Below are 52,254 nucleotides of genomic sequence, written 5' to 3' on the forward strand. Positions count from 1 at the left end.
AGCCGGAACATGCGTCCTGCCCACAGGTGCCGACGGTGTCGGCGTTGAGACCCTGTCCCCGATCAATTCAGGTGGGGGAGTTTGAGGTGGCCATAAGTGGGGGAATTTGGGTGGCCATCAGGGGCAGAATTCATGATCCAGTCCTTTGGCCTGATTCTCAACCTGTACTTTTGAGAGGAAAACTCATGAAATTAACTTCGACCACCTTCGCTTAAATGTTAATGGCATCGAGCATCGTATTCGCAGCAGACCAACATGACCATGGTCATGAAGACAAGACTTTACATGGAGGTTTAGTCACGGAAATCAAAAATGTGGATTACGAGCTCGTGGCCAAACCAGATGTGTTGCAGCTGTATTTACGCGATCACGGGAATCCATTTGATGTCAGCAAGGCAACTGCCAAAGTCACTTTGCTGTCAGGCAGTTATAAGCACGAGGTTGAACTGAAGTCGTCGAGTGACAAGTTGGAAGCCCAGGGCAGTTTCAAGGTTACGCCCGGCACGAAGGTTGTCGCACAGGTGAGTCTTGCGGGCAAGCTGGCAACGGCGCTATTTGTTCTGAAATGACGTAAAGGCCAAGACGGACCTTCTTGGCCACCTTCTTTACATTACCCTATCCTCTTAAAAAAAATCAACAGACTTGAATAGCTGGAGCTGATTGATCTCAATGATTTCCGCTGCGACTGTGTGCCCCATGAACATGGCCCAAGCGGGTGGTTGACTCGTGATCCTGGCGCGATGCAGTAGACAACTCACTCAAGATGCCACATTGGCTGGTCATGGCTTATTTCACCTTAGCTTTTGAAGGATTCATTTGAATCGTTATTTCAAGGATTACGGCGGTATTTAAAAGGCGACGATGCAATTTTTCCGTGAGGCGCGGCTACTTCAATGAGTTGCACATTTCATGTGCGTAATCGGTCGAATTCTGTGCGAGCCGTTTTTGCCAGTCATGCTTCGCAGTCGCATTGCCGGATCGTTTCGACCTGACTATGGGGGATTTTGGTCAGCTCTTCAATAGTCATACTTGCAAATGAAGCGTCAGCAGTTTGGTTCGAGATGTCACATTAGCTGCTTGACATTGTAGTGGCTACAGGGTGTCTAATCTGCTTGGTATGAAAGTGCTTATGAACTCAACTGAATAATGCTGTCGAGTTGACAGCTCCTGCGGCCTAGGGCGTGGCTGTGGAACGTCGCCCGCCTTGAGTGAGGGAGTGCACCAGCTTGTGAAGGTTGGGGTAGATTTCATAAATCCAATGGACGGGTTCCGGACTCAATGAAGGTGAAAAATGACAAAAAAACTAAAAATCGCCTTGGCCGCCGTGTCGCTGATGGCTCTTGCCACTGCGGTCCTGGTGTGGGGACCATGGCGCGACAAAGGCCTTGGAGACGGTTTCGTCAGCGGCAATGGACGCATTGAGGCAACCGAAATCGCTGTTGCTACCAAGCTTGCCGGGAGAGTTAAAGATATCTTGGTCAGTGAAGGCCAGTTCGTCAAGGCAGGCCAGCAGTTGGCGCACATGGAAATCGAGAGCCTGCAGGCGCAACGCGCGGAAGCGCAGGCACGGCTGCAGCAGGCCCACGAAGCCGTCAGCGGCGCCGAGGCGCAGGTGGCCCTGCGTCAGAGCGACTACCAAGCCGCATTGGCCTTAGTGGCGCAACGGGAAAGTGACCTTGACGCCGCGCAACGTCGCTTACCACGCTCGGAGAAGCTGGCCAAGGATGGGTTCTTCTCTGGCCAGACGCTTGATGAAGACCGCGCTCGCGTGCGCAGCCTGCAAGCCGCCGTGGCGGCTGCCCGCGCTCAAGCCTCAGCTGCCCAAGCTGGTATTGCTGCTGCGCGCACCCAGGTGTCCGGCTCAAAGGCTAATGTCAGGGCGCTGGATGCCACGTTGGATCGAATCGATGTAGAGCTGGCCGACAGCGCTCTTAAGGCACCGCGCGACGGACGTGTGCAGTATCTGGTTGCGCACCCCGGGGAGGTCGTGGGTCCAGGCGGGCGCGTGCTCAACCTGATCGACCTGTCTGACGTCTACATGACGTTCTTTTTGCCCGAAACCGTGGCTGGCCGGGTGGCGCTCGGCAGCGAGGTGCGCATCCTGCTCGATGCCGCCCCGCAGTATGTGATTCCTGCCAAGGTTTCATTCGTGGCTAGTTCCGCACAGTTCACACCGAAGTCGGTGGAGACGGCGAGTGAACGGCAGAAGCTGATGTTCCGCGTGCGGGCTCAGATCGACCGCGACTTGCTTTTGCGTCATCTGGAGCAGGTCAAGACGGGCTTGCCGGGCGTTGCTTGGCTCAAGCTTGATGCCAATGCACCGTGGCCAGCACAGATGGCCGTGAAGGTCGGGCAGTGACACAGGCGCAAGTGTTGACCCCGGTCGCTCGGCTGTCAGGGGTGAGCCTGCACTACAAGAAGGCAATCGCACTCGAAGAGGTGACGCTGGACCTACCCGCTGCTTGCATGGTCGGCGTGATCGGTCCAGATGGCGTGGGCAAATCCAGCCTGCTGGCCTTGATCGCCGGTGCGCGTGAGATTCAGCGGGGTCGTATCGAAGTGCTGGGTGGCGATATGGCAAAGCGTCAGCATCGCCAAAAGGTGTGCCCGAACATCGCCTACATGCCCCAAGGATTAGGCAAGAACCTCTACCCCACCTTGTCGGTCGAAGAAAATCTGCAATTCTTCGCCCGCCTGTTCGGCCACGAAGCCGCTGAGCGCCGTCGTCGCATCGATGAACTCACCCGCAGCACTGGCCTCTACCCATTTTTGAACCGACCGGTCGGCAAGTTGTCCGGCGGCATGAAGCAAAAGCTTGGGCTGTGCTGTGCGCTCATCCACGATCCGGATCTGCTGATTCTTGACGAGCCAACCACCGGCGTAGATCCGCTAGCCCGCGCACAGTTCTGGGACCTGATTGCCAGTAGCCGCTTTGGCGGTTGAGATCGGGAGAGACATCGAAGAACTGGGCATCTGCCAGCCAACCGTCGCTGTAGGCGAATTGAGAGAACTCCCGTTGGCCGTCCTTGACGAAGATGAGCCGTCCCAGCGGTTTTTCCGCTTTGCCAAGAAAGACGTCCAGCTGGGTGCGCTGGCTCGCCTGTTTGAAAGCAGGTTTTGTGGCCATCAAAACGCTCCTGACTCTGGCGACTTACGGGACTTGCGAACGCGCTGGGGCAACTTTTCATCCATCAAGGTCAGACCAATGGTGTCCTGGGGGGTGTCTAGCAGTTGATCGAGTTTGTCGAGCTCGCCAAACACCTGCAAGGCCCGGGCGAAATGAACCAGTGCGGTGCCAGGGTGGCCAGCCTCCATTCGCCGCACGGTGTGGGCGGATGCGCCAATGCGTTCTGCCAGATCTTCCTGTGTCAGGTGCCTGCGCCGACGCGCAAGCGAAATCGCCTGGCCCAGACGGGTCAGGCTGCGCGTGACAGGCAGCGGTGCAGGAGATAAGGATTTCATTTAAGGCGAATTTTATGGCGTTCTATCAATTTTAGCAACGCATATATGCATGTTTATTTGGATTTGGCTATGAAATTTACTCTGCTATTGGGAGGTGGCCGATCCAACGCGTCCTGCTCATCGAGCATCAGGTCGGGATTAAGGAACTGGAGATATCGCCAAAGTTCCTTGATCAGTTCCTTATCAGTTCCCCATTGATTTTCTGAAATAGCAGCGTTGTCCCCCAACTCTTCGAAAGGAGTGACCATGCTGCTAGCAACACCAGCGCCCTTGGTGCCGAATCGTCTCGGTGCCGCGATCCCCGAGCCTGCCAATCCCCCTCGTCAAGTCCTCAGCGAGGTCGATCTGGCCGTGCGCTGGGGGATGAGCCCCAAGACCCTCCAACGTTGGCGAATGGAAGGGCGCGGGCCGCACTACCTGAAGCTCGGCAAGCGGGTGAACTATCCCCTCAATGCCGTGATCGCCTTCGAGAACTTCGTCCAGCACGTCTCCACATCGCAACGTGCCCCCGCCTGAGGAATAGCCCCATGAACCACCTTCAACTTCAACAGGCGGCGCTGCCCGACCTCTCCGAGAGCCAGATCAGCCGTCTGCCCAAAGACCAGCTGGCCCATTTCAGCAACGCGGTGCAGCAGCTCCATGACTGGACGCTGCAGATGCGTGGCCGGATCAACCGGGCCATGGAAATTCGTTACGCCGACCAGATCCGCCATGCCGCAAGTCTTGGCCAGGAGGAAGCGGCCAGGTTCCGCATCGATGACGGTGACCTGCAGATCGATGTCTCGCAACCCAAAGAAATCGTCTGGGACCAGCAGCACCTGTCCCAGATCGCCGAACGGATGGTCGTTGCCGGTGACCGGGTGCAGGACTTCATGCAGGTCCAGTTCTCGGTGGCCGAGCAGGACTATGCCCGCTGGCACCCGCTGCTGCGCGCGGCCTTCCAGCCAGCCCGCAAGGAGCTGATCACCGAACCCACCTTCCAGATCCGCTGGGTCGGCGATGTCCAGCTTTGAGCCGCTGGCAGCCCGAACCAACTCGAACACAACCCGCAATCAACAGGAAAACTTCAATGAACCACGACAGCTATAACCAGGCCGCGACCTATGGCCAATCTTCGACCCACGGCGCACCGGGCACCTGGTGTGACTTCAATGACGCCGATGCCCAGCAAGGCGAGTTCAACCTGATCCCTAAAGGCACCCAGGCCTTGGTGCGCATGGCCATCAAACCCGGTGGCTATGACGATGCCAGCAGGGGCTGGACGGGCGGCTACGCCACAGCATCGGATGAAACCGGCGCGGTGTTCCTCTCTTGTGAATTCGTGCTGCTCACAGGCCCGTTTGCCAAGCGAAAGATCTGGAGCAATGTTGGCCTGCACTCCAACAAGGGCCCGACCTGGGCGCAGATGGGGCGCAGTTTCATCAAGGCGGTGCTCAACAGTTCGCGCAACATTCACCCCGATGACGCATCCCCCGAGGCGCAGCGTGCCCGTCAGATCCGCAGCTTTGGTGACCTCGATGGGGCTGAATTCGCAGCCCGTATCGGCATTGAAAAGGACGGGCAGGGCGAGTACCGCAACATCATCCGATTGGTGATTGAGCCCGATCACAAGGAATATGCAGAGCTGATGCAGACCAAGCTGCAACGCGAGGGGGGCATGGGCGGGGGCTCTGGTGGGGGCCACGGCTCCGGTGGGGCCCCGGCAGCGGCAGTTCCCGCATCAGCGGCTCCAGCCCCCCAGCCTGGGGCCAGCTACCCCCCCCGTCCCAGCAACGCGCAGTCTCGGCCTGCTTGGGCGCAGTGATGGCGGCTGTGCATGAAATGCTGGGTATGTTCCCGTCAAGCCAAAGGCTTCGGCCATGTGGATCTTCGCTTCAAGGTGGGGCACCCCAAGCGGTATCCCATCGACTGGATCTTCTGCTCGTTGCGCTGTCAGGCCTGTTTCCACCGGCTTTACGCAGCCGGTGTGCGCTGCCTCGAGCGCGAGGGCGTCTTGCCAACAGGAGCTGGCGTGATTGATCCATCGCAAGCCGAGCTGGCCGCCATGCAGCAGTGCCTCAAGCCGCTGGGCGAGGCAGCCAGCGAGATCGGCATGGACCGACCGCTGTCGAGCTACACCCAGCAAGAGGCCCTGCGGCTGATCAATGCCGTGGTCACGACCTATGTCGAGACCATGGTGCAAGAGCACGAACGCAGCAAGTACCCGCCCGTTCGCATGCAACTGGACACATCGCCCACGGGCTGAGTGTCCTGATCTACCGGGACACCTCCCGGATCCTATTTCTTCAACCAATGCGGGTGGCTCAAACCACCTGCAGGGACGACTGTTTTCATGAACAACACCAATTCAACGATTTCCGCAGCATTGCAGTCGCCATCTGCAGCCGGTGACACCACGGATGAGCCATTCGTGACAGCCGAGCAGGCATCAACAGCACTGAATTTGCCGCTGTATTACTTCCTCGACGCCCGCAAGCGGGCAGCCCTCGGGATCCCGTATTACTCCATCAGTCGCCTGGTGCGTTATCGCCTGCGGGAGCTGCACAAGTGGCAGGTCCGGTACGCCGCCGAGCAGGCGGCGCTAGCGGCGAATCAGGCAAAAGCTCCAGTAGGGGGTGCGCATGCTTGATTTCAACGATGCGCCTGGTGGCAAAGCGCGCAAGGCGCCAGAGGACGGTGCAACTGCTGCCCGAGAAAAAGATGAAATCCGCGCGGCCCTGAACGACCAGTTGCCCCTGCTGGCTCTGGACATCTGGCCCTCAGGCAAGCGTCGCCAGAACAAATACCTGGTGGGGGACGTGATGGGTGGCCCGGGCGACAGCCTGGAGCTACTACTGTCTGGACCCAAGGCGGGCCTGTGGACAGACCGTGCCACGGACGAGGGCGGAGACATCCTGGACCTCATCGCCCGTTACTACAACCTCGATGTGCAGGCCCAGTTCCCGCAGGTGCTCGAACGGGCCAGAAGCTGGCTCGGTCGTGTTTCGGCCATGCCAGCCAGCGCCGTCGCTGAAAGCAAGGCCAAGCCACCAGCCGTGGATGAGCTCGGCCCCGCAACGGCCAAGTGGGACTACCAGGACGCAAGCGGCAAACTGATTGCCGTCGTGTACCGCTACGACCCCGAGCCCGGCCGCAAGGAGTTCAGACCCTGGGATGTGCGTCGCCGAAAGATGACCCCGCCCGAGCCTCGTCCGCTGTACAACCAGCCGGGCATGCTCAAGGCCGAGCAGGTTGTGATGGTCGAAGGCGAGAAGTGCGCGCAGGCCCTGATCGACCTGGGTGTGTGTGCCACCACGGCCATGCATGGTGCCAATGCCCCGGTAGCCAAGACGGACTGGTCTCCTCTGTCGGGCAAGCACGTCCTCATCTGGCCAGATCGGGACAAGCCCGGCTGGCACTACGCCGACCAGGCATCGCAGGCCATCTTGCAGGCAGGGGCCCGGTCGTGCGTGATCCTGCAGCCTCCGGCAGAAAAGCCCGAAGGCTGGGATGCGGCCGATGCGGTGCTCGATGGCTTTGACATCGCTGGGTTTCTGGCCGTGGGCGAACGTGTCCCGGTGGTGCAGCAGACCGATGTCCTTGCCCCCTTGCAGCTGGTCGATGGCATCGACTACACCAACGAGGATGGGCTGGACATGGCCTTTTCTCATCAGTTCGCCGAGGACTGGCGCTACTGCGCGCCCTGGGGCAAGTGGCTCGTGTGGAACGGTGTTCGCTGGAACGTCGACAAGTCCCTGTACGTGATGTACCTCTCGCGCCTGATGTGCCGGATGGCATCGATCCACGCCGATGGTTCCAAGCTCAAGGGACGACTCGCCAGCGCTGGAACGGTCTCCGCGATCGAGCGGCTTGCCCGTTCGGATGTGCGCCACAGCGCCACGGTCGAGGAGTGGGATGCCCATGCATGGCTGCTCAACACCCCGGGCGGCATCGTTGATCTGCGCACGGGCGCCCGTGGGCCCCATGACCGTGGGCGGCGCATGACCAAGGTGACCACGGCCACGCCGCAAGGCGAGTGTCCGGTCTGGCGTAACTTTCTGGTGAACGTGACAGGAGGCGATGAGGAGCTACAGGTTTACCTGCAGCGTGTGGTGGGCTACTGCCTGACCGGCGACATCAGCACCCACGCATTGTTCTTTCTGTACGGCACGGGGGCTAACGGCAAGTCAGTGTTCGTGAACGTGATCTCCACGGTGCTGGGCGACTATGCAGCCAACGCGCCGATGGACACTTTCATGGAGTCGCGCTCGGACCGGCATCCCACCGATCTGGCCGGTCTGCGCGGTGCCCGTTTCGTCTCGGCGACAGAAACCGAGCAGGGCAGGCGCTGGAACGAATCCAAGATCAAGGCGATCACGGGTGGTGACGACATCACGGCCCGCCTGATGCACCAGGACTTCTTCACCTACAGGCCGCAGTTCAAGCTCCTGATTGCTGGCAACCACAAGCCCGCGATCCGCAACATCGACGAGGCCATGCGCCGCCGCATGCACCTGATCCCTTTCACGATCACGGTCCCCCCGGAAAAGCGCGATCCCTTGCTCACCGAGAAGCTCCTGGCTGAACGGGATGGAATTCTGGCCTGGGCCGTGCAGGGATGCCTGCTCTGGCAGAGCCAGGGTCTCAAACAGCCCCAGTCTGTGATGGCCGCAACCGAAGAGTACTTCGAGGCCGAGGACGCCATGGGCCGGTGGATTGCCGAGCGCTGCAACCTGGGGCCCAGCCTCAAGGCACTGACAGCCACGCTTTTCAACGACTGGAAGCAGTGGTCAGAGCTCAGTGGCGAATACACAGGCACGCAGCGCCGGTTTTCGGATGCCTTGCTGGCCAGACGTTTGGACAAGTGGCGCAACACCATGGGTGTGCGTGGCTACCAGGGCATCGACCTCAAACAGCCCACTGCCTTGCCTTCCAGGTCCTATCCCTACAACGATGATTGAGAGAAAAATTCAATGAAAAAGATTTCAGAAATCGGCTTTCCGACGCTACTGACGGGTCATTACATTGGTTCTTTACGCGGGCGCGTAGACGCGCATAAAGAGGTGGAGTGTTATCCACCGTCAAGAGCGTCGGTCACATTGTCAAAACCGGACAAGTCCGCTTTTGACTTTCCAGCGGCGCATCGGAATATTTCGTTTGGAGGGCAGGTATGAAGATCCCTCCAGCGCGTTACCCATCGCCCCTTGGGCGCCTGCAGGCCACTCCCATGGATGTCGAGGCGACCAAGCGCCAGGGATGGCGCGAACAGCACATCCTGGTCATCTCCCATGATGACGAGCGCCTGGACTTTCTGGAGCGCCAGCTCATTCGCAGCATTGGCGAGCGGCTCTATGGTCAAGGCCATGGACAGGGTCAACCCAAGGGAGGTGGCCATGGTTGAAGTCTGGACAGTCGAGTCGGTGGCAGACCGGTTTGTGGATGCGGCCCGAACCGCCAGGCGCCTGCCGCGCGTGATGGTGCAGGGCTACGCCAGCACCTGGCCCATCGTGATTCTTCCAAGCGATGCCTACCCGGATCCGCACAAGGTGTACCGATTGCCGCCCCCGTCCCCTCAAGATGTGGAGCGAATGCTCGAAGTCATGCGCTGGGTGCAGATGCTTGAGCTCGATGAACGGCATCTGGTGTGGATGCGGGCCAAGCGCTTTGACTGGGTGGAGATCAGCAAGCGCTTTGCCTGTGACCGCACCACGGCATGGAGACGCTGGAAGCGGGACATGCAGGTGGTGGCCGATCTGCTCAACAAGAGGGGGGAGCCAGCCAAACCGTGAGGCGCTCCAACCAGATGGGAAATTAGCGTGTTTTGGCGTGCATACGCGGCGCAATTCAAACTCGGTAGTGAATGCGCGGTTTTTGGGGTCAAAACACGCTGCAACATTTCGGCGATTTGCAGCTACATTTTCATCTACGGTGGACAAACGAGTGCAGAGACAGTGATGACAGTCACACACAGTCGATGACACCTCGAAACTTCCCCGAAACAGTCGAGGAATAGTCAAAGACAGTTGATGACATCGACGTCTACTGACTGTTGTCCGACTCCTATCGATGAACTTCGATTTCTCCAGAGGCCTCGTACTCCGCCAGCTTTTCAAGCGGCAGGTACACGGTCGGTTTTCCCTCGCGGAGAACTTCCAGACGGCTATGAATTTCTGATCCCACTTCGTAGGTCCCAGCAATCAGCGGCGTAAAGCCTGCTCCGGATGCTGTGGCCTCAGTCGGGCTTTTGCGGGCCAGAACCCCGCGAACTACTTTGATTTGCACTGCAGAACATTCTCGTTTTGCGGTCGATTTTACCGGTCACCCCTATGAATCATCCTGAGATCCGAATGGTCCCAGTGGACGCGCTCGTCCCCTACGCACGCAATGCCCGAACCCACAGCGATGCCCAAGTGGCACAGATCGCGGCCTCGATCACCGAGTTTGGCTGGACCAACCCGATCCTCACGGACGGTGCTAAGGGCGTGATTGCTGGTCACGGTCGCTTGATGGCTGCGCGCAAGCTCGGTCTCAAGGATGTGCCGGTCATTGAGCTGGGGCACCTGACGCCCGAGCAGAAGAAGGCCTACATCCTGGCCGACAACCGGTTAGCCGAAAACGCTGGCTGGGATGACGAGCTCTTGAAACTCGAGTTGGCCGAGCTCAAAGCAGCCGACTTCGATCTGGACCTGATGGGTTTCACCGACAAGGAGCTCGAAGAGCTGCTCAACGGCGACGAGTCAGGCGGTGGTTTGACTGAGGATGATGCAATCCCAGAAGCACCAGTAGATCCTGTTTCCAGACCTGGGGACTTGTGGATTCTCGGCAACCACCGCCTCCTTTGTGGCGACTCAACGATCCTGTCGGATGTGGAGCGCCTCATGGGTGGCCAACTGGCCGACATGGCCTTCACTGATCCACCCTACAACGTGGACTACGGCAACAGCGCCAAGGACAAGATGCGCGGCAAAGATCGGCGCATCATGAACGACGATCTGGGTGAGGGGTTCTTCCAGTTCCTCTACGACTCCTGTCTGAACCTGCTCCTGGTTACCAAGGGTGCCTGCTACGTGTGCATGAGCTCGTCGGAGCTGCACACCCTGCAAAAGGCCTGGATCAAGGCAGGGGGTAAGTGGTCCACGTTCATCATCTGGGCCAAGAACACTTTCACGCTTGGGCGCGCGGATTACCAGCGCCAGTACGAGCCCATCCTGTATGGCTGGAAACAGGGCACGGACCACTTCTGGTGCGGCGACCGGGACCAGTCAGACATCTGGAACTACAACAAGCCCCGGGTCAACGACCTGCACCCGACCATGAAGCCGGTCGAGCTGGTCGAGCGGGCCATCAAGAATTCCTCGAAGAGCCGGGACATCGTTCTGGACCTGTTTGGAGGTTCGGGCACCACCCTGATCGCCAGCGAAAAGACTGGGCGTCAGGCTCGACTCATTGAGCTCGATCCCAAGTTCGTGGACGTGATCATCAAACGCTGGGAGGACTACACCGGCCAGCAAGCGGTGCGTGAGGACGATGGCGTGAAATTCGGTGAGCTGGCCATCAGTGCAGCTATTGCACAGGGGCAGGGTGCCCCTGCGGTGGCTAGTGCCTGATCTCAGTTGCCCGAGAAATTCGGGTACAAGTCGCCACTCGTGATGTCGGCGTTGTAGGTGAGCTGGTCAAACTCGCCGCGCTCGTCAGCCAGGTACACGCCCCCGACCGACTGGATGGCGACTCCGTATTTGCGGGTGAGGGCGGTCAATTCGGCGATGAAGCGGTCGTAGTTGTTTTCGACTTGCGTTGTGGTGTTGATGGCTGCCATTTGGTTCTCCTTGTTGCGATGACTGTATGAACGCTCTACCTGCGTGAGAAGTAATGCGATTCATCCAATCTTTCTGATCAGTTGCTTTTTTGTGACTGATCAGCCCAGACGCGCGAGGTAGCGAACGCTGTCTCCTCCGGATGGATCGATGAACAAGTAAGGGCGACCAGGTGCGTGCACCATCACGCACAACCGGCCATCCCAGTAATCGCCTCCCTTGCCTTTGAGCCAGTCGCGAGACTTGCCAAGGTTCAATTTGAAGCCATCAAATTCTTCGGGATCCATCTCCCGGATCTCGGTCACGTAGACCGCCTCGACGCCGCAAGCGGCAATGTCGGAGATGTCTGTAGGCTTGCGGCCAAAGGGCAGCGGGATGCTGAGCTTTTGGACCTGCAATTCGCGGCCATCGAAGTTGATGGTCGTGGGCTTGGATTCGATGGTGATAGTGATGGGGTTCATGAGGTCCTCAAACGGTTGTGGTGGTGATTCGGTAGACGCGGTCTGTGCCGGTCTGCTTCTCTGAGGTGATTTCTAGCCCCAGCTTCTTTTTGAGTGCGCCTGCCATCGCACCGCGCACGGTGTGAACCTGCCAGCCTGTTGCCTCGGTCATCTGCGGCAGCGTGGCGCCCTCGGCGCGGCTGAGCAGCCCGATCAGCACGGCTTGCTTGGTGCCTTCGCGTGTTGTGCGTGGTGGCTGAGTGGTGATGCCAATCTCTTGCAACCCTGTGGCTGTGGCCACGTACACCTCGGGCTCTGAAGCGCTGGCCTCAATCAGCTGTGCGTTGCGCATGGCCGTGAGCACCTTGATGCGTGCACCACCCTTGAGGGTGTCAGGGAAGTTGGTCAGTTTCTTTTGTGGATGCTGCGCAGCGGCTTCAAGCAGCGCGCGTTGGGTGTCCGTGAGTTTCATTGTTTACCCTTCGATGTTGTTGATGTGTTTTTTGCTGCTTCGATCCCTGCGGCGTAAGCAGCCTCCAGTGCGCCCTTGATGGACCAGACTGCTACGTCGTGAAAGTCCAGGCGATCGCGGTGCTGGGTCTCCAGCGTTTCGATGAACAAGTGCTCTTTGGCGATCTGCTCCAGCAGCTTGTTCAGGTCTTTGTTTTGTTTCATTGGGTGATTCCTTTCGTTAATCCAATGTGATGGATTGACGCTCTGAATCAAGATGAAGCCAAGTCAATTTTTCGAGCTGTCGCTTATTCCTTGAAAGCCGATTGAGATGCCGCGAAGTGCGCCCACTCCATGCAGATATCCTGGTTGCGCGCAGGTGCTGAACGTGCCCGGCTACTGCACCAATCACCAGCCCCAAGTGCACCGTGAGTACGGGCGTGCGCGGCGTGGGTTCGATACCGAGCTGGGCTTCTATCAATCGGCCAGGTGGCGCAACACACGTGCAGCGGTGCTACGGGATAACCCGCTTTGCTGCAGGTGCCAGGCCAAGGGCTTGTTGCAACCAGCCAAGGTGGTCGATCACATCGTTCCGGTCAAGCAAGGCGGTGAGCGCTTTGAGCGAGCGAACCTGCAGAGCCTGTGCGTGCCCTGTCACAACGCCAAGACCGCCTCAGAGACGGCATCCCTGCGCAACCAGGCCCCGTCCTGAGGGGGTAGGGGGTCTGAATCTCTACAGACTGACGCCCAAGATGCGTGGGCTTGCGCAAATTTTTGTGCGTGCAAATTGAACAAGGGGGGGTATCCCCTTTTCCAAAGACTCTGCGCAGCAAAGGCCGTGCATCAAATGAACATCAAACCAAGCGGGTGATTTATGGGCGGACGCAAGCCACTGCCGACTCAAGTCAAGCAGATCAAGGGGACCTTGCAGCCATGCCGGACCAACTACCACGAGCCCATCCCAGAGGGCTTGCTGGTCGAGCCTCCGGACTACATGCCTGAAGGTGCCAAGGCCGCCTGGCGCTACGCGCTTGAATGTGCGCCACCCACCCTGATTCGCAAGCTGGACATGTCCGTGCTGGAAATCTGGGCTTGTGCGGCAGACCTGTACCGACAGGCCCAGACGGGCATCGGCAAAACGGGACTCTTGGTGAAGGCGCCTCACAGCGGTGTGCCCATGCAGTCGCCGTACCTGGCCATTGCCAACAAGCAGGCCCAGATCATGACCAAGGCTGCGATCGAGATGGGGTTCACTCCAGCGTCTCGCTCGCGCATTTCCATTCCAAACGAGCGACCGGGCGAAGAGCTCGATCTCTGGGAGGACATTGTTGGGTAGGACCGATGAGCACATACGCCGCGAGCGCCAAACAATATGCACAGCGCGTCGTATCGGGAGAGATCCTGACTTGCGAGTGGGTTCAAAAGGCCTGCAAACGCCAGCTCGATGACCTGATCCGCTTCAAACGCAAGAGCAGCATCTACCAGTTCAACCCGGAGCTGCTTGACCGGTACGGCAGGCCTTACAGGCCAGCCGACAACCTGTGCGCTTTCATTGAGCGCCTGCCCCACGTGAAAGGACCACTGGCCAGCCGGATGATTGTTCTGGAGCCATGGCAGGTGTTCATCTTGTCCACGGTATTCGGATGGGTCAAATCGGACGGCAAGCGCCGTTTCAGGCGGTCGTACATCGAGGTGCCTCGGGGCAATGCCAAGTCCACCTTGTCATCGGCGGTGGGTCTGTACATGCTCGCGGCCGACCGCGAGGGTGGCGCTGAGGTGTACTCTCTGGCCACCACCCGCGATCAGGCTCGCATCGTCTTCGGCGATGCCCAGACCATGGCGCGCCTGAGTCCGGGATTTAGGAACCGGTTCGCGGTGAACGTCGGTGCGCACAACATGCATGTCTTGCAAACCGGCTCCAAGTTCGAAGCGCTCTCAGCTGAGGGCTCGACGCTGGACGGCCTGAACATCCACTTCGGTTGTATTGACGAGTTGCACGCCCACAAGACCCGAACGGTCTATGACGTGGTGGAGACTGGCACCGGCAAGCGGGACAACTCGCTGCTGTGGGTGATCACCACGGCTGGCTCACTCGCAACGAGGCCCGCATCGCCGAGAACCTCAACCCGATCAAAGGGCTCGATCAACCGCTCAGGCCTCTGAACATGGTCGAAGAAGAGGACGCCGAGGAGCAAGAGCCAGAAGACGAGGACTCTGACGCAACAGACGCAGACACCCCGGCAGAGCCGGATCAAGAGATGAGCCAGCGATTTCGCAAGCTCATTGAAGCTAATGCCCAGCGCCTGGCCCGGCGCATCAGCAAGAAGGGCAGCTTGGACGCTCAGGAAATCGCCCTGATCGCCCAAGCCTTGGGCTTGCAAGAGCCCGAGGTGCGTGCCTGGGCTGTCTCACAACCTTCTACCGATGAAACAGTGCTGCTCAAGGCGCTGATCCAACTTGGAAACTCCAAATGAACAAACACCTTCTTGTCTCTGAATTTCTGACCACGCCCTGGGCACTCATGCCCGAGCGTCTGCAGGCCATGACTGCCGTGCTCACTCGCTGGTCCTTGGATGAGCCGCCAAGCGACGAAACCTTGTTTCAGGTGAATGCGGACCGCGTTCTGCGCGACACGCGCAAACAGTTCACTGCAGCTAATGCCGGAGCTGGCATCGCGGTCCTGCCCCTGTATGGGGTGGTCACGCAGCGCGGCAACATGGTCGATGACATCTCGGGGCCGGGTAGTACCAGCACCCAGAAATTCACAAGCGCTTTGCGCCAAGTCCTGGATGATGACACTGTGGGCCAAATCCTGATCGACATCGATAGCCCCGGCGGCAGCGTCTACGGCGTGGCCGAGTTGGCCAACGAGATTGTCAAAGCCCGGGCCCAAAAGCCCGTGGTGGCCGTGGCCAATAGCCTGGCTGCCTCGGCCGCCTATTGGATCGGTTGCTCAGCCGGTGAGTTCTATGTCACCCCGGGTGGCGAGGTGGGCTCCATCGGTGTCTGGCAGGCCCACTTTGATTACTCGAAGGCGCTAGAAGAGGAAGGGGTCAAACCCACCCTGATCTCAGCAGGCAAGTTCAAGGTCGAGGGCAACCCTTATGTGCCGCTGGATCCTGAGGCACAGGCCTTTATGCAGTCCCGCGTCGATGATTACTACAACGCCTTCATCAAAGCCGTGGCCAAGGGCCGAGGAGTCTCGGTTGCCGATGTGCGTGACGGCATGGGCGAGGGTCGGGTGCTGGGTGCCAATGCGGCGCTTGCCGCCAAGATGGTGGACGGCATTGCCACCTTCGACGATGTGCTGGCCAAGATGCAGAAGACCGCCGTCTCTCAAAAGCCACCGGGTGCTTCCCGGCTTGGCCAGGCACGTGCAGCCCTCGCGCTGATCTGACCACGTACAGATTCCGTTTCCCCAATTCAGCAGTCCTCCGTTGAGGGCTGCCGACCACCTGCGACCCGTTGGTCGCGCCTCAAACCGCCGCCCTGTGCTTGCTGCCTGGGCGGTTTTTTCATTTCTGGAGCAATACCAATGAGTAAGCAATTGCGCGAGCTTCAAGCTCGCAAAGCCACCCTGGTCAAGGACGCCCGTGCCCTGACCGATATCGCCGCCGCTGAGGAGCGCGACATGACCGATGAAGAGCTGGCCGCCTTCAACGCCCTCAAGGCCAAGATCGAGGCGGCATCGGCTGCCATAGACCGTGAGGCTGCCCTGATCGCCGAAGAGGCGCATATGGTCAATGTAGCCAACGTAGCCCACTCGGCGCATTCGACCATTTCCCATGGCCAGAAGGCCACGGTGATTTCTGTCACCGACAACCTCGAAGCTGACCCCAAGCATGGCTTCAAGAGCGTGGGTGACTTCCTCAAGACCGTGCGTCAGGCGCAAAATCCCGGTGCCGCGATCGATGATCGTTTGCTGATTGGCTCCGGCCGAAGTGCTGTGGCTCCGGCCTCGTTTGGCAGTGAAGGCTCGGCGCAGGATGGCGGCTTTCTTGTGCCCCCGCAGTTCGCGCAGGAGATCTTCCAGCTCTCGCTGGGCGAGGACTCCCTGCTGCCCATGACCGACAACGTCGAGATCACGGGCAACACCATGGCCTTCCCCAAGGACGAGACCACGCCCTGGGGCACCAACGGCATCCGAGCCTACTGGCAAGGTGAAGCCGCATCGGCCGTGGGTACCAAGCCTGTCCTGGGTCTGTCGACACTGCGCCTCAAAAAGCTCATGGCGCTGGTGCCGGTGACGGACGAGCTGCTGGATGACACCAATGCGCTGTCCACCTACCTGCCCGACAAGATCGCCACATCCATTCGCTGGAAGACCAACGAGTCGATTCTGTTCGGCTCGGGCACGGGTCTGCCAGTGGGCTGCATGACCAACGCCACCACGGTGACGGTAGCCAAGGAATCGGGCCAGACCACGCAGACTCTGCTGGCGCAGAACTTGGCCAAGATGATCTCGCGCCTGCCGCCGGGTTCGTTTGGCAAGGCCGTGTGGATCGTCAACAACGATGTGCTGCCCGCGCTCTTCACCCTGACATTGGGCAACTACCCGATCTACCTGCCCACGGGCATGAACCCGGGTGGCATTCAGGTCTCGCCCTACGGCATGCTGCTTGGCCGCCCAGTCTTCGTGTCGCAACACGCCAACACCTTCTCTTCTGCGGGTGATGTGCTGCTGGCCGACTTGTCGTACTACCAGACCATCACCAAGGCCGGTGGCATGCAAACGGCCAAGGACGTGAAGGAGATGCTGTGAATCCCAGTGAATTCATCATGCGGCTCACCACGGCCGCCATCGCGTCAGCCAAAGCCACGGGTGTTCCCGCCAGCATCACGATCGCACAGGCCGCCCTTGAGTCCGCCTGGGGGGAGTCTGGATTGGCTAGGAATGGCAACAACCTCTTTGGGATCAAAGCGGACAGCCTCTGGCGCGGCCAGACCTTGACCCTGAACACCAAGGAGTTCATCAAAGGGCATTGGGTGGTGGTGCCAGCCCTTTGGCGCAAGTATCCAAGCTGGCAAGCCAGCATCGATGACCACGCCGCATTCCTCAAGCGCAACCCCCGCTACAAGGCCTGCTTTACCTGCACTTCAGCCCAGGCGTTCGCCAAGGCACTGGCTCAGGCAGGCTATGCCACAGACCCAGCGTATGCGGACAAGATCATTGGACTGATCAAGCAGCACAACCTGCTGGTCTTGGACGGAGGTGCCCCATGAACTGGCTCAACCGTTTCATGCTGGCCAACTGGTCGCACATCCTGGATGCACTCCTCCTGCTCTTGGCGCTGCTGTGTGGGATGCAGATGGGCGAATCCCGTGTCCAGAAGGCCTGGGATGCAGAAAAGCAAAAGATCGCTCTGGCCCAGGCCAGGCAAGAACAGCACGTAGCCGATGTGCGGCAGTCACAAACTCAAATCTCGCAGGAAATCTCAAATGAATACGCAAAAAGGTCAAAGCTGCTGGCTGATCGCCAGCCTGACAGTCGCGCTGGCGGGGTGTGCAACGTCCCCGCAACCGGTGGCAGGAATCTGCCCGCCGTTCCCGAAACTCCCGCCAGAACTGCTCCAGCCCGCTCCGACCCTTTACTTGCTTCCTCAGGATATGCGGGGGAGGTGAGCTGCGAGCAGCTGAGCAGGGATGCTGCGCAAACTACCCTGATGTTGGTGGAAGTGCAGCGGTGGTATCAAAGGCAGCTTGCAGCTGAACCATAAACATAAACCCCGGCTTGTCTCAGGACAGGTCGGGGTTTTTCACGTTTGTAAACCGCGTAATTTATCGCACGCTTTTGTAATAGCGGCTTCTGTAGTGCCTACGGGGATCAAAATTCGTGTAGGGTCCTTCCCACATTTCTTCTCCTCCACCGCCCAGCAAACAGCTTGATGAAAGTTTTAAATAGACTTCTCCAGTGACACGGATCGGATAGTTCGTGTCAAGTCCATCAAAGCTATTTAGCTTCGCGGCATAGTTCGCCGCAGGACCTACCCAGACCAGGTCGCTGTCGATGCGGACCCCTGTCTTGGATACAAGAACAGTGCTGGTATCAATGCCGACTGTATGACGTAACTCTCGATGTGACGTTGTATATACCCTAGAGAATTCAGGGTTGATGATCTCTCTAACCGCATAGCTGAGTTCCATCGCAGCATTCACAGCACTATCTTCTTTGGCATCACCCAGGAAAACTGCCATGACGCGGTCGCCATCGTACGCTGTAATCTCTCCATTGTTCTTCTTTATGAGCTTTGCAGCACAATGAAGATATGCCTTGTAGTACTCGGCTGCTCTTGTGTCGCTGAGATTGTTAACCATAGCGGTGGAACCACAAATATCAGCATAGAGAATACATGCTGATAGCCGACGACCGGTATTGCCGAATGTTAGATCGTCTGGTGTGGGTACCGTGTAACCATCTGGAATGTCTCCCCAGCGATCCTGGGAAAACTCTTGAACCTTGCTGGCTAGCTCTTCTTTGAGAGTCATGCGTGAATCCTAAACATTGGGGCCAAGGCGCAGAATGTGTTCTCTAAGCACATTACATGCAGGTGCCATCATTGCGACACCGTCACGACCGACCTGATACCGATAGGGAATTGTTGTGATTCCTGTCATGTCACTGGGAAGCTTCACTCCGTCATCTCTGGGTTCCATAAGGATCGCACGGTCCTTGCCAAGATGGCCCATGAAAAGGCCAAGCTCGAAAATCACGTTGTCTCGAGGAACAGGCCACTCCTTACCGCGAATTGATGAGGTATCGTCACCATGTGCGATGGCAATTGCGAAATCAGAATCAGTAACTTCATCAATTAACGACTGCATTGGGTAACGTGTGGAATCACTGCACCTACCTGCAGTGAATCACGCTGATGCTCAAATTCTTGGGAGCGGAAATACATCAGCAAGTACTCAGATGTAATTTCCTGGCTTCTCGGCCTAAGGGCAATGCAGTTTCCAGAGGTAACCAATGTCCATGCGTCAGAACCGGACAAGGATTCGCTTGCTTGAACCACGCTTTGTTCGATGAGAGCAGTTTTCCCGATCGTTCCTTTGATGGACATGACAATGTCTCCCTTTTTAAGGGATGACTCTTCTCTGCGTCGTTCTCTGATGTGGACAACGCGTACCTGGCTGTTTGGCCCGGGTGTAGTCGGTTTTACTGCCCGCCAACCACCCAAGTCAGGAATTCCGATCTCAATTGCAGCGACGGAGTAGGGGTCATTGGTAGATACAGGAGCTCGAATGACATCAACCAGTTCACGCAGAGGCAAGCTACCCAGAGTCGTTCCATGACCAGCCCTCGGGCAGTGGCAAGGCATGGCGCTCCATGAAGGTTTTGAGGGTGTCGTCGACAGGCAAGTTCAGCAGGATGTCGGCGTAGGTCTGAGCTCGGCTCATTTGGGTCTCCTTTGTTGTTGTTTGTTTTGGCAATGAGGCGTCTCAACCCCCTGTCAGTCGACTGGGGGCTTGGTGTGAGGTTTTGCCGGATTGCTGGATAAATATACAGCTTTTGGCAAGTTTGTCAAAGCCACCGCTGCAGACCGCTTGAATGCTGGCCGGTGCCTCAGAAACCCAGGATTTATGCGGTTCTCCAACTCAAGGGCCTCATTGGCCCGCCAAAACACGTTACTTCTGGAGGGGTTCATTCATACGATTTGTGGACGGTTTTCTCAATCCATTCCTCCCCATGAAAGTCCACCTGAACCAATCCACAAACCCTCTGGGCAAACGCCCGCAAAAGAGCGGCTACCTATCCCTTGGACAGATCAGCGAACTGATGGCCAAAGGCGCCCTCAGTCAACACCAGCAGCTCACCGAAGCCCACAGCAGTCAGGTTTACGCCACTGATCTGGACGAGTTCGTGGACTTCCATGCCTGGCAGAGCGTGAATGTGAACCCGTCTACAGAACAAGGAGTTCAACCGCAGTTACAAGCTGTTGTTTTGGGTCGTGGTGGCACTGGTCGTTCTCGCACTCGGGTTCCATCTTGAGCCGCCCACAGCCACTGACCACGGTCACGCTTTTGACCTGCAGGCCCACGAAGCCGTCCTCGATCGCTTGCGGGATGTTCATACCCAGGCGCAGGGAGGTAAGGTTCAGGCGAGGCGTCTGAATGCGCTGTGCATCCGCGTCCACACCCAGCAAATGCCTGGCAAAGGCCTCACAGAGCATGGCATGGTACTTGGCTCCACCCCGGATGATGGTGCGGGCCACACCAGTTGCCTGGGCATATTCAAGCACCATGTGGATATTCGGACTGCCCACTCGCCGCTGCAGCTGGCTGCCCTTGAACTCGAGCTTGGCCGTGGCCAGATCCTTGGCGTGAATTGAGATGAGCTGTGTGCCCCGTGCGCGTTCGAGCACGTTGACCACACACACCTCGCCGCAGCCCAGCTCGCGCTGGTAGAACCCCTTGATGGCATCGCTGAATGCGGCTATCGAGACCTCGTCGCGTTGAATGGCTCGCTTGATGCCAAGGTCATGCTGCTGGGCCTGCTGTCCATGGTGGTCCAGATATTCGATTTCGGCCGCCGCCTCAAACAGCGCGGGATGGTGAACATACAGCCAGAACGCCCGCTGCAGGTCACTCTTGCAGGCAATCAGGCCCATCAACTCGGAAGGCCGATCATGCGCCGCCTGGAACATGGCCTGCTTGCCCAACGGGTGAGCCAGCAGCGTGCTGGCGTGCAAACCCGCCACGATTCGGTCACGCATCGCAGCCACAGGGTGCGACTGGATTAAGCCAATCAGGTCTTTGGACGTTTGGACACACTCACGCGGGAGTCCACGCCCTTCGCGCGCGCTTGAAGCGCCTGAAGGTCCCAGCAAACCTTGCCTTTGTGGATACGATCGCTGGCTGGTCCATGCGCTACGCATACGCTTTTCCAGGCGTAGCCCGGCCTCCGGAAGGCTATCCGGTCAATGAGGAGTGGGATCAGCTTTATGAGGGTGCGGCCCGCGCCATCCAGATACCTGCCATCCGGCAGGTTGTCGAAGCCTCCTATGACCGGATCTTCATCGACGAATACCAAGACTGCGGTGACAGCCAACACCTTCTAGCTACGGCACTCTCCAAGATCCTTCCGACTATCGTGTTCGGTGAACGGTTTCGACCCCGTTGCTGCTCAAAGGGTTGCCGGTGGGTCACCGGACTGATCTCGCTGAGCATGATCCCGGCCTTCTTGTACTGGTAACCCGGCTTGAACATGCGCTCGCACAGGTACGCCTTTGCGGAGCCAGACTTCACCAACGCCGACACGACAAACCCGATCTCCATCGAGGCAACTGTTGGCGAACTGTCCGCATCCCTTAAATCGGATGAGCGCTTCGGTCTCTTCATTCGCGGCTGGACAACGGCTGGCGAACTGCGCGACGAACCGGAAGATGACGACGAGCCCGTCCTCACCGTCCGATTGACTGTCGACGCGTCCATGGAGCCCTCATGGGAACTAATCTGCGACCGAACCAGCGATCCTCGTGCACTCTCAAACCGGGACAGAGCACTATTCGGCCTGGTCCGGCTGGCAGGTGATGACGCTCGTCAGCTCGCATGGGGACAAGGCTCCATATTGTCACGCCTGACTGGCAACAGCGCGGAAGCAGCAGGACGCTTAGCCCAGGCATATAAGGCTGCTCGTGAGAACGCGAAGCTTCACGAGATTGAGGCCTTGACTAAAGCGGCGGAGGCGGCGGAGGAGTTTGCCAAGGGCTTGGGCGCTTACGTCGACGAGGGCTACTCCCCCGGGTTGGAGCTAGGTCGATCTGGCCTTAGCTCGGGATCCATAGCTCTGCACGACGGCAGTGTTCCGCTCCGTTTAGCGGGCCTTGGCACCCGACGGCTTGCTACGTTGGGTTTGCAGAAATCCGCCATCGCCGAGGGCGCAATCGTTCTCGTGGACGAGATCGAACATGGCTTAGAACCCCATCGAATCTTGGGCGCGATCTCCCAACTCAAATCGGCGCAGGAAGACTCTAAAAGGGTTGGCAAGCCTGCAGGTCAGGTATTAATGACGACGCATTCGGAAGTCGCCCTCGGGGAGGCTGGCCCAGAAGCACTCCGCGCTCTCATTGCCAATCGCACGTCTCGCGCAGTCGAAGTGGTCTCCTCAGAACCGATCGAGGCAATGCTCAAGTTGATCCGCTTCACACCTCGCGCGTTGTTTTCAAGAAGGATCATGGTCTGCGAAGGGAGTACGGAAGTAGGCCTTCTGATGGGCCTGAGAGAGCGGTGGCCGGCAGGTCATGGCGGACTTCCGATTGAGTATCATGGAGCCTCGATCGTCGATGGAAATGGGGCTGAGGCCTGCTCCATGGCACTCAACATATCCAAGCTCGGATTCACGGTCGCGATTTATCGTGACTCTGACGACCCTCTGAGTGCAAAGCAGACCGCGGCGCTGAGTGTGGCCGGCATTCCGGTCTTCGAGTATGGCGGAGGCATCTACACCGAGCGCGCCATCTTGGAGGCCGCCAATGACGATCAGGTTCAGAAGATCTTGGACTATGCGCGCGAGGAACGCGGCGAAGCCTTCATCAATGACAACCTCGTGGCCAAAGTCACTAACATGGACACGGCCACGGTCAAGGTTCCATTTAATGCTTGGACAATTTTTATCGAATCAGATGGCATCCAACTGCGGGTCGCACTGTCTGAGGTTGCTTCGGGAAAGGCGTTCGAAAACGGGAAGGATAAGAAGTCCAAGAGTTGGTTCAAGGATCAGGTGCGGGCACGCGGACTTGCCCCGATCGTTGATGACATCGCACAATCCAACCCAGCATCGCCTTTGTCGCAGACCCTGAAGAAAGTCGAGGAGTGGCTCTATGCCTGACCTCGACGAGCTCCTTGGTAAAGGGAACGCTAGCGTCATCGCTCCGGCAGGCCATGGTAAGACGGAGCTGATCGCGAAGCTGGCTGCCGTGACCACAGCGCTGTGCGCCAGCCCAGTGCGGCTGGTCGCTCACATCAAATGCACTGCACACGGTCTGGACAGCGCATCTTGGAGGATGACCAGTTCCGTGGCCGAACAACACCTTGCCTTGTTGAAGTTGCGCGGCATCGTCGGCGGCGTGCACGGGCAGCACTGTGAATGCCAACGACCACAGGGCAGCGACCAACGCGTGTTTTTGGATTGTGCGCTTCATGCCACGCTCACTTTCACGGCGTGGTCGGCCCAGCTGGTGTTGTTGTAGCCGCCCGCGTTTTCCATGCGTTGTTCGGGCTGCACGTTGCCTGCGGTGTCGGTGGCTCGGCTCGCCAGGGTGAACTGGCCCGCCGGCAGGCGCGCCGCAAAAACAAACTGCCGCCACGCAAAGCGGCCGAGGTCGGGCCCCACCATGCGCGCGAGCTGCCAGGTTTTTCCGCCGTCCAGAGAAACCTCGACCTTGGCCACCGCGTTCATGCCGCCAAACGCCACGCCATGGATCTGTGTGTCACCCGCTTTAAGCGGGGCGCCGTCCGTGCCGGGACCGTTGATCCACGACTTCACCGTCATTTCCTGCACCGATGGCTGCGACGGGTCGCCCTTCGCGCCGGGCGGTGAAATGCGGTAGCCGTGCGACATGATGCGTGCGTCGGTCTCCTGAGCGGTGAAGGCCAGGCGTTTGACGTACTTGATGTTGTTCACGCCCGTGTAACCCGGCACGATCAAGCGCAGTGGGCCGCCGTGGGCCAGCGAAATCGGCACACCGTTCATTTCCCAGGCCAGCAGGGCATCGGCGAGTGCGGCAGCAGGCACCGAGCGTTCCACGATCACGCTCTTGGGGTCCAGTCCATCGGGGAGTTTTTCGCCGCCTGTGCCGGTGAGGTAGGCCATGCCGGCCTCCACGCCGCCCAGGGCATCCACCACCCAGCGCACCGGCACACCGCTCCACACCACACAGCCTGCTGCGCCCACTTGCCAAGGCGTTCCACTGGGCTTGTTGGGGAAGTAGCCGCGTCCGTTGCCAGAGCATTGCAACACCATCGCCGTGGTCTCGATGCCCATGCGCTTGAGGTCGCCCAGCGTGAGTTTGCGCGGGTTCTTCACCCCCTCGATGTTGATCTCCCAGGCATCGCGGTTGCCCAGGATCGAGGCGTCGGGCGCGGGCAGATTGTTGCGGATGTAGAGCTGCTCGGACGGCGTGATTACGCTGGTGCCGAACACACTGCGCTTGGTCTCAATGGTGGTGCTGCTGTGCACGATCAGGCTGGCCGGGTCCTTCCAGCCCACGTACGCTGGCAGAGGCTTGGCAGCACCGGCCACGGCGACGGGCGCGGTCTCACCAGCAGCGGCTGCGGTGCGGCCAAAGCTGGCCAGACCAACGGCAGCCAAAGCAGCGCCGCTGCCGGCCAGCAGGTGGCGCCGGGGGAGCGAGGTGGGTTGTTGGTTCATTTCTGGGGTCTCCGGTGGTTGGGCGTCGTGCGCCGGTTGGGGTGAAAGGGGTGAGCGGTTGATTCGTTGACAGGGACGCGGTGCCTCAGCCTGGCCCGGACACGGGAGGTGCCGTAGAAGAGGTCTGGGGGGTAGGGCGCAAGCTGACCAAGAAGCTGGCCGTTCACGGCGTGCAGACTGCGCATGACCTTCGACGTGCGCATGTCCCGACGCTGCGATCCGAGTTTGGCGTGGTCATGGAGAAGATCCAACGCGAGCTGCAGGAAGTCCCGTGCATCGAGTTGCAGGAGATCCAGCCAGACAAGCAGCAGATCATCTCCAGCCGGTCATTCGGCAACATGGTCAAGGCGCGGTGCCTGCCTGCGCCCTGTGCCATGCGCTCAAGGACGCGGGAGCCGAAGGCGCCGTGGGCCCCAGCCTGGACGAGCTCAAGCCCGATGCCAAGCGCGTGGCCACCGCGCTGCGCAACGGCATTGGGCAGATGCCGTCCTACAACGGCAAACTCAGTGATGCGCAAATTGCCGCCCTGGCGGCCTACGTGGCCAAGGCTTCGGGTGGATCAAAGTGATGGCTGGTTGGCCACAGCGCTGCTGCGCCAACTGACAAAAGGGACGGGATCACCTGCAAACAGCGATCCCGACTGAGTGGCTGACCCAGGGCGGGTCAGCCACTCACCATCACTTGCCTGGTTTGATGTCGGGGACCCGCTGCGCCCGACCTTCATTGCGCAGATCCCCCTGGGCAATCTGACGCTGCCCTCTGGCGCGCTGCGCAACAAAAAGAGCATCAACCTCGTCTACGTGCGTGTGGGCGAGAAGGGCCAGACGGCATGAGCGGCGCGCACACCAGCCACGGCGCCAGCGCCGCGCACACCAGCGCATTCCAGCGGGATATGGACGAATCGATGGCCCGCATGATGCAGGCCATGCACAGCCCGGGCTACGCAGGCCAGGCCGACCAGGACTTTCTGGCGATGATGATTCCGCACCACGCCGGCGCTGTGGACATGGCGCGGCTGGTGTTGCAGCATGGGCGCGATCCTGTCACCCGGCAGTTGGCCGAGGAAATCATTGCCGGGCAGACGGTGGAGATCCAGAGCATGCAACGCCGACTGCACACCCTGCAGCAGCGCACAGCCAAAGGTGCGGAAGCGGAATTTCCGTCGCTGGGTGGGACGCGGGGGCCTTGATCGACAGCCCTAGGGAAAGTACCGATGAGCGCCACGGAATGAACCAAGCCACGCAGCGCTCTTGATCACCATGCTGTTCCAGTCTGCCGAGTCCCGCTATAACCAATGGGTGCGTGAGCACTACCGTTTTTTGCTGCGCAGTGCGTGGGCGCTCACTGGTTCGCGCGCCATTGCCGAAGACGTGGTGCAAGACTGTTTTGCCAACGCCTGGAAGCACCGGGAGCAACTGCGCGACGCTGCGCTGGCACGGGCTTGGCTCTTTCAGATCATGCGCCGCGCCGCCTTTCGCCAGGCCGCACCCAGCATGCAGTCGCTGGACGATGAAGAGCAGCCCGAGCAAGCGGCGCCCGACGCGGGGCTGGACGACAAACTCGATGTCGTCAAGGCGCTCGCGCGCCTGGCGCCCATCCACCGCGAGGTGCTGGTGCTGTTTTATTTCGACGACATGCCCACCGCCCAGATGGCCGAGGCGCTGGAGATCGCGCCCGGCACGGTGTTGTCGCGCCTAGCCCGTGCGCGCGACGCTTTGAAGCTGGCCATGGGGGTACCTGCGACACCCAAGGCCGATGTCAACGTTACCCCGTTTCGCAGGACCAAGACATGAGCCCCGATACCGACGCGCCTTTCCTGCCCAACAGCGAATTCGATTTGCGCGCGCGCGCCGAGTTGGCGATCGCCTTCGAGGCCAGCGACGCACCGGCACACCTGTACCGAAAGCCGCAGCCGCTGCTGGCGCGACGCGGCTTGCAGCGTTTTCTGGCGGCGCTTTTGCTGGCTGGTGGCACCAGCGGCGGGGTGCTCGCCGTGCGACCGCCAGCGATGGTGCGCGACGCGATCGACCACGAATACCACGAGCGCAGCTTGCGGGGCAGTTTCATGGAGCAGCGCCAGTTGCTCATGCACCTGGGCATGCGGGACGCCAACGTGGTGCCCGGGTTTCCCCAACTCATGCGGCCATGCGATATCGAAGGTCACCTCGCTTACCACCTCACCACGTTCTTCGAGAAGGGCGGCATGGTGACGGTGTATGCCTTTGACCAGCCTGTGGACCTGCGCGAGGCCAGCGGCTGGTGGAGCAACGTGCACTGGAAGGTGATCCGCTCGCGCGAGGGCAAGCCCTTGTTGCTGGTGGCCCAGAAAAAGAAGGCACTGGCGGTCGCGCAGACGGCACTGCAGGCACCCGGCTGAAATCATCCACGCAAGCGAGGTAGTCCGCTTCGGTCAGTGGCCCCAGCGATGCATCTTTGGCACGAGCCTTGGCATGTGCGCGTGCGATCACCCGCCGTCCCCACGCGTCAGGTTCGGTATCGGCCAAGGCCAAGAAGAAGCACGTGTCGTTCTTGGTGGGGGGCTTGCGAAGTTGGTAGCCGCTTTGGCGGATGAGGTCGGGTGAGACATCAAAGAACTGCGCATCTGCCAGCCATTCGTCGCTGTAGGCGAATTGAGAAAACTCCCGTTGACCGTCCTTGACGAAGATGAGCCGCCCCAGCGGCTTTTCTGCCTTGCCCAGAAAGACATCCATCTGGGTGCGCGTTGGAGCCGGTCTGGCGGTGGGTTTGGCAGCAGGTTTTGTGGCCATCAGAACGCTCCAGATTCGGGTGATTTGCGGGACTTGCGCACCCGCTGGGGCAATTTTTCATCCATCAGCGTCAGGCCGATGGTGTCTTGAGGCGTGTCGAGCAACTGATTGAGCTTGTCCAGCTCCCCGAACACCTGCAAGGCCCTGGCAAGGTGAACCATGGCGGTCCCTGGGTGGCCAGCTTCCATTCGCCGCACGGTATGGGCAGACGCGCCGATCCGTTCAGCAAGATCTTCCTGTGTCAGGTGTCTGCGCCGACGGGCAAGCGAAATTGCCTGACCGAGTCGGGTCAGGCTGCGTGCAACTGGCAATGGTGGTGGGGATAGAGATTTCATTTAAGGCGCATTTTATGGCGCTTTAAAAATTTTAGCAATGCATATATGAGTGTTTATTTCCGTGAATGCAGAAATTTACTTTGGTATTGGTCGGAAATTTACTTTGCTATTGCAGGTGCTCCAAGCAAAGCGCCAAGCTCATCAGACACCAGGCCAGGATCAAGGAACTGGAGATATCGCCAAAGTTCCTTGTTCAGTTCCTTATCAGTTCCCCATTGATTTTCTGAAATAGCAGCGTTGTCCCTCAACTCTCTGAAAGGAGTGACCCATGCTGCTAGCAACACCAGCGCTTTCAACGCTCAACCCCTTGAGCGTCATGGCCCCAGAGCCATACATGCCCCCACGGCAAGTCCTGAGCGAAGCCGATTTGGCCTCGCGATGGGGCATGAGCCCCAAGACCCTCCAACGTTGGCGAATGGAAGGGCGCGGCCCCCATTACTTGAAGCTGGGCAAGCGGGTGAACTATCCCCTCAATGCCGTGATTGCCTTCGAGAACTGCGTCCAGCACGTCTCCACCTCACAACGGGCAACTGCCTAAGGAGCCACCCGATGAATCACCTCCAATTGCAACAGGCGGCCTTGCCCGACCTCTCCGAGAGCCAGATCAGCCGTCTGCCCAAAGACCAACTGGCTCATTTCAGCAACGCGGTGCAGCAGCTCCATGACTGGACGCTGCAAATGCGTGGCCGAATCAACCGAGGAATGGAAATCCGCTATGCCGACCAGATCCGTCATGCCGCAACGCTTGGTCAGGAAGAAGCTGCCAGATTCCGCATCGACGACGGTGACCTGCAGATCGATGTCTCTCAGCCCAAAGAAATCGTCTGGGACCAAAAGCACCTGTCTGAAATCGCTGAACGGATGGTCGTTGCAGGTGACCGCGTACAGGACTTCATGCAGGTTCAGTTCTCGGTAGCCGAGCAGGACTACGCCCGCTGGCACCCACTGCTGCGCGCGGCATTTCAGCCCGCCCGCAAGGAACTCATCACCGAGCCCACCTTCCAGATCCGCTGGGTAGGTGATGTCCAGCTCTGAGCGCCCAAAGCCTTCATCTTCACCCAAACACCACCAATCAAAGGAGATTTCTCAATGAACAACGACAACCACCACCAGGCTGCATGGTCTGATTTCAATAACGCCGATGCCCAGCAAGGCGAGTTCAACCTGATCCCAAAAGGCACCCAGGCCCTGGTACGTATGGCAATCAAACCCGGCGGCCATGACGACGCCAGCAAGGGCTGGACGGGTGGCTATGCCACGGCATCGGATGAAACGGGGGCAGTGTTCCTGTCCTGCGAATTCGTGCTGCTCACGGGACCATTTGCCAAGCGCAAGATCTGGAGCAATGTAGGCCTGCACTCCAACAAGGGGCCAACCTGGGCGCAGATGGGGCGCAGCTTCATCAAGGCGGTGCTCAACAGCTCGCGCAACATTCACCCCGATGACAACTCACCCGAGGCACAACGTGCTCGCCAGATTCGCAGCTTTGGTGACCTCGATGGAGCTGAATTTGCCGCTCGCATAGGTATTGAAAAAGATGGTCAAGGCGAGTACCGCAACATCATCCGGCTGGTGATTGAGCCTGACCACAAGGAGTACGCCGACCTGATGCAAGCCAAACTGCAACGTGATGGGGGCACCGGTGGTGGCCATGGATCTGGCGGGGCCCCAGCGACTGCCGTACCCCCGACTGCGGCGCAAGCCCCCCAGTCGGGGGTCAGCTACACCCCCCGTCCCGGCAACGTGCAGGGCCGACCTGCATGGGCGCAGTGATGGCGAGGCTGCATGAAGTGCTGGGTGTGTTCCCGTCAGGCCAGAGGATTTGGCCATGTGGATCTGCGCTTCAAGGTGGGGCATCCCAAGCGATATCCCATCGACTGGATCTTCTGCTCAAGGCGTTGCCAAGATTGTTTCCATCGGCTTTACGCGGCCGGTGTGCGCTATCTCGAACGCGAGGGCGCATTGCCGACGGCAGCAGACTTGGGAGTGGGCGTGATAGATCCGACTGAAGCAGAACTGGCCGCCATGCAGCAGTGCCTCAAACCATTGGGAGAAGCCGCCAGCGAGATCGGAATGGATCGCCCGCTTTTGAGCTACACCCAGCAAGAAGCTCTGCAGCTGATCAACGCCGTGGTCACGACCTATGTCGAGGCCATGGTTCAAGAACACGAACGCAGCAAGTACCCCAGCGTTCGTATGCAACTGGATGCCCAGCCAATCAACTGAGCTGAGCGTCCTTCCAACCTTCACCAACCAACTGATGCAGACGGCGAAAACCGTTTGCAGGGACGACTGTTTTCATGAAAAAAAGCAAACCAATGATTTCTCCAAAGAGGCAGCCAGCACATATGGCGGCTGACTTCGCGGAGGACTTTCTCGTCACGGCCGAGCAGGCTTCGGCAGCGCTGAATTTGCCGCTGTACTACTTCATCGACGCTCGCAAGCGCACTGAGCTGGGAATCCCGTACTACTCCATCAATCGCATGGTGCGCTATCGAATCCGGGAACTTCACAAATGGCAAGTGAGGTACGCAGCCGAGCAGGTCAAGCACCCAGATGCATCTCCAGCGGGAGGTGCGCATGCTTGACTTCAACGATGTCCCCATCGGGGGCGCGCGCAAGGTACGGGTCTTGCTTGAGCCTGGACGGAATGTCTTTGCTCGGGAAGTCATTGAGATCGGCTTCAGTCTTCCTCACTCCGCTAATTTCAAAGTCACCCGAATACGCGACGATGGCCTTGAACGGGCTCTTGATCGACGCGAGGTAGTCGGACACCTCGCGGTAATAGTCGATGGCCCGAGCGATGCCGTTGCAAACGATCATCGCCCGCGCCTTGCCACCGATCTTTTGCTTGCCTGCCACCTGCGCCACGAAGTGGTCGACCATGATCTCAGCCTTCTTGCGGATGGCCTTATCGTGGGATTCGACGTAGTGGCGAATCTTTTTCAGCGCCTTCAGCCTCAGCAGTTCATTGACAGTGCTCGGGTCAAGCTCTTCTAGCTTGGCAATTTCTGAGCCGCTGCGGACCTTTCCTTCATCCAACAGCCGCTGCCAATAGTGGGCTCGGGCAAGGCCTTGGAACAGAGCAATTTGGCTGCTCTTGTCTATGCACTCTCCATCTAAATAACCCTCAGTCGTTTCAGGGGATATCACAACTGTTTTGATGCCCGGACGGCGCTTGAGCTTGAAGGGGGTGCGCGTGGTGATCCTAAAGTTGCCGTCGCTCATGATGTCGCTGACGGTCATGTCGCTCATGCGGGCATCTCCAGTTCCAGCATCTCTGCCCCCGTTGTTTTGGGCTTCATGGTTTCCAGCAGAGGGATCCAGTTATCTGTGCGCCAACTGACCTCAACCGTATCGTCCTCATGGAGCGTGATCCGTTCCACCAGGCTTCGGATGATGTGGCTCTTCACCTGATCAAAGTAGTTGTCCCAGATCTTCGCAGTGCGCTGCAAGATGAGCACGACCGCCTGCGGTTCTGGAATGCCAGGGTTGATGGACTGGATACGGTGCCAGTATTGGGTGAGCATCGTGCCCGAGCGCAGGAAATCAAGCACCTGCTTGGTCACCTCTTGCTCGAGGGGTTCAGCCGGTTGGTTCGGGATGCTGCTCTGGCTGGCACCTTCGTGCATCTTCTTGTTGTGCACGTAGTACCGATAGACCTTCCCAGATTTTTTTGTGTTGCCATTGGCAGGTAATGCCCCGTCATCGTCTCAAAGCGCGCGTTGATGGTGCGCTTCTTGCCATCGCCCACCTTGTCCACCGCCGTCTTCATGTTGTCGTAGATCCCGCGCTTGGTGACGCCACCAAACACGGCAAATGCCCTGGCATGTGCCTCGAACAGCATCTCGTGCGCCTGGTTGTAATAGGCCGACAGCACAAACGCCCGGCTGGCCGCCAGCTTGGTGTGGGCCAGGTCCAAACGTCTGCGCAAACCACCGATGACTGCGTATTCAGTGCTCCAGTCAAACTGGAAGGCCTCCCCCATGTCAAAGTGCATGGGGACATAGCCTTGGCCTTTGGCTGCCAAGTCCTGCTCTTTGCGCCAGCGCAGGGCAAAGGTGTAAACCGGACCTCGGCTACCCGGGTAACCCAGCGCCCTTAGCCCCTCAAACAGCGCTTTGGTGCCTCGGCGCTCACGTTTGTTGCGGTGGCTGTCTGACTTCAGCCACTGCGTAAGCACCTCCTCATAGGGGCCCAATATGCCTGGCCCTGACGCCCTCTTGGGGTAACGGGGTTCGGTCATCTCCGGCTGCTCCAGCCACTTCGTGGCCGTGTTGCGCGAAATCCCCAGTCGATTGCTGGCCTCGCGTATGGATATGCCGTCCCTCAAAACAAGACGGCGCAATTTGCTCAAAGTACTCACGTTGATCACTCCTGCCACCCTGCATAAAAAATAAGCAGGGTAGCTTGTAGTGTGGCTCAAATTTCAACGTGTAAAGCTCCGAAACTGGCTCAGTTTTGGTTGTGATTCAACAGGGAGTGGATTTGCATCGAGATTTGATTAAAAGAATGGCTGTTCTAGCCTATCTATATGACTGCAAAGGGTCGAGGCTGTGTTGAAACGCATCTCCGCGCCTGCGGTTACATCCGCGGCTACAGCGCTGGCACCTTGGTGCAGCGCGCTAGTCACCTTGTTGTGGACATGCCGATCGGCGAAGGCGTGGTGGCGCTGCTGCATGGCCATTTGCAGCCGGCCGAAGCGGCTGCCGCGCTGATGGGGCGCGAGTCCTGGGGCGAGTCAGTCTAAACCCTCAGGCCGTGGACCCGCAACCTGCGGACTTGCAGATCCGTCCGGTAAAAGATCAGACCTCGAAGTTGTCGATCAACCGCGTCGTACCCAGTCGCGCTGCACCCAGCACCACCAACGACTGTCCTGTGTCCCCAGCTTGCGGGGCCTGCAGGTCGGCGCGGCGGCGTAGCGTGAGGTAATCGGGCCGCCAGCCTCGCGCGGCCAAGGCCTGCAGGGCGCGCTGCTCCAAGCCTGGCAGTTGTGCCGGCAGAGCATTCGCCGCGGCCAGCGCATCGCTCGCCAGGGTGCGCAGCGCCAGCGAGAGCTGAACCGCCTCGACGCGCTCGGTCTCGTTCAAATAGCCGTTGCGTGAACTCAGCGCCAGGCCGTCGGGTGCACGGCAGGTTGGGCCACCGACGATCTCGATCGGCAGCGTGAACTGGCGCACCATCTGGCGGATCACCATGAGCTGCTGGTAGTCCTTCTGGCCGAACAGCGCAACGCCTGCCGCGTGGCCGCTGAACACGGCCGAAAACAGCTTCATCACGACGGTGCTGACGCCGGTGAAGAACCCGGGTCGGAACTGACCCTCCAGGATGTCAGCCAACGCCGGGTCCGGGTGCATCTTGAAGGTCTGGGGCTCGGGATACAGGTCGGTTTCGCGCGGCGCGAACACGATGTCGCAGCCGGCCGCCTGCAGCTTGGCGCAGTCGGCGTCCCAGGTGCGCGGGTAGCTGTCGAAGTCCTCGTGCGGCAGGAACTGCAGGCGGTTCACGAAGATGCTGACCACGGTGGCGTCGCCCAGCAGCCGGGCCTGCTTGACCAGGGCCAGGTGGCCGTCGTGCAGGTTGCCCATGGTCGGGACGAAGGCAGGCTTGGCGTGCGCGGCCAGGAGCTGGCGCAATTCTGGGATGGTGCGGGCGATTTCCATGATCGGTGTGGATGTGGGCTGCGGGCCGTGCTTACCAGGCGTGCAGCTTGTCGTCGGGGAAGGTGTCGCTCTTGACGGCCTGGACATAGGCCTCGATCGCCGCCTTCACGTTGCCGGCATCTTGCATAAAGTTATGCACGAACTTGGGTATCTTCCCCAGGTTGATGCCGAGCATGTCGTGAAGCACCAGCACTTGGCCGGCCGTGCCCTTGCCGGCTCCGATGCCGATGGTGTGGCAGTGGTGCAACTCGGATGTAAGTTCGGCCGATAGCCACGCCGGCACCATTTCCAGCACCAGCATGGTGGCGCCGGCGTCCTGCAATTCATGGGCATGCTGCTTGAGCGTGCGCGCCGCCGCTTCAGTCTTGCCCTGCACGCGGTAGCCGCCCAGCGCGTGCACCGTTTGCGGCGTCAGGCCCAGGTGGGCGCAGACCGGGATGCCCCGCTCGACCAGGAATTTAACCGTAGGCGCGGTCCAGCCGCCGCCTTCGAGCTTGACCATGTGGGCACCGGCCTGCATCAGCTGGCAGGCGCTGCGCAGCGCCTGTTCGCGGCTTTCGGCGTAGCTGCCGTGGGGGAGGTCGGCGATCAGCCAGGCCGTGCCCTGCACCCGGTGCAGGCCGCGCGAGACGCTTTCGGTATGGTAGCGCATGGTCTCCAGCGTCACGCCCACGGTGCTGGGCAGGCCCTGGCAGACCATGCCCAGCGAGTCGCCTACCAGCAGGCACTCCACGCCAGCGGCGTCGGCCACGGCGGCGAAGGTGGCGTCGTAGGCTGTGAGCATGGTGATTTTCTCGCCCGACTCCCGCAACTGCTGCAGGCGTGGCAGGCTGACGGGGCGACGCTGCGGCAGCGGCGAGGCCGGGGGCAGGGTGCCGTAGGGCGTGGCGCTGGCGGGGGCCGTTGGGCTGGGGTTCATGGTGGGGCTGCAAGTCAAGTCAGTCGGTGTCGGGAGTCTATTCGATTCGGCTATGCTTCAGGCTCATGACACATTTTACCGATGAATCGCAAAAAGCCATTGCCGAGCTGGCCCGGCAGGATGCGGCGCGCGCGCTGCAGGAAGATGTGGGCAATGGGGATCTGACCGCCGGCCTGATCGACCCGGTCCGGCGCGCGCGGGCGCTTATCCTTGCGCGCGAAAGCGCCGTGCTGTGCGGCGCGCCCTGGCTCGAAGAGGCCGTGCACCAGCTGGACCCGCAGGCGCGCATCACCTGGCTAGTGGCCGAAGGCCAACGCTGCGTGGCGGATCAGGTGGTGGCGGAGATCGAGGGCCAGGCGCGCGCGCTGCTCACCGCCGAGCGCACCGCGCTGAACTACCTGCAATTGCTCAGCGGCGTGGCGACCACCACGGCCATGTATGTGGACGCCGTGAAGGGCACCCGAGCGCGTATCGTGGACACGCGCAAGACCCTGCCCGGTCTGCGGCTGGCGCAAAAGTACGCGGTGCGCACCGGTGGCGGCACCAACCATCGCATCGGCCTGTACGACGCGGTGTTGATCAAGGAAAACCATATCGCCGCGGCGGGCGGTGTGGCGCCGGTGCTGCAGGCAGCGGCGCAATTAATGAGGGAGGGTGCGGCGCAGGCCGCCTTCGTGGAGATCGAGGTCGAAACTCTGGTCCAGCTCGACGAGGCGCTTCAAGCCGGCGCGACCATGGTGCTGCTCGACAACATGGATATCCCTGGACTGAATGAGGCTGTGCGCCTGAATGCCGGCCGCGCGATACTGGAAATATCGGGTGGCGTGACATTGAAGAGCCTGCGCGCCCTTGCAGAAACGGGGGTCGACCGCATCTCCATCGGAGCCCTCACCAAAGACGTGAAGGCGATCGACTTTTCCATGCGTTTTCAGGAGTTGTGATGGGAGCAGTGATCTATCCGGTCATCGATGTGGAATTCGAGCAGCCGGCCTGCCCGACCCGCCATGCCTGGGCCCGCGTGCCGCCCGAGCCGTCGCCGGTGGAGCGCGCGGCGCTGAAGGACCGTATCCGGCAGTTGCTCAAGGCGCGCAATGCGGTCATGGTGTCGCACTACTACGTGCACCCCGACCTGCAGGACTTGGCCGAGGAAACCGGCGGCATCGTCAGCGATTCCCTGGAAATGGCGCGTTTCGGCCGCGACCACGCGGCGCAGACCCTGATCGTGTCCGGCGTGCGCTTCATGGGCGAGACCGCCAAGATCCTGAGCCCCGAAAAGCGCGTGCTGATGCCCGACCTGGACGCCACCTGCTCGCTCGACCTGGGCTGCCCGAACGTGGATTTTTCCGCGTTCTGTGACGCGCACCCGGACCGCACCGTCGTGGTCTACGCCAACACCAGCGCGGCGGTGAAGGCGCGCGCCGACTGGCTGGTGACGTCCAGCTGCGCGCTCGACATCGTGCGCGCTCTCAAGGACAAGGGCCACAGGATCCTCTGGGCGCCCGACAAGCACCTGGGCGCCTACATCCAGCGCGAAACCGGCGCCGACATGGTGCTCTGGCAGGGCTCGTGCATCGTGCACGACGAGTTCAAGGCCTTTGAGCTGGAAGCCCTGAAGAAGGAACACCCCCGAGCCAAGGTGCTGGTGCACCCGGAAAGCCCGGCCGAGGTGGTGGCGCTGGCCGATGCGGTGGGTTCGACCTCGGCCATCCTGAAGGCCGCGCATGAGCTGGACGCACCGGAATTCATTGTCGCCACCGACAGCGGCATGATGCACAAGCTGCGCGCGCTGAACCCCGGCAAGACCTTCATCGAAGCGCCCACGGCCGGCAACAGCGCCACCTGCAAGAGCTGCGCGCACTGCCCCTGGATGGCGATGAACAGCTTGGCGGGTGTAGCCCATGTGCTGGAGACCGGCGTCAATGAAGTGCACGTGGACCCGGCCCTGGGCCTGCGCGCGCGGGTGCCGATCGACCGCATGCTGGCCTTCACTGCCGCGCTCAAGGCTGGCCAGCCGGCGGGCGCGCTGGTGCCCCGGATCGGCGCCGCCTGAGGTCGGCGCGTCCGTGAAACCCGCGCATTCCGTGTCGCTGCGGCGCTGGCTGGCCGCGCCGGGCTCGCTGAGCCGCCACCTTGCGGCGCTCGGTTCGGACTACCGTGTGCGGCCCTTGCGCGAAGGCGGGCTGCGCCTGCTGCCCGACGAGGGTGCTGGTTCGAGCCGCGCGCGTTCGCAACGGTATTGGGGCCGCGAAGTCCTGCTCTACGTCAATGGCCAGCCCCTGGTGTTCGCGCGCAGCTTCACGCTCGCACGCGCGGTGCGGGGGCCGTGGCGGGCGCTGCGCCGCCTTGGCACGCGGCCGCTGGCCGACTTGCTGTTCGGCGTGCGCCCGGCGCACCGCGAGGTCCTGCCGCCGCTGCGCCTGCCGCCGGCATCGCCCTGGCACAGCCGGGTCGGGCGCGCGCTGCGGAACTACCCGGCCAGTCCGCAGCCGCGTCTGGGCGTGCTCTGGATGCGCCGCGCCCTGTTCGCCCAGCGCCGGGGCGGCCCGGCGCTGATGGTGCAGGAGGTGTTTCTGCCGGCCATCAGCCGGCGCGCCGGCCCGGGTGGCCGTTCTCCGGCCACGGCTCGGGGGTGGGCGACCGGGCCCGCAGCGGCTTCACATGCGCTGAGCCATGCCAACGCTGATTGACTTTGCCGCCCCGGCGGATGGCGCTGCGCCGCTGCGCTGCGCCTTCGGCGCGCCGCGCCGGGTGCTGGCGGCCCATGCCATGGAAGAGGTGCGCCCCGTACTGGAAGCCGTGGATGCGCTGGCCCGGCAGGGCCGTTGGTGCGTCGGCTACCTGCGCTACGAGGCCGCGGCGGCCTTTGACCCGGCGCTGGCAGTGCATCAGGCCGACGGCCCGCTGGCCTGGTTCGGCGTGCACGACGCCCCGCGGCACTGGCCCGAAGCCGAGGCAGGCGGCACGGCCGAGGCGCAGTGGCAGGGCGGCCTGTCGCGGGCCGCTTTCGACCGAGGCATGGCAGACATCCACCGCGCCATCGCCGACGGCGAGCTCTACCAGCTCAATTACACGGCGCAGCTGCACGGGGTGCTGCGCGGCGCACCACGCGATCTGTTCATGGCGCTGCGGCGGGCGCAGCCGGGCGGCTACGCCGCCTTCATCGACACCGGCGACGAGCAGCTGCTGTCGGTCTCGCCCGAGCTGTTCTTCGACTGGGACGGGGAGCGCATCCTGGTACGCCCGATGAAGGGCACGGCCCCGCGCGGCGCCACGCCCGAAGACGATGCGGCACTGGCCGCGCGGCTGCGCGCCTCGGCCAAGGAGCAGGCCGAGAACGTGATGATCGTCGACCTGATCCGCAACGACCTGTCGCGCGTGGCCCAGCCCTTTTCCGTGCGCGTGCCGCGGCTGTTCCGGCTCGAGGCGCTGCCCAGCGTCTGGCAGATGAGCTCGGACGTCGAGGCGCGCACCCGCGCCGGCACGACGCTGGCCGAGGTGTTCGCGGCCCTGTTTCCCTGCGGCTCGGTGACCGGCGCGCCCAAGGTGCGGGCGATGCGCATGATCCGTGCGCTGGAGCCCGAGCCGCGCGGCGTCTACTGCGGCGCGATCGGCGTGGTCCGGCCCGGCGGAGCGGCCACCTTCAATGTCGCGATCCGCACCGTGGCGGCGCGTGAAGGACGGCTGCGCTGCGGCATCGGCAGCGGCATCACGGCCGATGCCACAGCCGACGGCGAGTGGCAGGAGTGGCGCCACAAGCGTGCCTTCCTGGACCGCGCCAGCCAGTCCTTCGAGCTGCTCGAGACCCTGGCGCTCGAGGACGGCGTGCCGCGCGAGGCGCCGGCGCACCTGGCTCGCATGGCCCGCGCGGCCGCGCATTTCGCCTATCCCTGGGACGAGGCGCAGGCCCGGCAGGCCTTGGACCGGCTGGCCCGGGCCCATCCCCAGGGCCTGTGGCGAGCGCGGCTGCTGCTCGACGCCCAGGGCAGGCTGCAGGCCCAGGCTTTCGCCATGCAGGCCACGCCCGCTCCTGTGCGCCTGCAGCTCGCGGACCGGCCCTTCGAGGCCGCCGACAGCGAGTTCGTGCGCTTCAAGACCACGCGGCGCGCGCACTACGAGGCCTTCGAACCGAGCGCGCCCGGCGTGTTCGACACCCTGCTGTGGAACACGCGCGGCGAGCTCACCGAATGCACGCGCGGCAACATCGCCCTGTGCCTGGACGGCCGCTGGCTCACGCCGCCGCTGGCCAGCGGCCTGCTGGACGGCGTGGGCCGCCAGCGCTGGCTGCGCGAGGGCCGCATCGCCGAGGCGGTGGTGCGCGTCGAGGACCTTGAGCGCGCGAGCGGCCTGGCCTTCTTCAACAGCCTGCGCGGCTGGCTGGCAGCGGAGCTGGTCTGAACGTACCGGTTCGTCTCATCGTGCTGCGACGCGGTGCCGTGTTCCGTTCATGTCCCCCGGCGCCGGCCTTCGGCCGCCACCTCCTCCTTGACTTCACTGCACACGACACCGCGCCGCAGCGCTCCGGCCTGCGTCGTGGTGCGCGAAGCAGCGGCGCGAGAGCGGTGGTGGACCCGAAGGGGACGGTGGGTGAATGGCGCAGTGAAGTCAAGGAGGAGACGAGGGCGGTACGCCCTCGTCGGGGGACATGAACGGAGCCGTTCGCCCGCCGTCCCCGCCTCCCTTAACGCAGGCAGGGACCTCTTTTTGTACCTCTGCTCGCAAGTCGGTATCAGGCGCGCCGTAGCGGCAGCGCCGCGAGGCCACGGTAGGCGGGGTTCGCGCACCACTGCGGCTGGGTGCTGGCCAGTTGCAGGTCAGGCCAGCGCACGAGCAGGCGGCCGAGCACCACCTCGGCCTCCAGCCGCGTGAGCGCCGCGCCCAGGCAGACATGGACGCCTGAGCCGAAGGACAGCGCGCCCGGGTCGGCCCGCGTGATGTCGAGCGCCTCGGCCAGGGCGTGGCGCGCCGGGTCACGGTTGGCCGAGCCGATCAGGGCCAGCACCAAGTCGCCGCGGCGCAGCCGCTGGCCGTGCAGCATCAGGTCCGTCGTGACGCGCCTTCCCGTGTACTGCACCGGGCTGTCGTAGCGCAGCAGCTCGCGCACCGCGCCCGGCACCCCCGCCGGGTCCTGCCGCAGCCCCGCCCATTGCTCGGGGTGGCTCAAGAGCGCGAACAGGCCGTTGCCCAGCAGGTTGCGCGTGGTCTCGTGGCCGGCGAACAGCAGCATCGCGCATTGGGCCAGCAGCTCGGCATCGTCACGGATCTCGCCGCGCTCGCGCGCTTTGAGCAGCTCGCTCAGCAGGTCGTCCCCCGGCGCGGCGCGCTTGGCCGCCAGCTGCGCCTGGAAGTAGCGCGTCATCGCCAGCAGGCTGGCCTGGGCGCGGCGCGCCTGTTCCTGGCTGGGCTCGGGCGCGCCGATGAAGGCCGCCAGGTCGTCCGACCAAGCCATGACCTCGGCGCGGTCCGCGCCCTCAATGCCCAGGATGGCCGAGATCACGCGCACCGGCAGCGGGCGCGCGAGCCGGGCGATGAAGTCGAATTCATCGGCATGGTCCAGGCCGTCGATCAGCTCGTCGGCAATGCGCTCGATCTGGGGCCTGAGCCGCGCCAGCGCCTCGGGCCTAAAGGCAGGCTGCAGCAGGGCGCGCAGCCGCCCATGGTCGGGCGCGTCGAGGAACAGCAGGGCACGCGCGAACAGCTGCTGGAAGCCCGCCAGCGCGCCGCGCTCGGCCGCAGCCTGGTTCACCCAGCCGCCGGTGCGCTGGGCCGCAAAGCGCGGATCGCGCAGCACGCCTTCCACGTCGGCATGGCGCGTGAGCAGCCAGGCGCCGCCAAAGAATTCCTCGCTCCAGTGGATCGGCCCGGCTTCGCGCAAGGCCTGGTAAGTCGGATATGGGTTGGCCAGAAACGCGGCGTCGACGATGGGGCGCCCCAGCGGATGGGGCGGCGATGTCAGGACGGCGCTCATTCGCTCTGATCGTTGCGCGCCGCGGGCCGCTCACCCTGCGCCTTCAAGCCCAGGCGCTCGAACAGCCGGCGGTCCCGCTCGGCCTGGGGATTGCTGGTGGTCAGCAGCTTGTCGCCGTAGAAGATCGAATTGGCGCCGGCGGCGAAGCATAGCGCCTGCAGGGCCTCGTCCATCTGCTCGCGCCCGGCCGACAGGCGAACCATGGTGCGCGGCATGGCGATGCGGGCCACCGCGATGGTGCGAACGAACTCGAACGGATCGAGCGGCGCGGTATCCGCCAGCGGCGTGCCTTCGACCTGGACCAGGTTGTTGATCGGCACCGACTCGGGGTACGGGTCGAGGTTGGCGAGCTGAGCGATCAGCCCGGCGCGTTCGGTCCGGCTCTCGCCCATGCCGACGATGCCGCCGCAGCAGACGTTGATGCCGGCATCGCGCACGTGGGCCAGCGTGTCCAGCCGGTCCTGGTAGTTGCGGGTGCTGATGATGTTGCCGTAGAACTCGGGCGCGCTGTCCAGGTTGTGGTTGTAGTAGTCCAGTCCGGCCGATTTGAGTGCCTGCGCCTGCCCGGCTTCGAGCATGCCCAGCGTCATGCAGGTCTCCAGGCCCAGGGCCCGGACCTCGCGCACCATCTCGGTCACTTTCTCCATGTCGCGCTCCTTCGGGCTGCGCCAGGCCGCGCCCATGCAGAAGCGGGTCGCGCCCTGGGCCCTGGCGGCCTGCGCAGCCTCCACGACCTCGGCCAGCGGCATCAGCTTGCTGGCCTCGACGCCGGTTTCGAAATGGGCCGATTGCGGGCAGTAGCCGCAATCCTCGCTGCAGCCGCCGGTCTTGATCGACAGCAAGGTGGACAACTGCACTTCGTTCGGGTCGAAGTTCTCGCGGTGCACCTGCTGGGCCTGGTGCAGCAGGTCCATGAACGGCAGCGCGAACAGCGCCTCGACGTCGGCGACGCGCCAGCGCACCGCGGCGCCCGGGCTGTCGGGCGGGGTGCTGCGCGCGCGCAGGCCAGAAATGTCGATGGTGGCTAAGGTGGTCATGTCAGGTCCTTCATGCGAGGGGGTGAAACGTTTCAGGGAGCGGCGAACACGGTGCGCAGCGCCGCGTCGTCCAGGTGCGCGGCCACGGCAGCCGCGCCGGTTGCGGACAGCCGCGGCACGAGGCCGAGGCAGGGGGCCTGGTGCTGCCGCCACAGGCGTTCGCGCAGACAGGCGATGTTCTCATCGATCCAGGGCATGCTGGCGTCAACGACGTTGCCGATCCAGCCAACCGGGCGCAGTCCGCGCGCGCGCACCGCTTCGGCGGTGAGCAGCGCATGGTTGATGCAGCCCAGGCGCAGGCCGACCACCAGCACCACGGGCAGGCCGAGGTCGGCAGCCAGACCGGCCGTGTCCCATTCCGGGCCGAGCGGCACGCAGAAGCCACCGACGCCCTCGACCACCAGCACGTCGGCGCGCGCCGCCAGGTCGTTCGCGGCCTGCAGGATCACGCCGCGCTCGATGGCGCGGCCTTCCAGCGCCGCCGCGATGTGCGGCGCGCAGGCGGTGTCGAACTGGTAGGGACCGACCTCGGCGTCGGTCAGCGCGAGCGAACTGGCCAGGCGCAGGGTGCGCACGTCGTCGTTGACGCGCACGCCGTCGACCAGCTCGGTGCCGGCCGCCACCGGCTTGAACCCGGCGCTGCGCCAGCCCTGCCGGGCGCACCAGTGCAGCAGCGCCGCGCTGATGCGGGTCTTGCCGACCTCGGTGTCGGTGCCGGTGACGAAGCAGCCGCGCGGCCTTGGCGAGAGGCTCACTGGAGTACCTTCGTGCTGCGCACTGCGGTGCGAGCTTGCTTGGGGACGGCCCGGCGCGGCGCTCATGCGAGGTCCTTCGCAGCGTGGGCCAGGCCCTGGACCAGGCGCTGCACGTCGTCCGCGCTGTGCGTGGCACTGAGCGTGATGCGCAGCCGCGCTGTTCCAACCGGTACGGTGGGCGGGCGGATCGCCGGCACCCACAGGCCTTGCGCGTCAAGCGCGGCGGCCAGCGCCATCGCGGCGGCGTTGTCGCCGACGATCAGCGGCTGTATCGCGGTGGCCGAGTCGGCCAGGTGCCAGCCGAGCGCGGGGTGCGCTTCGGTCAGCGCGGTGAGTCCACTGCGCAATTGCGCGATACGCTGCTGCAAATTCGCACGGCGCCGGTCACCTTCCTCGCCGCCGATCAGCCGCAGGCTTTCGCGCAAGCCATGGGCCACGGCCGGCGGTGCTGCCGTCGTGTAGATGTAGGCGCGCGCCGCCTGGACCAGCCAGTCGATGATGGTGGGGTGCGCGGCCACAAAGGCGCCGCCCAGGCCGGCGGCCTTGCCGAGCGTGCCCATGACGATCAGGCGCTCGCTGCGCAGGCCAAAGTGCGCCAGGCTGCCGCGGCCTTGCGGCCCGAGCACGCCGAAGCCGTGCGCGTCGTCCACGATCAGCCAGGCATCATGGCGTTCGGCCAGGGCGAGCAGCCCGGGCAGGTCGGCCAGGTCGCCATCCATGCTGAACACGGCGTCGGTCACGATCAGCTTGACCGGCGTGGTGCAGCGTTCGAGCTGGCGCGCCAGCACCGCGAGATTGCCGTGGGCGTAGCGCTGCATGGCCGCCTTGGCCAGCAGGGCGCCGTCGATCAGCGAGGCGTGGTTGAGCTTGTCGGCAAAGATCGTGGCGCTGGCGTCGCCCAGCGCGGTGAGCAGCGCCAGGTTGGCCATGTAGCCGGTGCAGAAGCTCAGCGCCCGCGCGCCCGGAATGGACGGCGCCAGCCAGGCGGCCAGGTCGTCTTCGAGCGCGGCATGGGCGCGCGAGTGGCCGCTGATCAGGTGCGAGGCGCCGCTGCCCGCACCATGGCGCCGCGCGCCCTCGGCCAGCGCCTCGATCAGCGCCGGGTGGTTCGCCAGGCCCAGGTAGTCGTTGCTGCAGAACGCGAGCAGCTCGCGCGCCGGTGCGTCACCCACGCTGACGCGCTGGTGCGGCGCGCAGGGCGATTCGGCGATACGCCGCTGGCGCCGCAGCGCCTGCGCTTCGCGCTCACGCAGTTGGCGGTTCAGGTGGTCTATCAGCATCGGAGCGGCGCTGGTTCAGCACGTCGTCGAGTGTGGCCATCACGCGCCCGGCCAGCCAGGCTGACAGTTCGTCGTCGAGCACATAGGGCGGCATCAGGTAGACCGTGCGGCCGATCGGTCGGATCATCAGCTCGCGTTCGCGGCCGGCCAGATGGAAGCGCTCGGCAAAGCGCGGGCCCGCGAAGGGCTCGCGCACGTCGAAGGCCCAGATCATGCCGCGCTGGCGGAAATGCTCGATGCGCGGGTCGGCTTGCAGCGGCGCGAGCGCGGCCGTGAGCATGGCGGCGCGTTCACGATTGCGCTGCAGTACCTGCTCCTCCTCGAAGCGGTCGAGCACCGCGAGTGCCGCGCGGCAGGCCAGCGCATTGCCGGTGTAGGAGTGGGAATGCAGGAAGCCACGCGCCACGTCGTCGTCGAGGAAGGCTTCGTAGATGCTGTCGCGCGAGAGCACCAGCGACAGCGGCAGGTAGCCGCCGCTGATGCCCTTGGACAGGCAGACCAGGTCGGGCCAGATCGGAGATTCTCCCGGCAGCGCGGCCTGCTCAAAGGCAAAGAAGGTCCCGGTGCGGCCGCAGCCAACCGCGATCTCGTCGGCGATCAGGTGCACCTGGTACTGGTCGCACAGTGCGCGCGCGGTGCGCAGGTAGGCGGGGTCGTGCATGGCCATGCCCGTGGCGCCCTGCACCAGCGGCTCGAGGATCAGGGCGGCTATGTGCTCGTGGCGCGCTTCGAACAGTGCCTGCAGGTCCGCTGCGGCACGCTGCGCCACGTCGGCGGCGGACTCGCCGGGCGCGGCCTGGCGCGCGTCTGGCGACATGACCTGGTGCGCGCGCATCAGCAGCGGATCGTAGGCGTCGCGGAACACCTGGACGTCGGTGACCGCCAGTGCGCCCAGGGTTTCGCCGTGATAGCCCTGGCGCAGGCAGACGAACTCCTGCTTGGCCGGCCGGCCGCGGTTGCGCCAGCAGTGGAAGCTCATCTTCAGCGCGATCTCGACCGCCGAGGCGCCGTCGCTGGCGAAGAAGCAATGGCCGAGCACGCTGCCGGTCCGTGCCGACAGGCGCTCGGCCAGTTCGACCGCCGGCTTGTGGGTGCAGCCGGCCAGCATCACGTGCGGCAGGGTGTCTAGCTGGTCCTTGATCGCCGCGTTGATGCGTGCATCGTCGTGGCCGAACAGGTTGACCCACCAGGAGCTGATGGCGTCGAAATAGCGGCTGCCCTGGTCGTCGAACAGCCAGGGGCCCTGGCCACGCACGATAGGCAATGGCGGCATCTGGGCCGCGCGCTGCATCTGCGTGCAGGGATGCCAGATATGAGTCAGGCTGCGCTGTTGCAGGTCGGAAGAGGCGTGGCGCATGACTCGCTAAGTGAGGGGGTTGGCAAGGGCTCGCATCCAGGCACGGGTGCGGGCGTTTCTGTGACCGACGGAAGCCCGAGCGGCGGCACAGTGGCCTGGGCCGGCGATGCGATGTGGCCTTCGCATGCGGCAGAGGTGTATTCCATTTTACTGAATCTCCTCAGCAACAGTGATTCGGGCTGGCTTGCGGGTAATCTTAATTAATAATTATAGATCACATTGAATGAATCCGCAGCGTTATCACGGCACCGCCCGCGCGCGATGCGGTGCCGAGGTTCGGCAACCCTTTACTTCTTTTCCGAGAAGGTCCTTCTCCCACGCCGATCTGCCAGGCGCTGGCGAACGCATGAGTCAGCCGTCGATGAGGCGTGTGAAGCGGCGGGCTGGCCACCTTCGCGCGCCATCAAAGGTGCTGGGTCGGCACCTTGTGGCGCAGCTCGGTCTGCCGGTTCTTGTCGTCGACGAACACCAGCTGGGGTTCATGGCCGGCAAGCTGGTCGTTGTGCACCTGGGCGAAAGCCGCAATGATGATCAGGTCGCCCACGGCGGCGCGGCGCGCGGCCGAGCCGTTGACGGAAATCATGCCGGAGCCGCGTTCCCCCCGAATGGCGTAAGTGACGAAGCGCTCGCCGTTGTCGATGTTCCAGATGTGGATCTGTTCATTTTCGGCGATGTCGGCGGCGTCCAGCAGGTCTTCATCAATGGCGCAGGAACCTTCGTAATGCAGCTCGCACTGGGTCACGGCAACGCGGTGGATCTTGGACTTGAGCAGGGTGCGGAACATGGGGTTTCCTCGGAATCAAAAAGTGGACGGAACAGGGCGGCAACGCCTGGCGCGTCGGACTCAGGGCTTGAGCTCCAGCGTGCAGGCGTCGCCCAGCGCCTCGCGCCAGACGCGCACGCGGGACAGGCGGGGGCTAAAATCGGGCATCTCGTTGGCGATGAACAGGCAGAGGTTTTCCAGCGTCGGCGCGCCCAGGCCGGGCACCTCGTCGAGCATGCGGTGGTCCAGCAGTTCGCGCACCTCGTCCAGGCGCCGGCGCAGCAGGCCCAGGTCGATCACCATGCCGGTGTCCGGGTTGCGCGGGCCGGCCAGCCAGACCTCGGCGTGGTAGGTGTGGCCATGGATGCGGCGGCTGCCTTCGGCCTCGATCTCGCGTTTCAGGGTGTGGGCCGCATCGAAGAAAAAGCGTTGGCTGACGGTGAACAACATGAGTCTCTCGGCTTTCAGCGGATGCCGCTGATCTTGTGGGTTTGCAGGCTCAGCCGCCAGACTGGGTCGCGCAGGCAGGCGGCGATGCAGGTGGCGGTGTTGGCGGCCTGGGCGGGTCCGTCCATGGGCTGCAGGAAGCGGTGGGTGAATTGTCCGGTGCGGGCGATGGCCTGCAGGTCCAGGCCCGGCTGGGGCCAGACCAGCTTGAGCTCTTGGCCTTGACGCTGCACCCAGGGCGCGCTGGCCTTGGGGCTCACGCAGAGCCAGTCGATGCCGGGTGGCGCGGCGACCGTGCCATTGGTTTCCACGGCAATGCGGAAACCGCGCGCGTGCAGCGCGTCGACCAAGGCCTCGTCCACCTGCAGCAGCGGTTCGCCACCGGTCAGCACCGTCAGGCGGTGAGCATCATCGCCGGCCGGCCACTGCGCCGCGATCAGTGCCGCCAGTTCGTCGGCCTGCGCGAACTTGCCGCCCAGCGTGCCGTCGGTGCCGACGAAGTCGGTGTCGCAGAAGCGGCAGACGGCGTCGGCGCGGTCCTCCTCGCGGCCGCTCCAGAGGTTGCAGCCGGCAAAGCGGCAGAACACGGCGGGTATGCCGGTCTGCGCGCCTTCGCCCTGCAGGGTGTAGAAGATTTCCTTGACGCTGTAAGTCATGCGCCCTCCATGCCGGGACCCGAGGGCGTCAGCACCGTGTTGACCGCCTGCGGCAGCTGCGCCGGGTAGTCTCGGCTGAAGTGCAGGCCGCGGCTTTCGTGGCGGGCCTGGGCGGAGCGCACGATCAGGTCGGCCACCTGCACCAGGTTGCGCAGTTCCAGCAGGTCGCGCGTGACGTGAAAGGCGCTGTAGTACTCGTCGATTTCCTGCTGCAGCAACGCGATGCGGTGCGCCGCGCGCTCCAGGCGCTTGTTGGTGCGCACGATGCCAACGTAGTCCCACATGAAGCGGCGCAGTTCGTCCCAGTTGTGCGAAATCACCACGGTCTCATCGGCGTCGGTGACGCGGCTATCGTCCCAGTCGGGCAGGGCGGGCGGGGCGGCGCGCGGTGATTGCGCGATGTCTTGCGCCGCCGCGCGCGCGAAAACCATGCATTCGACCAGTGAATTGCTGGCTAGCCGGTTGGCGCCGTGCAGGCCGGTGCAGCTGGTCTCGCCGATCGCATACAGGCCGGGCAGGGTGGTTCGGCCGGCCAGGTCGGCCAGCACGCCGCCGCAGGTGTAGTGCGCGGCTGGCACCACGGGAATCGGCTGGTTCGTGATGTCGATGCCCAGTTCCAGGCAGCGCGCATGGATGTTGGGGAAATGTTCCCGGATGAAGGCGGCTGGCTGGTGCGAGATGTCGAGGTAGATGCAGTCCAGACCGTGCTTCTTCATTTCGAAGTCGATGGCGCGGGCCACGACGTCACGCGGGGCCAGCTCGGCGCGCGCGTCGTGCTGCGGCATGAAGCGCGCGCCCCCGGCCGATTCGGGTAGCAGCAGCCGCCCGCCCTCACCGCGCACCGCCTCGGAGATGAGGAAGGACTTGGCGTGCGGGTGGTACAGGCAGGTCGGGTGGAACTGGATGAACTCCATGTTGGCCACCTGACAACCGGCGCGCCAGGCGGCTGCGATGCCGTCGCCGGTGGCGGTGTCGGGGTTGGTGGTGTAGAGGTAGACCTTGCCCGCGCCGCCGGTGGCCAGGATGGTGTGGGGCGCGCGGAAGGTGATCACCCGGTCGGTCGCTTCGTCCAGCGCGTAAAGGCCCAGGCACTCGTCGTGCGCCAGACCGAGCTTTCGGCCGGTGATCAGGTCCACCAGCGTGTGGTTTTCCAGCAGCGTGATGTTCGGCGACTGGCGCACGCGCTCGATCAGTGTGCGCTGCACTGCCGCACCAGTGGCATCGGTCACGTGCACGATGCGGCGCTGGCTGTGGCCGCCTTCGCGCGTGAGGTGCAGCTGACCGTCCTCGCGCGAGAACGGCACGCCGAGTTCTTGCAGCCAGACGATGCTTTCGGGCGCATGCTCGACGACGAAGCGCGTGGCGGCCGCGTCGCAGAGGCCGGCGCCCGCGACCAGTGTGTCCTCCACGTGCGCCTCGAAGCTGTCGCCCCCGGCGAGCACGGCGGCGATGCCGCCCTGGGCCCAGGCGCTGGAGCCATCGCCCAGCGTGCACTTTGTGATCACGGCGACGTGGTGCGTAGCGGCCAGGTGCAAGGCCGCGCTGAGGCCCGCCAGGCCGCTGCCGACAATCAGCACATCGAAAGAGCGGGAAATTTCAGCCATGAAGGGTCTTGATTGAGGAAGGATGTTGAATGGCAACGCAAAGTGAGCCACTATTTGCAACCAATATTGAGCCACCGGTTTTTAAATAATTTAGCCTAGTCGGTTGTGGACAATTTTAACTGCTCTGCGTTTTTTGCCTTGTTGCGAGAAAACTTGGCGCTGACCCTGTTTGGCGAAAAGCAGCGCGGTGTGCCACCGGTGGTGGATGGCGCTTTCATCTACGGTGACATCACCGAGGGTGGGGCGATCCTGACCTATCCGAACGTCATGGTCACGGTGCTGGCCATCGTGTTCATCGTGGCGCTGCTGTTGTTCGTGCAGTACACCCGGCCGGGCCGCGCCCTGCGGGCGATGGCGCAGGACAAAGAGGCTGCGCGCTTGCAAGGTGTAGATGTGAAAGCCACCACTACCCTTGGCTTTGCCATTGGTATGGCGCTGGCGGGACTGACCGGCGCGCTGTTGGTCACGGTGTACGGCGTGACCTCGGGCGTGGGCTCCAACATTTCCACCAAGGCCTTCATCATGATCATGATCGGCGGTGCGGGCGTGACTTCGGGGGCCATCGTCGTCGGAATCTTGCTGGGTTTTGCCGAAGCCATTGGCTACGACCTGCTGCCCGGAAGCCTGACTTATTTGCTGATTTTTGTGGGAATGATCGTGTTCCTGGTGTTCAAGCCCAATAGTTTGTTTGGCTAGCCTTGGGGCTGAAGGGAGTCAAGAAGTGAACCCTCATGGATACTGGAAAGTTTAACAATCCACACGTCCATCTTGACGGCATCAGGTTCGGCAAGGCTTTGCGCAGGGGGTGAGATGGATTTGACGACTCCATCTTGATGGATGGATTTCTCGGCTCAGGGGCGCTCGAATCTTGCCCAGAGGGCAGGCGATTTCCATAATCTGACCTGCCTTGACGGTGCTTGCGCCAGTAGTCCGGATTTTTTTTTCGGTCCAGGCCTTCTGCGCACGAGACTGGTTGTCTCGGTAGTCTGGGTCGGATTGAAGCTTGCTTTTGTGCCATTGCCGCCTACGCTCTTTCTGGCAATTGGCCGTTGAGCAATACGCTTGGTTTGGCACCTGCGGCGCTGGGATGAAACGAGCGCCACAGTGGGCGCAACGAAGCTTGGTCATGGATGTTCTCCAGTCAATTGAGGGACTAGAAACATCGCTCGATGCGAGGGGCAGGGGGAGAGGTTCGTGATGGCAGGCTTGTTGAAGAGCCCTTGAATGTGCGTCAGTAAATTAAAGACTCCTTTAATGTGATGGCGATGAGTCGAGTTTTGCCGTTTGGATGAGATTGACAGTCATGTATCCCAATTGATACAATGTTTCATGAAGACGATCTATACGACCGAAATTTTTGATGGGTGGTTTGACTCCTTGCGAGACAAACAAGCAGCCCGTCGGATTCAGGTGCGTATTGATCGGGCGGAAGAAGGAAATTTCGGAGACCATAAATCTGTGGGTGACGGCGTTTCCGAAATGCGAATTCATCACGGTCCAGGCTTTCGGGTGTATTTCACGCTACGAGGTTTGGAAATCGTCATCCTTTTGGCCGGAGGAGACAAGTCGAGTCAGGCCAAAGATATTCAAACCGCGCAGGAGCTAGCGCGTCAACTGAAGGAGTAAGAGATGACTGCTCTTAAGCTACGTAAATGGGATAGCGCAGAACACCTCAAAACCGAAGAGGACATGGCGCTTTATCTGGAGGCATGCCTGCAAGAGGCGGGGGATGATGCGGCCTTTATTGCCAAGGCTCTAGGCACCATTGCCCGAGCCAAGGGCATGTCACAACTTTCACGCGATACGGGGCTGGGCAGGGAAAGCCTCTACAAGGCGTTGTCAGGGGAGGGCAACCCCAGCTTTGCCACCATCTTGAAAGTCACGGCTGCGCTGGGAATCAAGCTCCACGCACAGCCGTTGCATGTGGGCTAAGTGCGGTAGTTGTGGATTTGGGTTCAATTCCGGTGAACGGATTTGAAGTTGAGTCGGTACAGTTCGTTGATGTAAGTCTGATCTATCGGTTGGCTAAGTCACTACCTCGCATTCACGCCCTAGTACTCTCTGGCACGCTTGAGTGCTAATAGAAAGTTCCTGAGTGGTCAACCATCCACCACCATATGCTTTGTGAGAAAAACACTCTCTCACTTTTTGGAAACCCCGCTGAGGCCCAGTCTCTGCGGGGTTTTCGCCATTTTGGCTCGTGGACACGGACCTTGGTGGCAACCCTAAAAAACACCGTTTTTCAGGAAATTTCGCTCTCTATTCTCCATTTCTCATGGACAGGAGAACGCCGTGTCCACAAGTCAAGCCCTTATAAATCAAGGACTTACGAGAGTTCTCCAGTCCCCCTTTCCTTTTGACACACTGCCTACCCAATATTGGCAAAAAATACAAAACCGTACAACAAGTGCTTATGGTTTATGGTGATTGCTGGTTTAAAGGATTCGGAATCTGCGTACGCAATCAGGATTCCTTCTCTTCAAGTCCACGAGGCGCCTGGCTCAATTTGTTAAGCGCGAACTGGGAGTAGGGCGCCTCAGCCAGTATCTTTTGAGCGGCCGAAGTCGGCCATGATCTGCCATTCACGAATGACCGTTCTCCAAACTTAAATTTATAAGCACCGAGCTGCATCGGTAGCCGAAATCGCCGTGGCCGAAGACATATACCTAGCGCAGTTGCGCCACTTGCTGCGACTGACTCACTTGGCACCGGAGGTCGTGGCACGGCTGGCGGATTCGTCCAGCGTAGTGCTTGAGAAAGTGATGCGCCGCGCCTGAATCAACGGCTGGAGTGATCAATAGCGATCATCCGCTACAGCAACTGCCTTTGCCTCGCTCCTGGATGGGCGGGCACGGCACCGTGCCGTAGGAGCAGTACACGCAGCAGTCACCTGGCTTCGGCTTGAGCACAGCGTGGCACTGCTCGCATTCGTAGAACCACTGGCAGGCATCGGTGGGCACCCTCTGGTACATCAGAAACCTCAATAGCGGCCATTGGCAGGAAATAGTGGATTTCCGCTTTGGGTCGGCTGCTGCCGGTCGCTTGCTGTCTATCGAAGCTGCATTTTCTGAACATCGGCCCTTCGGGGCTGTTCCCGTCACCGCGATCGCCCACTTTGAGCAGAGCAACTTCACCCGCGTGACCACGCGCATTGCTTTGGAAACGGCGCTGGTGTACCACCCCACACAAGGCATCGTGGAGTCCATCGTCAAGGGAGGGGCCAAGAACCATGCAGCGGTGCTCCAGTTGTTCGGGGAGCATGTGCTAGGTCAGAAGATCGAGCCCGAGGAGATCGAGAAGAAGTCATTCCGTCTGAACGCGCTGCGCGACGGCATGCTTGAGCCTGTTGTGGACTGGTCTGCCCTGGGCGTGGAGAAGGTGCGCCTGCGCCGTGCCCGCTTCACGCCCATTGGCAGGGCAGGTGTGGCCGTTCAGGTCGAGGCCACCCCTGAGATGGACAAGCCCGATGCCATCCAGGAGGCGTTGGCGCTGCTCAAGGTCAGCAGCTACTTCGAGGCTGAATACGGCATGGCCTCGGCGACCTTGATCGTGTACATGATGCCCGACGCCAAGGGCAAGCACGCACACTTCAGCTTTGGAGTGCACGCTTCAGGCTCATCGACCATCAAGAATCTGTCCGAGCGCAATCAGGCGATCGCCCAGTCATTGCTCAAAGCGTTGGATGTGATCGAGGTGGAAGACGCACCAGGCGACTTTGAAGCCTTTGAACAGATGGCAGCGTGATGAGTCAGGCTCAGATCAATTCAACCCAGGTCCTGTGCCGCCTGCTCGAGATGGACAAGCCACAGATCGACGGACAGACTTTGTTTGGCCAGTCCAGTGATGCGGCCACGCACCTGATCCGGGAGCGCATGCTGATGCTGGGCAGCTCGAACCAATGGATCAATTGCCCGGAGTGCGGCTTGGAGCTGGCGCGGGTCGTTCGGGACCTGTCCAGCGATCAAATTCTGCTCATGTGTCCCGAGTGCGTGGACGTCACGGCGCCCAGGCACTACTGCACCAACCACAAGGTCTCGCTGCCCAAGTTGGTCAATAACCTGGCCACGGGACTGGGCCTTGGCAGTGCCGGTCAGAAGGTTATTGATCACGAGCAAATCTGGCGGCTGGGCACAACGCAGTCGGGCAGGGCCAAGCCGGTGACCTGGTATTTCGCGCGCCAGCTCTACAAA

At 61.9% G+C, this 52,254-nt stretch carries 69 protein-coding genes and 2 pseudogenes (1 of these 71 only partly in view); 43 read left to right on the forward strand and 28 right to left on the reverse strand.

Annotation, left to right across the window (positions count from 1 at the left end; translation table 11 throughout):
• Positions 1-221: 221 nt before the first annotated feature.
• The 3 genes and pseudogenes from QLQ16_RS12010 to QLQ16_RS12020 all read left to right on the forward strand — a co-directional run.
• Complete coding sequence (locus tag QLQ16_RS12010) at positions 222-569, forward strand: hypothetical protein (protein ID WP_283224916.1); 348 nt, start codon at positions 222-224, stop codon at positions 567-569.
• A 722-nt stretch (positions 570-1,291) separates the two neighbouring features.
• A complete protein-coding gene (locus QLQ16_RS12015) occupies positions 1,292-2,359 on the forward strand; it encodes an HlyD family secretion protein (protein WP_283224917.1) in 1,068 nt (355 codons plus the stop codon).
• Between the two features lie 11 nt (positions 2,360-2,370).
• Positions 2,371-2,931 (forward strand): annotated as a pseudogene (locus QLQ16_RS12020) (ATP-binding cassette domain-containing protein); the annotation flags it as partial.
• 195 nt (positions 2,932-3,126) lie between these two features.
• On the opposite strand, the gene QLQ16_RS12025 reads toward QLQ16_RS12020, so the two are convergent.
• Entirely contained in the window at positions 3,127-3,462 is a 336-nt protein-coding gene (locus QLQ16_RS12025; RefSeq protein WP_283224918.1) for a helix-turn-helix domain-containing protein, read from the reverse strand.
• Positions 3,463-3,708: 246 nt separating this feature from the next.
• On the opposite strand from QLQ16_RS12025, the gene QLQ16_RS12030 reads away from it, so the two are divergent.
• The 8 genes from QLQ16_RS12030 (at position 3,709) to QLQ16_RS12065 (ending at position 9,230) form a co-directional block, all read left to right on the forward strand.
• Positions 3,709-3,978, forward strand: a complete 270-nt coding sequence (locus QLQ16_RS12030) for a helix-turn-helix transcriptional regulator (RefSeq protein WP_283224919.1) — start codon at positions 3,709-3,711, stop codon at positions 3,976-3,978.
• A gap of 11 nt (positions 3,979-3,989) precedes the next feature.
• Positions 3,990-4,475, forward strand: coding sequence for a hypothetical protein (locus QLQ16_RS12035; protein ID WP_283224920.1), 486 nt, complete (start codon positions 3,990-3,992; stop codon positions 4,473-4,475).
• A 56-nt stretch (positions 4,476-4,531) separates the two neighbouring features.
• A complete protein-coding gene (locus QLQ16_RS12040) occupies positions 4,532-5,266 on the forward strand; it encodes a hypothetical protein (protein WP_283224921.1) in 735 nt (244 codons plus the stop codon).
• 12 nt (positions 5,267-5,278) lie between these two features.
• The gene (locus QLQ16_RS12045; protein WP_283224922.1) at positions 5,279-5,707 is read left to right on the forward strand and encodes a DUF6511 domain-containing protein; all 429 of its coding nucleotides are present in this window, start codon (positions 5,279-5,281) and stop codon (positions 5,705-5,707) included.
• An 87-nt stretch (positions 5,708-5,794) separates the two neighbouring features.
• Complete coding sequence (locus QLQ16_RS12050; RefSeq protein WP_283224923.1) at positions 5,795-6,091, forward strand: DNA-binding protein; 297 nt, start codon at positions 5,795-5,797, stop codon at positions 6,089-6,091.
• Positions 6,084-8,402, forward strand: coding sequence for a phage/plasmid primase, P4 family (locus QLQ16_RS12055; RefSeq protein WP_283224924.1), 2,319 nt, complete (start codon positions 6,084-6,086; stop codon positions 8,400-8,402). The genes QLQ16_RS12050 and QLQ16_RS12055 overlap by 8 nt, the downstream gene beginning before the upstream one ends.
• A gap of 209 nt (positions 8,403-8,611) precedes the next feature.
• The gene (locus tag QLQ16_RS12060) at positions 8,612-8,842 is read left to right on the forward strand and encodes a hypothetical protein (protein ID WP_283224925.1); all 231 of its coding nucleotides are present in this window, start codon (positions 8,612-8,614) and stop codon (positions 8,840-8,842) included.
• A complete protein-coding gene (locus tag QLQ16_RS12065) occupies positions 8,835-9,230 on the forward strand; it encodes a DUF6362 family protein (protein ID WP_283224926.1) in 396 nt (131 codons plus the stop codon). Before QLQ16_RS12060 ends, QLQ16_RS12065 begins: the two co-directional genes overlap by 8 nt.
• Positions 9,231-9,501: 271 nt before the next feature.
• Here QLQ16_RS12065 and QLQ16_RS12070 read toward each other — a convergent pair whose 3' ends face one another.
• Positions 9,502-9,723, reverse strand: coding sequence for a hypothetical protein (locus tag QLQ16_RS12070; protein ID WP_283224927.1), 222 nt, complete (start codon positions 9,721-9,723; stop codon positions 9,502-9,504).
• A gap of 44 nt (positions 9,724-9,767) precedes the next feature.
• Here QLQ16_RS12070 and QLQ16_RS12075 point away from each other — a divergent pair, with 44 nt between their 5' ends.
• Entirely contained in the window at positions 9,768-11,048 is a 1,281-nt protein-coding gene (locus tag QLQ16_RS12075; RefSeq protein ID WP_488801404.1) for a site-specific DNA-methyltransferase, read from the forward strand.
• 2 nt (positions 11,049-11,050) lie between these two features.
• On the opposite strand, the gene QLQ16_RS12080 is transcribed toward QLQ16_RS12075, so the two are convergent.
• The 4 genes from QLQ16_RS12080 to QLQ16_RS12095 form a co-directional block, all read right to left on the reverse strand.
• Positions 11,051-11,257 carry a hypothetical protein gene (locus QLQ16_RS12080; RefSeq protein ID WP_283224929.1) on the reverse strand — a complete coding sequence of 69 codons (207 nt, stop codon included), beginning with the start codon at positions 11,255-11,257 and terminating at the stop codon, positions 11,051-11,053.
• A gap of 99 nt (positions 11,258-11,356) precedes the next feature.
• The gene (locus QLQ16_RS12085; RefSeq protein ID WP_283224930.1) at positions 11,357-11,716 is read right to left on the reverse strand and encodes a hypothetical protein; all 360 of its coding nucleotides are present in this window, start codon (positions 11,714-11,716) and stop codon (positions 11,357-11,359) included.
• A gap of 7 nt (positions 11,717-11,723) precedes the next feature.
• Complete coding sequence (locus QLQ16_RS12090) at positions 11,724-12,167, reverse strand: DUF3489 domain-containing protein (RefSeq protein WP_283224931.1); 444 nt, start codon at positions 12,165-12,167, stop codon at positions 11,724-11,726.
• Positions 12,164-12,370, reverse strand: coding sequence for a DUF6900 domain-containing protein (locus QLQ16_RS12095; protein WP_283224932.1), 207 nt, complete (start codon positions 12,368-12,370; stop codon positions 12,164-12,166). The genes QLQ16_RS12090 and QLQ16_RS12095 overlap by 4 nt, the downstream gene beginning before the upstream one ends.
• Positions 12,371-12,476: 106 nt before the next feature.
• Between QLQ16_RS12095 and QLQ16_RS12100 the strand changes: the two genes are divergently transcribed.
• The 8 genes from QLQ16_RS12100 to QLQ16_RS12135 all read left to right on the forward strand — a co-directional run bounded on the left by QLQ16_RS12100 (position 12,477) and on the right by QLQ16_RS12135 (position 17,862).
• Positions 12,477-12,857: an HNH endonuclease gene (locus tag QLQ16_RS12100; RefSeq protein ID WP_283224933.1), complete on the forward strand. Its 381-nt coding sequence runs from the start codon at positions 12,477-12,479 to the stop codon at positions 12,855-12,857.
• A gap of 213 nt (positions 12,858-13,070) precedes the next feature.
• On the forward strand, positions 13,071-13,481 hold the full coding sequence (locus QLQ16_RS12105) for a phage terminase small subunit P27 family (protein ID WP_283224934.1): 411 nt from the start codon (positions 13,071-13,073) through the stop codon (positions 13,479-13,481).
• A 5-nt stretch (positions 13,482-13,486) separates the two neighbouring features.
• Positions 13,487-14,308 carry a terminase large subunit domain-containing protein gene (locus QLQ16_RS12110; RefSeq protein WP_283224935.1) on the forward strand — a complete coding sequence of 274 codons (822 nt, stop codon included), beginning with the start codon at positions 13,487-13,489 and terminating at the stop codon, positions 14,306-14,308.
• 2 nt (positions 14,309-14,310) lie between these two features.
• Complete coding sequence (locus tag QLQ16_RS12115; protein WP_283224936.1) at positions 14,311-14,619, forward strand: hypothetical protein; 309 nt, start codon at positions 14,311-14,313, stop codon at positions 14,617-14,619.
• The gene (gene sppA, locus QLQ16_RS12120; RefSeq protein ID WP_283224937.1) at positions 14,616-15,542 is read left to right on the forward strand and encodes a signal peptide peptidase SppA; all 927 of its coding nucleotides are present in this window, start codon (positions 14,616-14,618) and stop codon (positions 15,540-15,542) included. Before QLQ16_RS12115 ends, sppA begins: the two co-directional genes overlap by 4 nt.
• A gap of 138 nt (positions 15,543-15,680) precedes the next feature.
• Positions 15,681-16,907: a phage major capsid protein gene (locus QLQ16_RS12125; protein ID WP_283224938.1), complete on the forward strand. Its 1,227-nt coding sequence runs from the start codon at positions 15,681-15,683 to the stop codon at positions 16,905-16,907.
• The gene (locus tag QLQ16_RS12130; RefSeq protein WP_283224939.1) at positions 16,904-17,368 is read left to right on the forward strand and encodes a glycoside hydrolase family 73 protein; all 465 of its coding nucleotides are present in this window, start codon (positions 16,904-16,906) and stop codon (positions 17,366-17,368) included. Before QLQ16_RS12125 ends, QLQ16_RS12130 begins: the two co-directional genes overlap by 4 nt.
• On the forward strand, positions 17,365-17,862 hold the full coding sequence (locus QLQ16_RS12135) for a hypothetical protein (protein WP_283224940.1): 498 nt from the start codon (positions 17,365-17,367) through the stop codon (positions 17,860-17,862). The genes QLQ16_RS12130 and QLQ16_RS12135 overlap by 4 nt, the downstream gene beginning before the upstream one ends.
• A gap of 61 nt (positions 17,863-17,923) precedes the next feature.
• Here the strand turns inward: QLQ16_RS12135 and QLQ16_RS12140 are convergent, their stop codons facing one another.
• From QLQ16_RS12140 to QLQ16_RS12160, 5 genes are all read right to left on the reverse strand, one after another.
• Positions 17,924-18,631 carry an adenylate/guanylate cyclase domain-containing protein gene (locus QLQ16_RS12140; protein ID WP_283224941.1) on the reverse strand — a complete coding sequence of 236 codons (708 nt, stop codon included), beginning with the start codon at positions 18,629-18,631 and terminating at the stop codon, positions 17,924-17,926.
• Positions 18,632-18,640: 9 nt separating this feature from the next.
• Positions 18,641-18,967 (reverse strand): TIR domain-containing protein, encoded by a 327-nt coding sequence (locus tag QLQ16_RS12145; RefSeq protein WP_283224942.1) that lies wholly within the window; start codon positions 18,965-18,967, stop codon positions 18,641-18,643.
• Complete coding sequence (locus QLQ16_RS12150) at positions 18,955-19,206, reverse strand: restriction endonuclease subunit S domain-containing protein (protein WP_283224943.1); 252 nt, start codon at positions 19,204-19,206, stop codon at positions 18,955-18,957. Before QLQ16_RS12150 ends, QLQ16_RS12145 begins: the two co-directional genes overlap by 13 nt.
• A 211-nt stretch (positions 19,207-19,417) precedes the next feature.
• Positions 19,418-19,543 carry a hypothetical protein gene (locus tag QLQ16_RS12155; RefSeq protein WP_283224944.1) on the reverse strand — a complete coding sequence of 42 codons (126 nt, stop codon included), beginning with the start codon at positions 19,541-19,543 and terminating at the stop codon, positions 19,418-19,420.
• Positions 19,544-20,046: 503 nt separating this feature from the next.
• Complete coding sequence (locus QLQ16_RS12160; RefSeq protein WP_283224945.1) at positions 20,047-20,859, reverse strand: hypothetical protein; 813 nt, start codon at positions 20,857-20,859, stop codon at positions 20,047-20,049.
• 89 nt (positions 20,860-20,948) lie between these two features.
• Between QLQ16_RS12160 and QLQ16_RS12165 the strand changes: the two genes are divergently transcribed.
• Genes QLQ16_RS12165 through QLQ16_RS12175 form a run of 3 tightly spaced genes read left to right on the forward strand, consistent with a single transcriptional unit; the run spans position 20,949 to position 23,334 of the window.
• Positions 20,949-21,338: a hypothetical protein gene (locus QLQ16_RS12165; protein WP_283224946.1), complete on the forward strand. Its 390-nt coding sequence runs from the start codon at positions 20,949-20,951 to the stop codon at positions 21,336-21,338.
• 12 nt (positions 21,339-21,350) lie between these two features.
• The gene (locus QLQ16_RS12170; RefSeq protein WP_283225086.1) at positions 21,351-22,973 is read left to right on the forward strand and encodes an ATP-dependent nuclease; all 1,623 of its coding nucleotides are present in this window, start codon (positions 21,351-21,353) and stop codon (positions 22,971-22,973) included.
• Positions 22,966-23,334 (forward strand): hypothetical protein, encoded by a 369-nt coding sequence (locus QLQ16_RS12175; protein ID WP_283224947.1) that lies wholly within the window; start codon positions 22,966-22,968, stop codon positions 23,332-23,334. The genes QLQ16_RS12170 and QLQ16_RS12175 overlap by 8 nt, the downstream gene beginning before the upstream one ends.
• On the opposite strand, the gene sorT is transcribed toward QLQ16_RS12175, so the two are convergent.
• Positions 23,283-24,515 carry a SorT family sulfite dehydrogenase catalytic subunit gene (sorT, locus tag QLQ16_RS12180; protein WP_062405656.1) on the reverse strand — a complete coding sequence of 411 codons (1,233 nt, stop codon included), beginning with the start codon at positions 24,513-24,515 and terminating at the stop codon, positions 23,283-23,285. The two genes, QLQ16_RS12175 and sorT, sit on opposite strands and share 52 nt — an antisense overlap.
• A gap of 217 nt (positions 24,516-24,732) precedes the next feature.
• Between sorT and sorU the strand changes: the two genes are divergently transcribed.
• The 5 genes from sorU to QLQ16_RS12205 all read left to right on the forward strand — a co-directional run bounded on the left by sorU (position 24,733) and on the right by QLQ16_RS12205 (position 26,892).
• Positions 24,733-25,083, forward strand: coding sequence for a SorU family sulfite dehydrogenase c-type cytochrome subunit (gene sorU / locus QLQ16_RS12185; RefSeq protein WP_431310418.1), 351 nt, complete (start codon positions 24,733-24,735; stop codon positions 25,081-25,083).
• A 76-nt stretch (positions 25,084-25,159) separates the two neighbouring features.
• Positions 25,160-25,348, forward strand: a complete 189-nt coding sequence (locus tag QLQ16_RS12190) for a hypothetical protein (RefSeq protein WP_283224948.1) — start codon at positions 25,160-25,162, stop codon at positions 25,346-25,348.
• On the forward strand, positions 25,345-25,704 hold the full coding sequence (locus QLQ16_RS12195; RefSeq protein WP_008904210.1) for a DUF305 domain-containing protein: 360 nt from the start codon (positions 25,345-25,347) through the stop codon (positions 25,702-25,704). The genes QLQ16_RS12190 and QLQ16_RS12195 overlap by 4 nt, the downstream gene beginning before the upstream one ends.
• Positions 25,705-25,774: 70 nt before the next feature.
• Positions 25,775-26,308 (forward strand): RNA polymerase sigma factor, encoded by a 534-nt coding sequence (locus QLQ16_RS12200; protein WP_050813810.1) that lies wholly within the window; start codon positions 25,775-25,777, stop codon positions 26,306-26,308.
• Positions 26,305-26,892, forward strand: coding sequence for a hypothetical protein (locus tag QLQ16_RS12205; protein WP_283224949.1), 588 nt, complete (start codon positions 26,305-26,307; stop codon positions 26,890-26,892). Before QLQ16_RS12200 ends, QLQ16_RS12205 begins: the two co-directional genes overlap by 4 nt.
• A gap of 390 nt (positions 26,893-27,282) precedes the next feature.
• On the opposite strand, the gene QLQ16_RS12210 is transcribed toward QLQ16_RS12205, so the two are convergent.
• Positions 27,283-27,618, reverse strand: coding sequence for a helix-turn-helix domain-containing protein (locus QLQ16_RS12210; protein WP_283224950.1), 336 nt, complete (start codon positions 27,616-27,618; stop codon positions 27,283-27,285).
• Positions 27,619-27,886: 268 nt separating this feature from the next.
• Here QLQ16_RS12210 and QLQ16_RS12215 point away from each other — a divergent pair, with 268 nt between their 5' ends.
• The 5 genes from QLQ16_RS12215 (at position 27,887) to QLQ16_RS12235 (ending at position 30,206) form a co-directional block, all read left to right on the forward strand.
• The gene (locus QLQ16_RS12215; protein ID WP_283224951.1) at positions 27,887-28,156 is read left to right on the forward strand and encodes a helix-turn-helix transcriptional regulator; all 270 of its coding nucleotides are present in this window, start codon (positions 27,887-27,889) and stop codon (positions 28,154-28,156) included.
• Between the two features lie 11 nt (positions 28,157-28,167).
• Positions 28,168-28,653 carry a hypothetical protein gene (locus tag QLQ16_RS12220; protein WP_283224952.1) on the forward strand — a complete coding sequence of 162 codons (486 nt, stop codon included), beginning with the start codon at positions 28,168-28,170 and terminating at the stop codon, positions 28,651-28,653.
• Between the two features lie 54 nt (positions 28,654-28,707).
• Positions 28,708-29,391, forward strand: coding sequence for a hypothetical protein (locus QLQ16_RS12225; protein ID WP_283224953.1), 684 nt, complete (start codon positions 28,708-28,710; stop codon positions 29,389-29,391).
• A gap of 57 nt (positions 29,392-29,448) precedes the next feature.
• Positions 29,449-29,844 (forward strand): DUF6511 domain-containing protein, encoded by a 396-nt coding sequence (locus tag QLQ16_RS12230; RefSeq protein ID WP_283224954.1) that lies wholly within the window; start codon positions 29,449-29,451, stop codon positions 29,842-29,844.
• A gap of 74 nt (positions 29,845-29,918) precedes the next feature.
• Entirely contained in the window at positions 29,919-30,206 is a 288-nt protein-coding gene (locus QLQ16_RS12235; RefSeq protein WP_283224955.1) for a hypothetical protein, read from the forward strand.
• Here the strand turns inward: QLQ16_RS12235 and QLQ16_RS12240 are convergent.
• The 3 genes and pseudogenes from QLQ16_RS12240 to istA form a co-directional block, all read right to left on the reverse strand.
• Complete coding sequence (locus tag QLQ16_RS12240) at positions 30,163-30,873, reverse strand: hypothetical protein (RefSeq protein ID WP_283224956.1); 711 nt, start codon at positions 30,871-30,873, stop codon at positions 30,163-30,165. The two genes, QLQ16_RS12235 and QLQ16_RS12240, sit on opposite strands and share 44 nt — an antisense overlap.
• A complete protein-coding gene (locus tag QLQ16_RS12245; protein WP_283224957.1) occupies positions 30,870-31,187 on the reverse strand; it encodes a hypothetical protein in 318 nt (105 codons plus the stop codon). Before QLQ16_RS12245 ends, QLQ16_RS12240 begins: the two co-directional genes overlap by 4 nt.
• A 122-nt stretch (positions 31,188-31,309) precedes the next feature.
• Positions 31,310-31,984, reverse strand: a pseudogene (gene istA / locus QLQ16_RS12250) (IS21 family transposase); the annotation flags it as partial.
• A 168-nt stretch (positions 31,985-32,152) separates the two neighbouring features.
• Between istA and QLQ16_RS12255 the strand changes: the two are divergent.
• On the forward strand, positions 32,153-32,368 hold the full coding sequence (locus QLQ16_RS12255; protein ID WP_431310415.1) for a hypothetical protein: 216 nt from the start codon (positions 32,153-32,155) through the stop codon (positions 32,366-32,368).
• Positions 32,369-32,423: 55 nt separating this feature from the next.
• Here the strand turns inward: QLQ16_RS12255 and panC are convergent, their stop codons facing one another.
• Both panC and panB read right to left on the reverse strand, forming a co-directional pair.
• The gene (panC, locus tag QLQ16_RS12260; RefSeq protein ID WP_283224958.1) at positions 32,424-33,281 is read right to left on the reverse strand and encodes a pantoate--beta-alanine ligase; all 858 of its coding nucleotides are present in this window, start codon (positions 33,279-33,281) and stop codon (positions 32,424-32,426) included.
• Positions 33,282-33,312: 31 nt separating this feature from the next.
• Positions 33,313-34,200, reverse strand: coding sequence for a 3-methyl-2-oxobutanoate hydroxymethyltransferase (panB, locus tag QLQ16_RS12265; RefSeq protein ID WP_283224959.1), 888 nt, complete (start codon positions 34,198-34,200; stop codon positions 33,313-33,315).
• Between the two features lie 65 nt (positions 34,201-34,265).
• Between panB and nadC the strand changes: the two genes are divergently transcribed.
• Genes nadC through pabB form a run of 4 tightly spaced genes read left to right on the forward strand, consistent with a single transcriptional unit; the run spans position 34,266 to position 38,595 of the window.
• Positions 34,266-35,141 (forward strand): carboxylating nicotinate-nucleotide diphosphorylase, encoded by an 876-nt coding sequence (gene nadC / locus QLQ16_RS12270; protein WP_108326939.1) that lies wholly within the window; start codon positions 34,266-34,268, stop codon positions 35,139-35,141.
• A complete protein-coding gene (gene nadA, locus QLQ16_RS12275; protein WP_283224960.1) occupies positions 35,141-36,250 on the forward strand; it encodes a quinolinate synthase NadA in 1,110 nt (369 codons plus the stop codon). Before nadC ends, nadA begins: the two co-directional genes overlap by 1 nt.
• A 13-nt stretch (positions 36,251-36,263) precedes the next feature.
• Entirely contained in the window at positions 36,264-36,887 is a 624-nt protein-coding gene (locus QLQ16_RS12280; RefSeq protein ID WP_158270137.1) for a chorismate--pyruvate lyase family protein, read from the forward strand.
• Entirely contained in the window at positions 36,871-38,595 is a 1,725-nt protein-coding gene (gene pabB, locus QLQ16_RS12285) for an aminodeoxychorismate synthase component I (protein WP_108326941.1), read from the forward strand. The genes QLQ16_RS12280 and pabB overlap by 17 nt, the downstream gene beginning before the upstream one ends.
• Before the next feature lie 331 nt (positions 38,596-38,926).
• On the opposite strand, the gene QLQ16_RS12290 is transcribed toward pabB, so the two are convergent.
• From QLQ16_RS12290 to nadB, 9 genes are all read right to left on the reverse strand, one after another.
• Complete coding sequence (locus QLQ16_RS12290; RefSeq protein ID WP_283224961.1) at positions 38,927-40,165, reverse strand: cytochrome P450; 1,239 nt, start codon at positions 40,163-40,165, stop codon at positions 38,927-38,929.
• Complete coding sequence (gene bioB, locus QLQ16_RS12295; protein WP_108326943.1) at positions 40,162-41,202, reverse strand: biotin synthase BioB; 1,041 nt, start codon at positions 41,200-41,202, stop codon at positions 40,162-40,164. The genes QLQ16_RS12290 and bioB overlap by 4 nt, the downstream gene beginning before the upstream one ends.
• A 32-nt stretch (positions 41,203-41,234) precedes the next feature.
• The gene (gene bioD / locus QLQ16_RS12300) at positions 41,235-42,023 is read right to left on the reverse strand and encodes a dethiobiotin synthase (protein ID WP_108326944.1); all 789 of its coding nucleotides are present in this window, start codon (positions 42,021-42,023) and stop codon (positions 41,235-41,237) included.
• A complete protein-coding gene (gene bioF / locus QLQ16_RS12305; RefSeq protein WP_108326945.1) occupies positions 42,020-43,237 on the reverse strand; it encodes an 8-amino-7-oxononanoate synthase in 1,218 nt (405 codons plus the stop codon). The genes bioD and bioF overlap by 4 nt, the downstream gene beginning before the upstream one ends.
• Complete coding sequence (gene bioA / locus QLQ16_RS12310) at positions 43,203-44,594, reverse strand: adenosylmethionine--8-amino-7-oxononanoate transaminase (protein ID WP_108326946.1); 1,392 nt, start codon at positions 44,592-44,594, stop codon at positions 43,203-43,205. The genes bioF and bioA overlap by 35 nt, the downstream gene beginning before the upstream one ends.
• A 403-nt stretch (positions 44,595-44,997) precedes the next feature.
• Positions 44,998-45,378 carry an aspartate 1-decarboxylase gene (panD, locus tag QLQ16_RS12315; protein ID WP_108326947.1) on the reverse strand — a complete coding sequence of 127 codons (381 nt, stop codon included), beginning with the start codon at positions 45,376-45,378 and terminating at the stop codon, positions 44,998-45,000.
• A 60-nt stretch (positions 45,379-45,438) separates the two neighbouring features.
• Complete coding sequence (locus QLQ16_RS12320) at positions 45,439-45,807, reverse strand: 6-pyruvoyl trahydropterin synthase family protein (protein ID WP_283224962.1); 369 nt, start codon at positions 45,805-45,807, stop codon at positions 45,439-45,441.
• Positions 45,808-45,821: 14 nt separating this feature from the next.
• Positions 45,822-46,460 (reverse strand): 7-carboxy-7-deazaguanine synthase, encoded by a 639-nt coding sequence (gene queE, locus QLQ16_RS12325; protein WP_283224963.1) that lies wholly within the window; start codon positions 46,458-46,460, stop codon positions 45,822-45,824.
• Positions 46,457-48,064, reverse strand: coding sequence for an L-aspartate oxidase (gene nadB, locus QLQ16_RS12330; RefSeq protein WP_283224964.1), 1,608 nt, complete (start codon positions 48,062-48,064; stop codon positions 46,457-46,459). The genes queE and nadB overlap by 4 nt, the downstream gene beginning before the upstream one ends.
• Before the next feature lie 138 nt (positions 48,065-48,202).
• Between nadB and QLQ16_RS12335 the strand changes: the two genes are divergently transcribed.
• The 3 genes from QLQ16_RS12335 (at position 48,203) to QLQ16_RS12345 (ending at position 49,996) form a co-directional block, all read left to right on the forward strand.
• Positions 48,203-48,760, forward strand: a complete 558-nt coding sequence (locus tag QLQ16_RS12335; protein ID WP_283224965.1) for a branched-chain amino acid ABC transporter permease — start codon at positions 48,203-48,205, stop codon at positions 48,758-48,760.
• Positions 48,761-49,393: 633 nt separating this feature from the next.
• Positions 49,394-49,690: a type II toxin-antitoxin system RelE/ParE family toxin gene (locus QLQ16_RS12340; protein WP_104801852.1), complete on the forward strand. Its 297-nt coding sequence runs from the start codon at positions 49,394-49,396 to the stop codon at positions 49,688-49,690.
• A gap of 3 nt (positions 49,691-49,693) precedes the next feature.
• The gene (locus QLQ16_RS12345; RefSeq protein ID WP_104801853.1) at positions 49,694-49,996 is read left to right on the forward strand and encodes an addiction module antidote protein; all 303 of its coding nucleotides are present in this window, start codon (positions 49,694-49,696) and stop codon (positions 49,994-49,996) included.
• Between the two features lie 872 nt (positions 49,997-50,868).
• Here QLQ16_RS12345 and QLQ16_RS12350 read toward each other — a convergent pair.
• Positions 50,869-51,036 carry a GDCCVxC domain-containing (seleno)protein gene (locus QLQ16_RS12350; protein WP_283224966.1) on the reverse strand — a complete coding sequence of 56 codons (168 nt, stop codon included), beginning with the start codon at positions 51,034-51,036 and terminating at the stop codon, positions 50,869-50,871.
• A 34-nt stretch (positions 51,037-51,070) separates the two neighbouring features.
• Between QLQ16_RS12350 and QLQ16_RS12355 the strand changes: the two genes are divergently transcribed.
• The gene (locus QLQ16_RS12355) at positions 51,071-51,808 is read left to right on the forward strand and encodes a hypothetical protein (RefSeq protein ID WP_283224967.1); all 738 of its coding nucleotides are present in this window, start codon (positions 51,071-51,073) and stop codon (positions 51,806-51,808) included.
• Positions 51,808-52,254: the beginning of a hypothetical protein gene (locus tag QLQ16_RS12360; RefSeq protein WP_283224968.1), read on the forward strand. 507 nt of this gene lie beyond the right edge of the window; 447 of the gene's 954 nt are visible here — the first part of the coding sequence; its start codon is at positions 51,808-51,810; its stop codon lies off the right edge, out of view. Before QLQ16_RS12355 ends, QLQ16_RS12360 begins: the two co-directional genes overlap by 1 nt.

This window comes from Limnohabitans lacus (genome assembly GCF_030053395.1).
Classification (GTDB): domain Bacteria; phylum Pseudomonadota; class Gammaproteobacteria; order Burkholderiales; family Burkholderiaceae_C; genus Limnohabitans_A; species Limnohabitans_A lacus.

Bases quoted from the DNA above. Each gene is read 5' to 3' on its own strand.
- QLQ16_RS12010 (WP_283224916.1), top strand. From the start codon at position 222: ATGGCATCGAGCATCGTATTCGCAGCAGACCAACATGACCATGGTCAT.
- QLQ16_RS12015 (WP_283224917.1), top strand. From the start codon at position 1,292: ATGACAAAAAAACTAAAAATCGCCTTGGCCGCCGTGTCGCTGATGGCT.
- QLQ16_RS12025 (WP_283224918.1), bottom strand. From the start codon at position 3,462: ATGAAATCCTTATCTCCTGCACCGCTGCCTGTCACGCGCAGCCTGACC.
- QLQ16_RS12030 (WP_283224919.1), top strand. From the start codon at position 3,709: ATGCTGCTAGCAACACCAGCGCCCTTGGTGCCGAATCGTCTCGGTGCC.
- QLQ16_RS12035 (WP_283224920.1), top strand. From the start codon at position 3,990: ATGAACCACCTTCAACTTCAACAGGCGGCGCTGCCCGACCTCTCCGAG.
- QLQ16_RS12040 (WP_283224921.1), top strand. From the start codon at position 4,532: ATGAACCACGACAGCTATAACCAGGCCGCGACCTATGGCCAATCTTCG.
- QLQ16_RS12045 (WP_283224922.1), top strand. From the start codon at position 5,279: ATGAAATGCTGGGTATGTTCCCGTCAAGCCAAAGGCTTCGGCCATGTG.
- QLQ16_RS12050 (WP_283224923.1), top strand. From the start codon at position 5,795: ATGAACAACACCAATTCAACGATTTCCGCAGCATTGCAGTCGCCATCT.
- QLQ16_RS12055 (WP_283224924.1), top strand. From the start codon at position 6,084: ATGCTTGATTTCAACGATGCGCCTGGTGGCAAAGCGCGCAAGGCGCCA.
- QLQ16_RS12060 (WP_283224925.1), top strand. From the start codon at position 8,612: ATGAAGATCCCTCCAGCGCGTTACCCATCGCCCCTTGGGCGCCTGCAG.
- QLQ16_RS12065 (WP_283224926.1), top strand. From the start codon at position 8,835: ATGGTTGAAGTCTGGACAGTCGAGTCGGTGGCAGACCGGTTTGTGGAT.
- QLQ16_RS12075 (WP_488801404.1), top strand. From the start codon at position 9,768: ATGAATCATCCTGAGATCCGAATGGTCCCAGTGGACGCGCTCGTCCCC.
- QLQ16_RS12080 (WP_283224929.1), bottom strand. From the start codon at position 11,257: ATGGCAGCCATCAACACCACAACGCAAGTCGAAAACAACTACGACCGC.
- QLQ16_RS12085 (WP_283224930.1), bottom strand. From the start codon at position 11,716: ATGAACCCCATCACTATCACCATCGAATCCAAGCCCACGACCATCAAC.
- QLQ16_RS12090 (WP_283224931.1), bottom strand. From the start codon at position 12,167: ATGAAACTCACGGACACCCAACGCGCGCTGCTTGAAGCCGCTGCGCAG.
- QLQ16_RS12095 (WP_283224932.1), bottom strand. From the start codon at position 12,370: ATGAAACAAAACAAAGACCTGAACAAGCTGCTGGAGCAGATCGCCAAA.
- QLQ16_RS12100 (WP_283224933.1), top strand. From the start codon at position 12,477: ATGCCGCGAAGTGCGCCCACTCCATGCAGATATCCTGGTTGCGCGCAG.
- QLQ16_RS12110 (WP_283224935.1), top strand. From the start codon at position 13,487: ATGAGCACATACGCCGCGAGCGCCAAACAATATGCACAGCGCGTCGTA.
- QLQ16_RS12115 (WP_283224936.1), top strand. From the start codon at position 14,311: ATGGTCGAAGAAGAGGACGCCGAGGAGCAAGAGCCAGAAGACGAGGAC.
- sppA (WP_283224937.1), top strand. From the start codon at position 14,616: ATGAACAAACACCTTCTTGTCTCTGAATTTCTGACCACGCCCTGGGCA.
- QLQ16_RS12125 (WP_283224938.1), top strand. From the start codon at position 15,681: ATGAGTAAGCAATTGCGCGAGCTTCAAGCTCGCAAAGCCACCCTGGTC.
- QLQ16_RS12135 (WP_283224940.1), top strand. From the start codon at position 17,365: ATGAACTGGCTCAACCGTTTCATGCTGGCCAACTGGTCGCACATCCTG.
- QLQ16_RS12140 (WP_283224941.1), bottom strand. From the start codon at position 18,631: ATGACTCTCAAAGAAGAGCTAGCCAGCAAGGTTCAAGAGTTTTCCCAG.
- QLQ16_RS12145 (WP_283224942.1), bottom strand. From the start codon at position 18,967: ATGCAGTCGTTAATTGATGAAGTTACTGATTCTGATTTCGCAATTGCC.
- QLQ16_RS12150 (WP_283224943.1), bottom strand. From the start codon at position 19,206: ATGTCCATCAAAGGAACGATCGGGAAAACTGCTCTCATCGAACAAAGC.
- QLQ16_RS12155 (WP_283224944.1), bottom strand. From the start codon at position 19,543: ATGAGCCGAGCTCAGACCTACGCCGACATCCTGCTGAACTTGCCTGTC.
- QLQ16_RS12160 (WP_283224945.1), bottom strand. From the start codon at position 20,859: ATGCGTGACCGAATCGTGGCGGGTTTGCACGCCAGCACGCTGCTGGCT.
- QLQ16_RS12170 (WP_283225086.1), top strand. From the start codon at position 21,351: ATGCGCTCGCACAGGTACGCCTTTGCGGAGCCAGACTTCACCAACGCC.
- QLQ16_RS12175 (WP_283224947.1), top strand. From the start codon at position 22,966: ATGCCTGACCTCGACGAGCTCCTTGGTAAAGGGAACGCTAGCGTCATC.
- sorT (WP_062405656.1), bottom strand. From the start codon at position 24,515: ATGAACCAACAACCCACCTCGCTCCCCCGGCGCCACCTGCTGGCCGGC.
- QLQ16_RS12195 (WP_008904210.1), top strand. From the start codon at position 25,345: ATGAGCGGCGCGCACACCAGCCACGGCGCCAGCGCCGCGCACACCAGC.
- QLQ16_RS12200 (WP_050813810.1), top strand. From the start codon at position 25,775: ATGCTGTTCCAGTCTGCCGAGTCCCGCTATAACCAATGGGTGCGTGAG.
- QLQ16_RS12205 (WP_283224949.1), top strand. From the start codon at position 26,305: ATGAGCCCCGATACCGACGCGCCTTTCCTGCCCAACAGCGAATTCGAT.
- QLQ16_RS12210 (WP_283224950.1), bottom strand. From the start codon at position 27,618: ATGAAATCTCTATCCCCACCACCATTGCCAGTTGCACGCAGCCTGACC.
- QLQ16_RS12215 (WP_283224951.1), top strand. From the start codon at position 27,887: ATGCTGCTAGCAACACCAGCGCTTTCAACGCTCAACCCCTTGAGCGTC.
- QLQ16_RS12220 (WP_283224952.1), top strand. From the start codon at position 28,168: ATGAATCACCTCCAATTGCAACAGGCGGCCTTGCCCGACCTCTCCGAG.
- QLQ16_RS12225 (WP_283224953.1), top strand. From the start codon at position 28,708: ATGAACAACGACAACCACCACCAGGCTGCATGGTCTGATTTCAATAAC.
- QLQ16_RS12235 (WP_283224955.1), top strand. From the start codon at position 29,919: ATGAAAAAAAGCAAACCAATGATTTCTCCAAAGAGGCAGCCAGCACAT.
- QLQ16_RS12240 (WP_283224956.1), bottom strand. From the start codon at position 30,873: ATGAGCGACATGACCGTCAGCGACATCATGAGCGACGGCAACTTTAGG.
- QLQ16_RS12255 (WP_431310415.1), top strand. From the start codon at position 32,153: ATGACTGCAAAGGGTCGAGGCTGTGTTGAAACGCATCTCCGCGCCTGC.
- panC (WP_283224958.1), bottom strand. From the start codon at position 33,281: ATGGAAATCGCCCGCACCATCCCAGAATTGCGCCAGCTCCTGGCCGCG.
- panB (WP_283224959.1), bottom strand. From the start codon at position 34,200: ATGAACCCCAGCCCAACGGCCCCCGCCAGCGCCACGCCCTACGGCACC.
- nadC (WP_108326939.1), top strand. From the start codon at position 34,266: ATGACACATTTTACCGATGAATCGCAAAAAGCCATTGCCGAGCTGGCC.
- nadA (WP_283224960.1), top strand. From the start codon at position 35,141: ATGGGAGCAGTGATCTATCCGGTCATCGATGTGGAATTCGAGCAGCCG.
- pabB (WP_108326941.1), top strand. From the start codon at position 36,871: ATGCCAACGCTGATTGACTTTGCCGCCCCGGCGGATGGCGCTGCGCCG.
- QLQ16_RS12290 (WP_283224961.1), bottom strand. From the start codon at position 40,165: ATGAGCGCCGTCCTGACATCGCCGCCCCATCCGCTGGGGCGCCCCATC.
- bioB (WP_108326943.1), bottom strand. From the start codon at position 41,202: ATGACCACCTTAGCCACCATCGACATTTCTGGCCTGCGCGCGCGCAGC.
- bioD (WP_108326944.1), bottom strand. From the start codon at position 42,023: ATGAGCGCCGCGCCGGGCCGTCCCCAAGCAAGCTCGCACCGCAGTGCG.
- bioF (WP_108326945.1), bottom strand. From the start codon at position 43,237: ATGCTGATAGACCACCTGAACCGCCAACTGCGTGAGCGCGAAGCGCAG.
- bioA (WP_108326946.1), bottom strand. From the start codon at position 44,594: ATGCGCCACGCCTCTTCCGACCTGCAACAGCGCAGCCTGACTCATATC.
- panD (WP_108326947.1), bottom strand. From the start codon at position 45,378: ATGTTCCGCACCCTGCTCAAGTCCAAGATCCACCGCGTTGCCGTGACC.
- QLQ16_RS12320 (WP_283224962.1), bottom strand. From the start codon at position 45,807: ATGTTGTTCACCGTCAGCCAACGCTTTTTCTTCGATGCGGCCCACACC.
- queE (WP_283224963.1), bottom strand. From the start codon at position 46,460: ATGACTTACAGCGTCAAGGAAATCTTCTACACCCTGCAGGGCGAAGGC.
- nadB (WP_283224964.1), bottom strand. From the start codon at position 48,064: ATGGCTGAAATTTCCCGCTCTTTCGATGTGCTGATTGTCGGCAGCGGC.
- QLQ16_RS12340 (WP_104801852.1), top strand. From the start codon at position 49,394: ATGAAGACGATCTATACGACCGAAATTTTTGATGGGTGGTTTGACTCC.
- QLQ16_RS12345 (WP_104801853.1), top strand. From the start codon at position 49,694: ATGACTGCTCTTAAGCTACGTAAATGGGATAGCGCAGAACACCTCAAA.
- QLQ16_RS12350 (WP_283224966.1), bottom strand. From the start codon at position 51,036: ATGTACCAGAGGGTGCCCACCGATGCCTGCCAGTGGTTCTACGAATGC.